Source organism: Sphingobacterium bovisgrunnientis (assembly GCF_009829085.1).
GTDB classification, from domain to species: Bacteria; Bacteroidota; Bacteroidia; order Sphingobacteriales; family Sphingobacteriaceae; genus Sphingobacterium; species Sphingobacterium bovisgrunnientis.
On sequence record NZ_WUQY01000006.1, the window covers coordinates 57672 to 115342 of the forward strand.

The 57671-nt window shown below is 35.5% G+C and carries 49 protein-coding genes and 5 tRNA genes (1 of these 54 only partly in view); 20 read left to right on the forward strand and 34 right to left on the reverse strand.

Annotated elements, in window-relative coordinates:
* The 10 genes from GOQ16_RS04795 to GOQ16_RS04840 all read right to left on the reverse strand — a co-directional run.
* Positions 1–250 carry the 5' portion of an MmcQ/YjbR family DNA-binding protein gene (locus GOQ16_RS04795; RefSeq protein WP_160068268.1) on the reverse strand. It extends 104 nt beyond the left edge of the window, so only the first 250 of its 354 coding nucleotides appear in the window; the start codon lies at positions 248–250; its stop codon lies beyond the left edge, outside the window.
* Between the two features lie 2 nt (positions 251–252).
* A complete protein-coding gene (locus GOQ16_RS04800) occupies positions 253–651 on the reverse strand; it encodes a DUF1801 domain-containing protein (RefSeq protein ID WP_160068269.1) in 399 nt (132 codons plus the stop codon).
* A 137-nt stretch (positions 652–788) separates the two neighbouring features.
* A complete protein-coding gene (locus GOQ16_RS04805; RefSeq protein WP_160068270.1) occupies positions 789–1232 on the reverse strand; it encodes a DinB family protein in 444 nt (147 codons plus the stop codon).
* Positions 1233–1396: 164 nt separating this feature from the next.
* On the reverse strand, positions 1397–1861 hold the full coding sequence (locus tag GOQ16_RS04810) for a hypothetical protein (protein ID WP_160068271.1): 465 nt from the start codon (positions 1859–1861) through the stop codon (positions 1397–1399).
* Between the two features lie 388 nt (positions 1862–2249).
* Entirely contained in the window at positions 2250–3044 is a 795-nt protein-coding gene (locus GOQ16_RS04815; protein ID WP_160068272.1) for an SDR family oxidoreductase, read from the reverse strand.
* A gap of 53 nt (positions 3045–3097) precedes the next feature.
* Entirely contained in the window at positions 3098–3712 is a 615-nt protein-coding gene (locus tag GOQ16_RS04820) for an FMN-binding negative transcriptional regulator (protein ID WP_160068273.1), read from the reverse strand.
* 125 nt (positions 3713–3837) lie between these two features.
* Positions 3838–4809: a GNAT family N-acetyltransferase gene (locus GOQ16_RS04825; protein WP_160068274.1), complete on the reverse strand. Its 972-nt coding sequence runs from the start codon at positions 4807–4809 to the stop codon at positions 3838–3840.
* A 917-nt stretch (positions 4810–5726) separates the two neighbouring features.
* A complete protein-coding gene (kdsB, locus tag GOQ16_RS04830; protein WP_160068275.1) occupies positions 5727–6470 on the reverse strand; it encodes a 3-deoxy-manno-octulosonate cytidylyltransferase in 744 nt (247 codons plus the stop codon).
* Between the two features lie 94 nt (positions 6471–6564).
* Positions 6565–8754, reverse strand: coding sequence for a glutamine synthetase III family protein (locus tag GOQ16_RS04835; protein ID WP_149913717.1), 2190 nt, complete (start codon positions 8752–8754; stop codon positions 6565–6567).
* 393 nt (positions 8755–9147) lie between these two features.
* Complete coding sequence (locus GOQ16_RS04840; protein ID WP_160068276.1) at positions 9148–11988, reverse strand: S9 family peptidase; 2841 nt, start codon at positions 11986–11988, stop codon at positions 9148–9150.
* Between the two features lie 119 nt (positions 11989–12107).
* On the opposite strand from GOQ16_RS04840, the gene GOQ16_RS04845 reads away from it, so the two are divergent.
* The 7 genes from GOQ16_RS04845 (at position 12108) to GOQ16_RS04875 (ending at position 16524) form a co-directional block, all read left to right on the forward strand.
* Positions 12108–12839: an SIMPL domain-containing protein gene (locus GOQ16_RS04845; protein ID WP_160068277.1), complete on the forward strand. Its 732-nt coding sequence runs from the start codon at positions 12108–12110 to the stop codon at positions 12837–12839.
* Positions 12840–12969: 130 nt separating this feature from the next.
* A tRNA-Thr gene (locus GOQ16_RS04850) sits at positions 12970–13042 on the forward strand.
* Positions 13043–13065: 23 nt separating this feature from the next.
* A tRNA-Tyr gene (locus GOQ16_RS04855) sits at positions 13066–13146 on the forward strand.
* 8 nt (positions 13147–13154) lie between these two features.
* A tRNA-Thr gene (locus tag GOQ16_RS04860) sits at positions 13155–13227 on the forward strand.
* A 115-nt stretch (positions 13228–13342) separates the two neighbouring features.
* A complete protein-coding gene (locus GOQ16_RS04865; RefSeq protein WP_160068278.1) occupies positions 13343–14479 on the forward strand; it encodes an SPFH domain-containing protein in 1137 nt (378 codons plus the stop codon).
* Positions 14480–14494: 15 nt separating this feature from the next.
* On the forward strand, positions 14495–15616 hold the full coding sequence (locus GOQ16_RS04870) for a TFIIB-type zinc ribbon-containing protein (RefSeq protein ID WP_160068279.1): 1122 nt from the start codon (positions 14495–14497) through the stop codon (positions 15614–15616).
* A gap of 407 nt (positions 15617–16023) precedes the next feature.
* Complete coding sequence (locus GOQ16_RS04875; RefSeq protein ID WP_149913713.1) at positions 16024–16524, forward strand: DUF4890 domain-containing protein; 501 nt, start codon at positions 16024–16026, stop codon at positions 16522–16524.
* 60 nt (positions 16525–16584) lie between these two features.
* Here the strand turns inward: GOQ16_RS04875 and GOQ16_RS04880 are convergent, their stop codons facing one another.
* The 5 genes from GOQ16_RS04880 to GOQ16_RS04900 all read right to left on the reverse strand — a co-directional run bounded on the left by GOQ16_RS04880 (position 16585) and on the right by GOQ16_RS04900 (position 20388).
* Complete coding sequence (locus GOQ16_RS04880; RefSeq protein WP_160068280.1) at positions 16585–17574, reverse strand: bifunctional riboflavin kinase/FAD synthetase; 990 nt, start codon at positions 17572–17574, stop codon at positions 16585–16587.
* Between the two features lie 9 nt (positions 17575–17583).
* Entirely contained in the window at positions 17584–18309 is a 726-nt protein-coding gene (truB, locus tag GOQ16_RS04885; protein ID WP_160068281.1) for a tRNA pseudouridine(55) synthase TruB, read from the reverse strand.
* A gap of 104 nt (positions 18310–18413) precedes the next feature.
* Positions 18414–19229 (reverse strand): undecaprenyl-diphosphate phosphatase, encoded by an 816-nt coding sequence (locus GOQ16_RS04890; RefSeq protein WP_149913710.1) that lies wholly within the window; start codon positions 19227–19229, stop codon positions 18414–18416.
* Positions 19230–19243: 14 nt separating this feature from the next.
* Complete coding sequence (locus GOQ16_RS04895) at positions 19244–19471, reverse strand: DUF3098 domain-containing protein (RefSeq protein ID WP_149913709.1); 228 nt, start codon at positions 19469–19471, stop codon at positions 19244–19246.
* A gap of 38 nt (positions 19472–19509) precedes the next feature.
* On the reverse strand, positions 19510–20388 hold the full coding sequence (locus GOQ16_RS04900) for a cell division protein FtsX (RefSeq protein ID WP_149913708.1): 879 nt from the start codon (positions 20386–20388) through the stop codon (positions 19510–19512).
* A 220-nt stretch (positions 20389–20608) separates the two neighbouring features.
* Between GOQ16_RS04900 and GOQ16_RS04905 the strand changes: the two genes are divergently transcribed.
* Positions 20609–23578: a leucine--tRNA ligase gene (locus tag GOQ16_RS04905; protein WP_160068282.1), complete on the forward strand. Its 2970-nt coding sequence runs from the start codon at positions 20609–20611 to the stop codon at positions 23576–23578.
* A gap of 53 nt (positions 23579–23631) precedes the next feature.
* Here the strand turns inward: GOQ16_RS04905 and GOQ16_RS04910 are convergent, their stop codons facing one another.
* On the reverse strand, positions 23632–24135 hold the full coding sequence (locus tag GOQ16_RS04910) for a hypothetical protein (protein ID WP_160068283.1): 504 nt from the start codon (positions 24133–24135) through the stop codon (positions 23632–23634).
* A gap of 415 nt (positions 24136–24550) precedes the next feature.
* Between GOQ16_RS04910 and GOQ16_RS04915 the strand changes: the two genes are divergently transcribed.
* The 3 genes from GOQ16_RS04915 to GOQ16_RS04925 all read left to right on the forward strand — a co-directional run bounded on the left by GOQ16_RS04915 (position 24551) and on the right by GOQ16_RS04925 (position 28163).
* Positions 24551–25669 carry a glycoside hydrolase family 88/105 protein gene (locus GOQ16_RS04915; protein WP_160068284.1) on the forward strand — a complete coding sequence of 373 codons (1119 nt, stop codon included), beginning with the start codon at positions 24551–24553 and terminating at the stop codon, positions 25667–25669.
* A 13-nt stretch (positions 25670–25682) separates the two neighbouring features.
* Positions 25683–27602: a DUF2264 domain-containing protein gene (locus GOQ16_RS04920; protein WP_160068285.1), complete on the forward strand. Its 1920-nt coding sequence runs from the start codon at positions 25683–25685 to the stop codon at positions 27600–27602.
* Positions 27603–27731: 129 nt separating this feature from the next.
* Positions 27732–28163, forward strand: a complete 432-nt coding sequence (locus tag GOQ16_RS04925) for a hypothetical protein (protein ID WP_160068286.1) — start codon at positions 27732–27734, stop codon at positions 28161–28163.
* 307 nt (positions 28164–28470) lie between these two features.
* Here the strand turns inward: GOQ16_RS04925 and GOQ16_RS04930 are convergent, their stop codons facing one another.
* From GOQ16_RS04930 to GOQ16_RS04950, 5 genes are read right to left on the reverse strand one after another with little or no spacing between them, the layout of a single operon-like run.
* On the reverse strand, positions 28471–29739 hold the full coding sequence (locus tag GOQ16_RS04930) for a TolC family protein (RefSeq protein WP_160068287.1): 1269 nt from the start codon (positions 29737–29739) through the stop codon (positions 28471–28473).
* Between the two features lie 2 nt (positions 29740–29741).
* Positions 29742–30875: an ABC transporter permease gene (locus tag GOQ16_RS04935; protein ID WP_160068288.1), complete on the reverse strand. Its 1134-nt coding sequence runs from the start codon at positions 30873–30875 to the stop codon at positions 29742–29744.
* Between the two features lies 1 nt (position 30876).
* Positions 30877–31827 carry an HlyD family secretion protein gene (locus GOQ16_RS04940; RefSeq protein WP_160068289.1) on the reverse strand — a complete coding sequence of 317 codons (951 nt, stop codon included), beginning with the start codon at positions 31825–31827 and terminating at the stop codon, positions 30877–30879.
* Positions 31808–32509 (reverse strand): ABC transporter ATP-binding protein, encoded by a 702-nt coding sequence (locus tag GOQ16_RS04945; RefSeq protein WP_160068290.1) that lies wholly within the window; start codon positions 32507–32509, stop codon positions 31808–31810. Before GOQ16_RS04945 ends, GOQ16_RS04940 begins: the two co-directional genes overlap by 20 nt.
* A gap of 48 nt (positions 32510–32557) precedes the next feature.
* Positions 32558–33064 (reverse strand): pyridoxamine 5'-phosphate oxidase family protein, encoded by a 507-nt coding sequence (locus tag GOQ16_RS04950; RefSeq protein WP_160068291.1) that lies wholly within the window; start codon positions 33062–33064, stop codon positions 32558–32560.
* Positions 33065–33131: 67 nt separating this feature from the next.
* Here GOQ16_RS04950 and GOQ16_RS04955 point away from each other — a divergent pair, with 67 nt between their 5' ends.
* Positions 33132–33362, forward strand: a complete 231-nt coding sequence (locus GOQ16_RS04955) for a hypothetical protein (protein ID WP_160068292.1) — start codon at positions 33132–33134, stop codon at positions 33360–33362.
* Between the two features lie 76 nt (positions 33363–33438).
* Here the strand turns inward: GOQ16_RS04955 and mazG are convergent, their stop codons facing one another.
* Entirely contained in the window at positions 33439–34248 is an 810-nt protein-coding gene (gene mazG / locus GOQ16_RS04960; protein WP_160068293.1) for a nucleoside triphosphate pyrophosphohydrolase, read from the reverse strand.
* Between the two features lie 91 nt (positions 34249–34339).
* Between mazG and GOQ16_RS04965 the strand changes: the two genes are divergently transcribed.
* The 3 genes from GOQ16_RS04965 (at position 34340) to GOQ16_RS04975 (ending at position 35909) form a co-directional block, all read left to right on the forward strand.
* A complete protein-coding gene (locus GOQ16_RS04965) occupies positions 34340–34645 on the forward strand; it encodes a hypothetical protein (protein WP_149914894.1) in 306 nt (101 codons plus the stop codon).
* Positions 34645–35193 carry a DUF1543 domain-containing protein gene (locus tag GOQ16_RS04970; protein WP_204987425.1) on the forward strand — a complete coding sequence of 183 codons (549 nt, stop codon included), beginning with the start codon at positions 34645–34647 and terminating at the stop codon, positions 35191–35193. Before GOQ16_RS04965 ends, GOQ16_RS04970 begins: the two co-directional genes overlap by 1 nt.
* A 71-nt stretch (positions 35194–35264) precedes the next feature.
* On the forward strand, positions 35265–35909 hold the full coding sequence (locus GOQ16_RS04975; RefSeq protein WP_160068294.1) for an MgtC/SapB family protein: 645 nt from the start codon (positions 35265–35267) through the stop codon (positions 35907–35909).
* A gap of 62 nt (positions 35910–35971) precedes the next feature.
* Here GOQ16_RS04975 and GOQ16_RS04980 read toward each other — a convergent pair whose 3' ends face one another.
* From GOQ16_RS04980 to GOQ16_RS04995, 4 genes are all read right to left on the reverse strand, one after another.
* Complete coding sequence (locus GOQ16_RS04980) at positions 35972–37648, reverse strand: sodium:solute symporter family transporter (protein WP_160068295.1); 1677 nt, start codon at positions 37646–37648, stop codon at positions 35972–35974.
* A gap of 33 nt (positions 37649–37681) precedes the next feature.
* Positions 37682–38839, reverse strand: a complete 1158-nt coding sequence (galK, locus tag GOQ16_RS04985; protein WP_160068296.1) for a galactokinase — start codon at positions 38837–38839, stop codon at positions 37682–37684.
* A 3-nt stretch (positions 38840–38842) separates the two neighbouring features.
* Positions 38843–39880 carry a UDP-glucose--hexose-1-phosphate uridylyltransferase gene (locus GOQ16_RS04990; protein WP_160068297.1) on the reverse strand — a complete coding sequence of 346 codons (1038 nt, stop codon included), beginning with the start codon at positions 39878–39880 and terminating at the stop codon, positions 38843–38845.
* 146 nt (positions 39881–40026) lie between these two features.
* Positions 40027–42585: a TonB-dependent receptor gene (locus GOQ16_RS04995; RefSeq protein WP_204987426.1), complete on the reverse strand. Its 2559-nt coding sequence runs from the start codon at positions 42583–42585 to the stop codon at positions 40027–40029.
* 475 nt (positions 42586–43060) lie between these two features.
* Between GOQ16_RS04995 and GOQ16_RS05000 the strand changes: the two genes are divergently transcribed.
* Positions 43061–46444, forward strand: a complete 3384-nt coding sequence (locus GOQ16_RS05000; RefSeq protein WP_160068298.1) for a TonB-dependent receptor — start codon at positions 43061–43063, stop codon at positions 46442–46444.
* Positions 46445–46522: 78 nt separating this feature from the next.
* Here GOQ16_RS05000 and katG read toward each other — a convergent pair whose 3' ends face one another.
* From katG to GOQ16_RS05020, 4 genes are all read right to left on the reverse strand, one after another.
* Positions 46523–48805: a catalase/peroxidase HPI gene (gene katG / locus GOQ16_RS05005; protein ID WP_160068299.1), complete on the reverse strand. Its 2283-nt coding sequence runs from the start codon at positions 48803–48805 to the stop codon at positions 46523–46525.
* Between the two features lie 253 nt (positions 48806–49058).
* Complete coding sequence (locus GOQ16_RS05010) at positions 49059–50042, reverse strand: ISAon1 family transposase (protein WP_192922505.1); 984 nt, start codon at positions 50040–50042, stop codon at positions 49059–49061.
* Positions 50024–50389 carry an ISAon1 family transposase N-terminal region protein gene (locus GOQ16_RS05015; RefSeq protein WP_160068300.1) on the reverse strand — a complete coding sequence of 122 codons (366 nt, stop codon included), beginning with the start codon at positions 50387–50389 and terminating at the stop codon, positions 50024–50026. The genes GOQ16_RS05010 and GOQ16_RS05015 overlap by 19 nt, the downstream gene beginning before the upstream one ends.
* Before the next feature lie 165 nt (positions 50390–50554).
* Positions 50555–50628, reverse strand: a tRNA-Arg gene (locus GOQ16_RS05020).
* Positions 50629–50839: 211 nt separating this feature from the next.
* Here GOQ16_RS05020 and GOQ16_RS05025 point away from each other — a divergent pair.
* Both GOQ16_RS05025 and GOQ16_RS05030 read left to right on the forward strand, forming a co-directional pair.
* The gene (locus GOQ16_RS05025) at positions 50840–51364 is read left to right on the forward strand and encodes a YceI family protein (protein WP_160068301.1); all 525 of its coding nucleotides are present in this window, start codon (positions 50840–50842) and stop codon (positions 51362–51364) included.
* A 91-nt stretch (positions 51365–51455) separates the two neighbouring features.
* A tRNA-Ser gene (locus GOQ16_RS05030) sits at positions 51456–51540 on the forward strand.
* Positions 51541–51684: 144 nt separating this feature from the next.
* Here the strand turns inward: GOQ16_RS05030 and GOQ16_RS05035 are convergent.
* The 4 genes from GOQ16_RS05035 to GOQ16_RS05050 all read right to left on the reverse strand — a co-directional run bounded on the left by GOQ16_RS05035 (position 51685) and on the right by GOQ16_RS05050 (position 56061).
* Complete coding sequence (locus GOQ16_RS05035) at positions 51685–52380, reverse strand: DUF4397 domain-containing protein (protein ID WP_160068302.1); 696 nt, start codon at positions 52378–52380, stop codon at positions 51685–51687.
* Between the two features lie 207 nt (positions 52381–52587).
* Positions 52588–53772 (reverse strand): Na+/H+ antiporter NhaA, encoded by a 1185-nt coding sequence (gene nhaA / locus GOQ16_RS05040; RefSeq protein WP_160068303.1) that lies wholly within the window; start codon positions 53770–53772, stop codon positions 52588–52590.
* A 38-nt stretch (positions 53773–53810) separates the two neighbouring features.
* On the reverse strand, positions 53811–55157 hold the full coding sequence (locus GOQ16_RS05045; RefSeq protein WP_160068304.1) for an ABC transporter permease: 1347 nt from the start codon (positions 55155–55157) through the stop codon (positions 53811–53813).
* A complete protein-coding gene (locus GOQ16_RS05050) occupies positions 55144–56061 on the reverse strand; it encodes an ABC transporter ATP-binding protein (RefSeq protein WP_160068305.1) in 918 nt (305 codons plus the stop codon). Before GOQ16_RS05050 ends, GOQ16_RS05045 begins: the two co-directional genes overlap by 14 nt.
* Before the next feature lie 101 nt (positions 56062–56162).
* Here GOQ16_RS05050 and yihA point away from each other — a divergent pair, with 101 nt between their 5' ends.
* Positions 56163–56786, forward strand: a complete 624-nt coding sequence (yihA, locus tag GOQ16_RS05055) for a ribosome biogenesis GTP-binding protein YihA/YsxC (protein ID WP_160068306.1) — start codon at positions 56163–56165, stop codon at positions 56784–56786.
* Positions 56783–57646, forward strand: coding sequence for a UbiA-like polyprenyltransferase (locus tag GOQ16_RS05060; protein ID WP_160068307.1), 864 nt, complete (start codon positions 56783–56785; stop codon positions 57644–57646). The genes yihA and GOQ16_RS05060 overlap by 4 nt, the downstream gene beginning before the upstream one ends.
* Positions 57647–57671 lie beyond the last annotated feature (25 nt).

Here is a 57671-nt window from a genome sequence, read left to right on the forward strand (position 1 = left end):
TATTGAGTTCTACTATTGTCCAGCCTTGTTTTCCCCAAGCATTTGGAACTGCGTAAATTGTGTTTTTATCAATTAATCCATATAAATCTTGATCAGAGAGAGAAAGTTTGACCGAAACTTGGTTTTTTTTAGGATTATACGTTGCAAAGATCTTCTTTTTAACACGAAATGATAGCTTATCGAAATGTGTATCTTCAATTGCTTCAGGATACGCTAATGCAATTTTTCGAAATGATTCAAAATTGACCATAATTATTTCAGTCTAAGAAGTTGACCCTTACGCTTAATTATATTTTTATAATCCCATTGAATATTTTCAGCTTTAATTAGCCATCGCATTAAATCATCTTGATAAATTTCGTCTTCAGAATTATAAAATATTGATGCATCTTTAAATTTCTCACCTTTAATCGATAGCTTTTCTTCTTCAAAATCAGCCCCACTCCAAAACATCATACGTACACCATTCTTTTGTTTACTATATCCTACAATGGGATTTCCATCTATAAACCATACGGGATGTCCATGCCATATTTTATTTTCAGTATAATTAAGGTTTTCATTAATAGTGTTACAAAGTAATTCACAGATTCCACGATCATTAGGTAATAAAGATTGATGATAAGCTGTTAGGTCAATATATTTATTCATAAATAAAGATTTTCGGTTACATAACTGCGTTGCAGTTGGTGTAACGAAAGCTAATTTACAGGATTTAATTGGGTTAAGAATTGTCTTATGCAAAGAATTAATTTATATAGCATTAACCTAAAGGCGAATCAGATTTTTTATAACCTTTTGTACATTATATAATCTGATAGTAGGGGAGTAATCCCAGAATTGCGACATTCAGTTGCAATCTGTGCTCTGTGGTAGGTGGAATGATTTATAATATGGAAAAGAATATCGTCTAATTTGTTCTCAAAAACTACTCCTGTGGAAGTTTTATAGGTAACAATTCGATTCAAATCCTCAGAAGATAAAATATGCAGTGTGTCCGTAAAATTTGAATTGTTTAATGCTGCAACAGTATTCCAATCATTTAATTGCCACACGCCAAATTCATTACGTTGAATAATTCTCGCATTCCATATTTGATGAGCATTGATGATATGTGAGAGCAACAAGAATGTCTTTTCTGACACTTGAGCATAATGTGAACCTATTAACTTTATAAGTTCCATATTCATTTTTTGGTTGTATTCGAATAATTCAGCGAACTTCTCCTTCATGTTTATAGTGTTGGTTATATAAATTTAGATAAATTCAGTTATTCTTGGAGTAGGTTTAATGAGATGGTGTAAATTATTGATAAAAAAGTGAGCCTTAGTATACATTCATAAGGCTCATTTTCTAATGTGGATGTAAGGGTATTACAATCGTATTCTTAGTTTTTTTAAGAAACTGTAATTTCATATTGACGACCTTCTAAAGCCGCTTTAGAATCCATTTGTCTTCCAATTAATGCGCCAATGCCAAGTCCAATGGGCAATCCAATACCTAAGAATGCCATATTTTTTGTAATCAAACCTATTATTACACCTAATGAAATCCCGAATGCACTCATTCCTATCGCAAGCCATCGCTTGCTGTAATATCCTACAGGAACGATTTTAACATCTTGTTCTATGATATCAACAATTTCGTTTTCAGTAAGGGTGATTAGACGATAAAGTGCACCATTAATTTTAGTTGATGAATTAAGTGCTTTGATTTTATCATTTATTTTATTCGTAGCAACTTCAGATAGCGGCTTAATCTGCGCTATTTTAAGTATGCTCTGTAATCGGTTGTATGCTTGAGTTAATTTGTCATCAGGCATACTGTCCGTTTGTTTGGGTTGTAATTGGAATAAATTCATATTAACTGCGTTGTTAAAGGTTAAAAAAAGTAGATGTTGTAATAATTTACAATTGCAAAATTTACTATATATAAATATATGAAATAAAGTCTATCAACTGGGTATGTAATACCTAATTATAGGTATTGTTACAATAAATTTATATATACCTACAATATTTTAACGTAAAAATACCTTAAGTTGCTACAATATTTTGTATTAATATTTACTACTAATTTTAATGACGCAAAATACTTTCCTTCTGGGATACATTAGAACTATTAAATCCATTCATTTAAATCACCCAAATCCTTACTATTATTTATGTTTTTTGTTTTTTGTTTTCAAAAGGAAATCCTAGTCATATTCGGTGATTATAATTGATTATTAATAATTTGAATAAATTTTTTTATTTAATCTTCCACATGATTTTCATTACACGTTCAAATAGTTGTGTTCCAAAAATACGTTTAAAAGTTACAGAGGAAGTTTGAGAAAATTTTCCAACAGTATAACGTGCTTTTAACTTGTTTTTTGAAAGTAGAGAAGTAATTAAATTGGCAATTCTTACAGGATCTGCGCCATTATTTTCCTCTGTAGCGTAAATATCTAAAATTCTTTCAAATTGCATTTTATAGGCTGAGTCAATATGAGGGGTTATCTTTCTATTGTAGGTAATATTTGTGCGAAAATCACCTGGATTGATATTACAAACTTGAATTTTGAAAGGTGATAATTCTAAACGCAAAGCGTCGGTAAAACCTTCCAAAGCATATTTACTAGCGGAATAGTGTGCTTGAAAAGGCATCCCAATTTGTCCAGCTAGCGAGCATATATTGATAATTTTTCCTTTATTATTCGCTCTGAAATGTGGGAGGAACTTTTGCGTGAGACGTACAACACCAAAATAGTTCGTATCTATTTGCTGCTTTGCTTCCTCAATAGTTATGTTCTCCACAGGTCCAGAAATAACATATCCTGCATTGTTGATTAGCACATCCACTTGCTGAAATCGCTGAAAAATTTGTTCAATAAATTTCTCTACCGAAGAATTATCCGTTACATCTAGTTTTAGCAATTCAAAATTATCAAAACGCCCTTCCTTGTAACGACTCGTGCCTAGCACCTGATGACCAACCTTAGCGAGGTGATTAGCAACAGCTTTACCTATTCCGGATGAAGCACCGGTAATGACGATATTCATAGTTGTGGGCGATTGATTTACTTAAATTTAACCAAAGAATTTTATATATCAGATTAAAGTTTGCTAGCTTTTAAAATATATTTCGCTAAATCTTTTTCAGTTTGTATTTCGCTGTTTTCTAAATGCTGAACTATCCTGCCAATTACCTCTTGAGATTTATTTTGACTTAGTTTTTGTTGTCCTTGCACTTCTGTAACTTCTAATTCAAATGCAACAATACCTTTTAGCATGCCTTGAATATATTTTTCTGAAAAACTTTTCCATTGTTCGTAATAATCTTTTTCGTAAAAATGGATCATGTCTTCCAAAGCTTGCATTTTTTCATCTGTAGTATGAAGAATCTTAGCTTTTCCGTAGACATGTACTGAAATATAATCCCAAGTAGGAACACTTTCCAATTTGTCGTAATGTGATGGCGAAATATAGGCATGAGGTTCAGAAAAAATAACTAACGAAATAGTATCTTCTATATAATTCACCTGTTCATTTGCTATAGCAAAATGTGCAGAAAGAATTAGTTTATCCTCTCTTTGTTTAATAACAAATGGCAATTGTGTAGCAATCGGGATATTATTCTTAGTAGTAATGATAGTAGCAAAGCTAAATCTTTGCATGAAGTCGAGTAACTCTGTCTTATCTGTTAGCTGAAATTTGGAAGGAACGTACATTTTGCTTTTGAATATGGGATTTACGTGTATATCTATTCTGAATCTAATTTTTTATTATTTAATTGAATATCAAGATATTAAAAGTTTAGTGAATTTAATTTTATACTGAATTTTCAATTTATTAATTACCAGTTTGATCTATCTAAGTTGTACCAATAGGTTTCCTCGTTGTCAAAATCAAATGATTCTTGATAAATAAATCCAAGTTTATGCAGGACATTTTTAGAGCTTTCATTTTGTGGGTGAACAATAGAATATATCTTATCCACGTTCAAATTCTTAAAACCATAATCCAATACTGCTCTTGCAGTTTCAGTCGCAATACCCTTTCCCCAATATTTCCTAATTATCCTATAACCCAAATCATAATAATTTTGATGTTTATTCACCATTTCGGTTACTAATTTCAAGCCTGTCCATCCTACAAAATTGTTTGTGTTTTTTTCAATTATTGCCCAACGTCCAATACCATTAACCAGATATTGATTTCTGATAAACTGTATTACTTCTGCAATCTGTTCTTTATTTTTCACAGGCTCATTTCCTAAATACCGATGCACATCTGCATCACTATCCAATTCAAAAAGACCATCTAAATCACTAGGTATTATTTCGCGTAGTATGAATCGTGAAGTTTCAGCAGACACTTTCACCGGACTTTTTATTTTTACAGCTTTTAAAACTTCATTATCAATTCGCAGATTATATAAAACTTCAAAGCCTTTGTTTTGATAAAATGCGAGTGGGGATTTATATACTTCTCCATTTGCTTTAAGATCGTTATCATGATCGATTACCCAACCATAAAATTCTCCTAATTCAAATTTGAGCTTTTCTATTAATAAAGTGCCTAATCCTTTGTCTTTATGCTCATCCTTAACAATAATTGAAAATCGTGTTTCGTTTTCCTTATCGAAAGCAACCGCCCATGCTAAAATTTGGTTATTTTCTTCAATAAGATAATGATTATAGTTTTGCACATCAATCAATAGCAGTTCAAATCTATTTTGAAGTTTGATCGGATACTCTGCATTCCAAAGTTTTATGATTTGATCAAATTGTGTTTGACTCAATGTCTTTGTTATATGTATTTCCATAATAAGAAATTTCTAAATCAATATGATTTCTGTTTTTGAAGACAGCAGGATGTTATAATTTTAATAAATATCTGAAATTCAATAGTAATAATACAATAATAATAGCTCAAAGTATTGCCGTAATAGAATGTCTACTTTTGTGGATATGCCTGACAATTTATCAATTAGCCAATCCTAATAAAACAACAAACTTCGCTTAAATCGGCTTAAACGAGGTCGAATATTTTTAATTTTTAACTTTTTGAAGGAGTTGTGAAACAGTTAACCCCTTTAGCGGAAGTATTTTATTTCTTCAATATTATTTCCTGCTGTTTCAACAATAATTTCATCGCTAAATTCCAAAGAATGCATTCTTCCAATTCCTCCTTCAGGTTTCAGTTGGAAAAAATACTCAAGAAAGTAATCTCATAAACTCATCCGAAATTTCTAAATTTATGGTACGGACTAAATTTTCGTCAATGAATAAAATTGCCTTCATTTTGATTCTATTTAATAATTCTAAATCTGTAGTTAGAATCCATAAAGAATTTTTGATTAGATTATGATTGAATAAATTCAAATTATCTAAATTATCATCAAATAATACTAAAACTTTTTTCTCAAAATTTTCATTTTTAGCTTCAATAACTTTTCCAGTTTTTCCAATTAAAACCCAATAATTTTCTGTTTCATCTAAATTAGAATTATTTGAATTTGTACCTAAAAATGATTTTTAATTTAACTCTTTGATTTTCTAACATTGATTTGAAAAAAAATACCAACATTATGATACACGCAATTTGAGCTTTTTCTTAGAAGTGTATAATTGCTTGTATATTGTTGTATTATAATTGTTTGTGTATATTGGTCTTGTTGCGCATTTCAGATAATGAGACATAAATTGGGAATTATCTTTATTTGAAATGCGCAATAGTATTTTATAGATTAAAGTACTTGTTTAATACCTGTTTAAGATCTTCCGGAGTGTCTATCGCATCATTTGAATGGCTAGAAATAGCGGTTTGAATTTTGTAGCCATGGTCTATCCAGCGCAATTGCTCGAGCGCTTCCATAGTTTCCAGATCGGATAGGGGTAGAGCTGTCAATTGTTGTAAGATATCAGTACGGTATCCGTAGATACCGATGTGGTTGTAATACGGTCTGTGCGCGAGCCATTCATTGGATTTTATACCCCGCAAAAATGGAACTGCCTGTCTCGAGAAATAAATGGCTTCACCTTTACGGTTTAAGACTACTTTGGGTTTGTTTTCGTTGAAAAGTTCAACTTCTGTTTCTACTCGACGGATCAACGTCGCAATTTCGGTATCTGATTTTTCAAAACATGAAGCTAGCAAATCAATCTGTTGAGGATCAATAAAAGGTTCGTCACCTTGAATATTGATGGCGACATCGAAACCAACTAAACTTCCTGCTACCTCTGCACAACGGTCTGTGCCCGATTGGTGCTCGTTGCTTGTCATAATCACATTGCCAGCGAAACCTTTGACATGGTCATATATACGTTGATCATCCGTAGCGACGATAACTTCGGATAGGGAAGTAGCGTGTTTGGCTTGTTGATAGACGCGCTGAATCATAGATTGTCCAGCAATATCTACTAGGGGCTTGCCTGGAAATCGACTCGAATCATAGCGAGCAGGAATAATACCGATTATTTTCATACTCGAATTTAAGCTATTAAAATTGAAAACAAAAAAAGTAGCCACCAAATATGGTGGCTACTTACCTTGAATTTATATGAAGGTTGATTAGCTACTAGTGGATAAATAACAACTCACGTAATTTTGGTAAAGGCCATTTCGCATCGTCAACAATTTTCTCCAATTTGTTTACGTGGTAACGGATTTCATCAAAGTAAGGTTTTACAGCCTCATCGTAAGCAATTGATCTTTCGCGGATATCTTCGATATTGTTAGCTTTTTTACGCTCTTGACGCATAGCCTCCGATTTCTCTAAGATCGTGTTTGTATGCTTAGAGATACGCTCTACCAAGTTCAATTGTGAAGAATATGCTTCTTTGTTTAAACCTAAATCTTGAAGACCTTTAACGTTTTGGATTAACTCATTTTGGTAAGTGAAACAAGCAGGAGCGATTTGGCTATTTACAACCTCACCGATTACACGTGCCTCGATTTGTAATTTCTTGTAGAAGTTTTCTAACAAGATCTCGTGACGTGCTTCTGATTCACGTTTTGAGTAGATACCTAATCTTTCGAATAATTCTAAAGATTCTTCTTTTACGTATACGTCTAATGCTTTAGGTGTAGATTTGATGTTAGACAAGCCTCTAGCTTCTGCTTCAGCAGCCCACTCATCACTATAACCATTTCCCTCGAAACGAATAGCTTTAGAATCTTTGATGTATTTGCGGATAACGTTTAAGATAGCAAGATCTTTTTTCGTTCCTTTTTTGATTTGTTTATCAACTTCAGCTTTAAATTCGATCAATTGCGCTGCTACGATAGCGTTCAAAACCGTCATTGGCAATGCTGAATTCGCTGATGAACCTACCGCACGGAATTCGAATTTGTTACCTGTGAAGGCGAATGGTGAAGTACGGTTACGGTCAGTAGTATCCAATCTCAATTCAGGGATTTTAGGAATACCGTGCCATAAGTTTGTTTCTGCTTTTACTTTTTTCGCTACGCGTGCTGATTCTACTTCTTCTAAGATTTCATCTAATTGAGAACCTAGGAAAATCGAGATAATCGCTGGAGGAGCCTCATTAGCACCTAGACGGTGATCATTCGAGTGACTCGCGATAGAAGCGCGTAATAAGTCTGCATACTCATAAACAGCTTTGATCGTATTTACGAAGAATGTCAAGAACATCAAGTTGTTTTTAGGCGTTTTGCCTGGCGACAACAAGTTTACACCTGTATTTGTGATTAATGACCAGTTGTTGTGTTTACCTGAACCATTAACACCAGAATATGGTTTCTCGTGTAATAATACTTTGAAGTTGTGACGGATAGCCACTTGCTCCATTACATTCATCAACAATTGGTTGTGATCGATAGCCAAGTTGATTTCTTCGTACATCGGTGCACACTCAAATTGAGAAGGAGCAACCTCGTTGTGACGAGTTTTTAATGGAATACCTAATTTCAAAGATTCATTTTCTAAGTCTACCATGAATGCCAATACGCGCTCAGGAATAGCTCCGAAATAGTGGTCTTCTAATTGTTGTCCTTTAGCAGACATGTGGCCAAATAATGTACGGCCAGTCAATTGTAAGTCAGGACGTGCATTGTATAACGCTAAGTCTACTAAGAAATATTCTTGTTCGATACCTAAAGATGCGTTTACTTTAGATACTTGTTTGTCAAAATATTGTGCTACATCAGTCGCTGCTTTATCGATTGCTGCAACAGCCTTCAATAATGGCGCTTTGTAATCTAATGATTCACCAGTGTAAGAAACAAATACTGTAGGAATACATAAAGTTTTGCCAGCTGGTGTTTCATAGATGAATGCTGGAGATGAAGGATCCCAAGCTGTATAACCACGCGCTTCGAAAGTATTACGGATACCACCATTAGGGAATGAAGAAGCATCTGGTTCTTGTTGAACTAATGCATCACCAGTGAATTTTTCGATAGCATCACCATTGTCATCAGGTTCGAAGAAAGCATCATGTTTCTCAGCAGTTGTACCAGTCAAAGGTTGGAACCAGTGTGTATAGTGAGAGGCGCCATTCTCGATAGACCAAGTCTTCATAGCTTGTGAAATCACATCAGCTAATTCGCGAGAGATTTGCGTTCCATCTTCAATTGCTTTGCTAAGTTCTTTGAAAGTTGATTTAGGTAAGTAAGCTTGCATTTTTGAGTTTGTGAAAACATTTTTTCCATAAATGTTTATCGCTCTTTTCGTACTTACTTTTTCTTCTGGTAAAGCTGTTCTTGAGGCTGCAGCGTTTACGGATTCGAATCTGAAGTTTGACATCTTATGTTTGTTTGGTTGTATTTTGTTGTCTATTTGATTAATGATGACCAAAAATACATTATGATTTTAGATTTTTATAATTTTTTTTGAAAAAAAATGAAAAAAAATAGAAATAATCTGAATTTTGCGGATTTTGTATCAAAAAAAATGCTAGTTTTTATTAAAAAATAGTTTTTTAGTATCGAATTTTGGTTTAAATTGCTTTTTTGAGTGCTCACTTACTAAAAATGACTATTTAAAATTTTTAATATGTAAGCATACTACACATAGAGTTGCAGGATTAATTAAATATAGTCTATGTATTAAATATCATTTAAAAAGGTTTGAAAACAAAATGAGGGTTCAGACTTGTATCTGAACCCTCATTTTGTTTAATTAATATTGATCTATCTTTTAATCGCTTTCGCGTAAACCCCAATCTATACCTTTATCAATCGCTTTTACGCCGTGCTTAATCCAATCGGCTGCAGGCTTTCCTTTTAAGAAGTGGTCAAAGAATTGTGCTTGACGAATTTGAATATCTTTACGGTTTTGCCGTTGCATCAAATTATGTTCGTCTCCATTGTAATTCAATAACCAGACAGGCTTTTGCAGACGACGAAGTGCCGTAAACATTTCTATACCTTGGTACCAAGGCACAGCCCCATCATTGTCATTGTGCATAATAGCGACTGGAGTAGTTACTTTATCCATAAAGAATAATGGAGAGTTTTCAATGTACAAATCGCGGTTTTCCCACAATGTAGCCCCTAGACGGCTCTGCGTCTTTTCGTACTGAAATTGTCTTGACATACCTGTTTGCCAGCGGATACCACCATATGCAGAAGTCATATTGACTACAGGCGCACCAGACCATGCTGCAGCGTACATGTTGGTACGTGTAATCAAATGTGCTACTTGATAGCCGCCCCAACTTTGACCTTGAATCGCCATTTTTGTCTCGTCTACCCACGGATTTTGCGCTAAAAATTTCATGCCTGAGTTTACATATTCTTCTGCGTCTTTGCCTGGTTGTCCAGTTTTGTAACGAATATCTGGCGAGAACACCAAATAACCATTACTTACAAAATACGAAATCATCAAACGCGATGGCGTAGGAGCAGGTTCGTGGTAACTATACAATCCTTCTGTATGGGTCTCGTAGAAATAGGAGATGATTGGGTATTTTTTACTTTGATCAAAATCCTCTGGCTTATACAATATCCCCTCAGCGGCGTAGCCGTTAGGAGTCGTCCATTTTACAAGCTCAGCAGTCCCCCAATTGTAGTTCTTTTGTTGCGGATTTATATCTGTAAGCTTCGAAAGGTTTACAAAATCTTTTGTTAAGTACAAATCTGGATATTCAACATAGTTTTCGCGTGATAATGCGAAAATTGTGTTGTCTTCATTTGAAATTAATCTTTTGTAAACGTTTTTGGATTGAATTATCTCTTTTAATCCATTTTTCTTACCTAAATCTAATTTGAAAAATCCATTTTCTTTTGTTTTCTCATGAAATGAAGTGAGCAAAAGTGATTTTTTGGGATTAATAATGTTTGATGCTTGACGCGGATCGCTGTTTCTAAAAATTTGAGCTCGCAATACAATGTTGTTTTGACGTCCATAATTGTTTGTCACGTTCAATTTGTTTTTTCCATCAAAACTAAAATACCAAATGTCGTATCGATCATTGATATAAATACCTTTGCCATCTTCAGACCAGCCTGCATAACCATACGAACTCGGCGAGGCGGGTACATCATTAAGTTCATCCGCAAAAGAAACAGAAAGATTTTGTGTTAAAAGTATTTCCTGTTCTTTAGCGATCTCATATACAGACCATACTGACTTATCCGTATTATAAAATACAATATGTGTAGCATTGGGAGACAAATAAGCTTGACCTATGTGATTCTTTTTGATTAATATTTTATTACCCGTAATAATTGATACCAAATAAATGTCTTGTGGATTCCCAAGAGACCATTGCGATGCAATTTTGTTTTCTTTGGTTACTTGGGAGCTGAGTGCCCATTCTTCATTTCCTGTAGCTGTGGTGAATAATCTGCCAAAATTTTCATCACTCAAAGGAATTAAGCGTTGATTGTTAAAATGGTATACAGCCTCATAACTTTTAGCGCGTTCGCGTCCAACATTTACTAATTGTTGTGTCATCAATGATTCCTCCTGCCAGTGCCAAATATCCACTTTCGCGTTTTCAAATTCAACGAGTGTAGTGTCTTTTACCTTCGGGATATGAGCTAAACCCAACATCAATTTCTTGCCATCAGCACTGAAATTTAAATTGCCATCACCCGAAACATACCAATTCGCAGGAACACCTGCTGATTGTCTGTCTAATAACACTGTCGCTGTATCTGTCTGCCAATTATAATGGTAAACTTTAAAATCTTTGATTTGCGCTTTATCCGGGGATTTATCGGCTAAGAATACTAATCTTTGCGACAAATCATCAAAACTGATGTTTTTGTAATTTCCTTTGCCATTGCTTATTTTCTTTTCGGATTTTTTAGCCAGATCATAAATATATAAGCCTGCAACGCCAGTCGTATCTTTGTCTGCTCCTTTTTTGTTGTATACTAAATACTTTTCATTGTCATCAAAATAGTAGCTATCAGCTTTCCAAATTTGAACGGTGTCTTTGCTTTGCAAGTTGTAAAGTACCAAAACCGTTTCTTTTTTAGCAGGAGCTTTTTTAGAAGCAACAGATTTTGTTGTGCTAGAATCCGAAATAAGGTCTTTTTTTATCGTATCTTGTTTAGTAGGAATTTCAATTTCCTGTTGATAAGCTATGTATGAAGTAACTAATCTTGGTGATTTCCAATTTTTAATGGCGCCAAGATTTACAGCTTCTTTGGTAGAAATATTGAAGACCGATAAAGAGTCTTTTGGCATTTCATCAAGCTTCTTTTTCTTAATTTTAGCTTCGCGCGTTTCTTTGAAAAATGGTTTGATGTTGCTAATGAAAAATTTCTCGTTTTCGGTTATTTTGGATGAAGTTCCTCTTTCGAGCTTAAAAATTAGATTATTCTGTTGATCTTTTAATTCAGTGACGGCATCGCCTTCTTGTGGTGAAATCGTATAGTAGATAAATTTCCCTGACTTGGAGAAATTTTGTGCAGATATGTTTTTCCACGAATCAAATACAGTGTGATCAATAGGTGGCTTTTGCTGTGCATTTCCTTGGAGTGAGAATCCAACCAAAAGTGCCGTATATAGTGCTTTATTTTTCATTAGGATAATACCATATTATTTGTAACAATAAAAGTAGACATTCTATAATTATCTTTTTGCAACAATTTTGGCACGTTAATTACAATGTATACGTTATATCATAAATTGAAAATATAATTATGAAATCTACAACCGTAATCGTAAGTATCATAGCTGCTGTTGCAGTGATAGCGGCAGCTTTTATTTTGGGGAATGCCTACAAATATAAATTCAAGGTAAACAATACAATCAATGTAACAGGTAATGCCAAAAAGGATTTTGAGTCTGATATTGTGAAGTGGTCGGCTTCATATAGCCGCAAGTCAATGAATCTGAGTGAAGCTTCGGAACAATTGCGTCAAGACCGTGATTTGGTCAAAAATTTCTTAGTGCAAAAAGGCATTAAAGAAAATGAAATTCTATTTGATGCGGTGAATATAATTCGTGACTTTAGTTACCATACTGATGAACGCGGTAATAGCTTCAATACATTTACAGGTTACAGTTTGAACCAGACTGTAAGTGTAGAATCTCGAGATTTGGACAAAGTAGATAATGCATCACGCGAAATTTCAGGACTAATTTCTCAAGGCGTGGAGCTCGCATCTAATGCTCCAAATTACTATTATTCCAAATTGGAGGATTTGAAATTGGCATTGATTGCTGAAGCTTCACAAAATGCAAAATCTAGAGCTGAGAATATCGCGAAAGAGTCGGGCAGTAGTCTAGGCTCATTGTTGAAAGCGGATCTGGGTGTTTTTCAAATTACAGGTCAAAATAACAACGAAGACTTTTCTTACGGCGGTGTATTTAATACGACTTCTCGCGCAAAGACTGCCAATATCACTTTAAAAGTGAGTTTTGGTCAATAATATCTTAAATTATTATAAAAAAATTGATTTGATATTCAGTTTATTACTGTTTAGCTGAAGATTTAAGGTTCTAAATGTTTGGAATATTGATTTCAAGTTTAGATATTTGCAGCACGTTCTTAAACAGTACGCCTCCTTAGCTCAGCTGGTAGAGCAACTGACTTGTAATCAGTAGGTCATTGGTTCGATTCCGATAGGAGGCTCAAATGTGAGAATTCACAGGTCTGGAGGGGTTCCAGAGCGGTCAAATGGGACGGACTGTAAATCCGTTGCTTCGGCTTCGAAGGTTCGAATCCTTCTCCCTCCACTCCAAAAGCCTCTTTAGCTCAGCTGGTAGAGCAACTGACTTGTAATCAGTAGGTCATTGGTTCGATTCCGATAAGAGGCTCTAAATAAAAAGCTCAACTTCAATTTGAAGTTGAGCTTTTTTTGTTTATCACTAATCTATTATATTAATCATTTTCCTATATTTAAGTTGTTATAAACTTAAATGAAAAAAAGAAATGAGCTTATTTAACAAATTACGCAATGAGTTTATTGATATAATTGAATGGGTTGACAATACGCAAGATACTATCGTTTGGAAATTCCCGAGATATCAAAATGAAATAAAAATGGGTGCACAGCTGACTGTACGTGAAGGTCAAGCTGCTGTATTTATGAATGAAGGTGTAATCGCTGATGTATTTACAGCGGGTAGATACGAACTCAATACGCAAAATATGCCTATTATGACCACCTTAAGAGGATGGAAATATGGTTTTAATAGTCCTTTTAAAGCTGATGTATTCTTCGTGAGTTTACGTCAGTTTACAAATCAAAAATGGGGAACGAAAAATCCAATTATGCTACGTGATGCTGAATTTGGACCAGTTCGTTTACGCGCTTTTGGAAATTATGCGTTTAGTGTAAAAGATCCAGCAATATTTCTAAAAGAAATAGCTGCCACAAATCCGGATTTCTCCGTAGATCATATCAATGAACAATTGCGTAATCTGGCTGTTGCACGCGGTATGGATGCTATTGCAGAATCGAAAATTCCAGTTTTGGATTTGGCTTCCAACTACGACGAAGTTTCTAAAGTTATACAGGATAAGATTAGTCCAGAGTTTAATGAAATTGGCTTAAACCTAAACAAATTTTTGATTGAGAATATTTCCTTACCAGAAGAAGTTGAGAAAATTTTGGATAAGCGAAGTAGCATGGGCATAGTTGGTGATATGGGGGCTTTTGCACAATTCCAAGCAGCAAACTCTATGGAGAAAGCTGCCGAAAATCCAAATGGCGGTGGCATCATGGGCGCTGGAATGGGCGCAGGGCTTGGTATGGGCATGATGGGACAAATGGGCAATGTTTTTCAAGAACGTAAATTTGAAGGAAATACCTCCCCTCAGCAGTCTGGAGCAGCTGTACCTCCACCTCTTCCAGAGCAACAGCAAAAAAGTATTTTCTACGTGTCTCAGGGTCAGCGACAAGGTCCAGTGTCATCAAGTGAAGTACAAAGGTTAGTTACTTCTGGCGCAATTCAAAAAGAGACTTTGGTTTGGTATGCTGGCTTAGCGGCTTGGGAAAAAGCTGGAGAAAATGCAGAACTAGCTTCTTTATTCCAAAATACGCCACCTCCAATACCAGGAGCTTAATACGTTTGGAATTTTATGTCTTTCGAAGATAAAACAACAGAAGTAAAGAAAAATTTACGATGTGCGGGCTGTGCTGCACCATTAAATTATTTGCCTGGCACATCCTTTTTGTTGTGTACATATTGTGGTCAAAAAAATGAGATCCCAAAATATGATGCAACACAATTTACCTTGGATTTGACACCTATACCGATTGATGATTATTCAGCAAGTATTGCGGATAAGCAAGATGAGGTATTACATCAAGAAGCCGAAGTTGCGAGTTGTAGCAATTGTGGTGCTAATACAACACTGGATGCGCACATTGTCTCGACAAACTGTCCATTTTGTGCCTCTCCGTTGGTAATTGATCACCATACCGAACGTGTCATTCGACCAAATGCAGTATTGCCCTTTGGAATTGATTACAAATTGGCTTTAACTAATCTCAAAAACTGGGGAAAGACACTTTGGTTTGCACCCAATGATTTGAAGTATGTTTTGGACGCACATTCTGTCAATGGCTTGAAAGGAGTGTATATACCGTATTGGAGTTATAATGCGTATGTAGCGTCTGATTATGAAGGGGAGCGAGGGGATTATTACTATGTAAATAGAACAGTTCGTGATGGAAATGGAAAATCGCGTACCGTTCAAGATCGAAAGACGAGATGGAGTTATGCATCCGGTACAGTGTCGGGGCAGTTAAATGATATTCTCATTTGTGCTTCAACATCACTTACGCAAGAAAATTCAGATAAAGTCGATTCTTGGAATTTAGAGAAATTAGTTCCTTTTGATGAACAATATTTAAGTGGATTTCTAGCGCAAACATATCAGAAGGATCATCATTATGGTTTTGAACGTGCACAAGAGGTAATTGATCGAGAAGTGCAATTTTGGATTCGACGCGATATAGGAGGCGACGAACAGCGTATTGGAGATTATGAGACAGAGATTAGTGATGTTACTTTGCGTTATATCTTGTTGCCTTTGTATATGTCTTCGTATCACTATAAAAACAAAACTTATAGTGTGTTGATTAATGCTTTTTCGGGTAGAGTATATGGCGATCGGCCATATAGTTTTTGGAAAATATTCTTTTTAGTAGTTAGTATAATAGCCATTTTGGTAATTTATTTTGTTGCAACAGGCTAGAAATAGCTGCTTGTGTCAGTAAAACATGTTTGGCTCGGTTATTGTTGTTTATACAACAAATGATTAAAAGAAAGGAAAAATATGATAAGAAAACAAAAAGAAAAAAAATCTTTAATGACAAGAAGCCCGTATATGTACTATGTGACTAACTGGGGATTCGTAGAGCAACCAACCAAAACAGAACAAACAAAAAGTCAGAAACGTTAACAAGAAGTTAACTTTCTGATGAAAGTTAAAAATTAAAATGATGTGCTTTTCGAGATGAAAGCATTTTCTGTTTATAGACCATCCCAAAATTTCCTTATTCTTCTTAACAATTTTTAACTAAACTCAAATTAAACAATTTGATTGTTTTCGCATCTATTGTACTATAAAGTTTATAATTAAAAAGAAGGGAGAACAATAAAATGAAAAAGTTTTTATCATTAGCAATAGTATTATCAGGTATTAGTTTTGGAGCTCTAGCTCAAGAGGGTATAAAGAAACCTAATTCTGATAAAAAATCTTATGTACGTAAGGAATATGTACGCAAAGATATGGTTAAATTAAGCCCAGAACAAATTGCTGAAAAGCGTACAGAAAAGCTTGAAAAGGAACTTAGTTTGACATCAAAGCAACGTAATGATATTTACAAGTTGCAATTGGATCAGGCAAATAAATTTAAAAAACAGCACGAAATAAGACAAAAAGAGCGCGAACAAGCTCGTAAAGAACGTTTAGCTCAACGTGAAAAATTTGAAAAAATCTTGACGCCTGAGCAAAAAGAAATTTGGAAAGAGAAGTTTGCAAAACGTGGAGATCACTCTTTCAAAAGAGGTGAGGATCGTAAGAAAAATTTTGAGCGTCGTGGCGATTCAAAACGTAGAATAGAAGGTAAAAAAGTAGAACGTGATCGTAGAGTAGGTTAATATAGTTTATTAGTTGGTTAGTTAAAAAGCCTTAATCGTGAGATTAAGGCTTTTCTGTTTTTATTTTGAAGCTGTACTTTCAAAGTATGCTCTGATTTGTTTCTCGTCAATTTTTATTTGCTGTTGAAGTTCTTCTAATGTATCATATCTTTCATCACCACGAATAAATTTTTTGAAAAGAATGCGGACTGTACTACTGTACAAATCTGCATCAAAATCTAAAAGATTAACCTCAATTTTGCGATTCATGCCATCTACTGTAGGTCGAGTGCCAATATAACACATCCCTATGGCTTTTTTAATAATAGGATTCTCGATGTATTCGCCTGATACAATTTGTGGAACACTTGGATATATGTCCACCTCAACGGCGTATATACCGTACGCTGGAATCAATTTGTGTGCTTCATGTACATGAAGATTCGCTGTTGGAAAACCAATTTGGCGACCAATCTGATCTCCTTTTTCGACCGTACCTGTCAACTCAAAAGGATATCCTAAATATTTATTTGCAATATCTATTTCACCTTTGATCAATGCCTCGCGTACACGGGTGGAAGAAACAGCCACGTCCTCAATGTCTTGCTTTGCGATTTCTTTAACTTGAAAATCGAAGATGTGTGAGAAATGTACTAAATCCTTGATTGATCCCTTGCGATCTTTACCAAAATGATGATCGTATCCGATAATTATAGTCTTTGTACCTAATTTTTCAACTAATACATTTCGAATGTATTCTTCAGGGGATAGATTTGAAAAATCTCGGGTAAATGGCGTTATGATCAAATGATCCAAACCACACAGCGCGAGTTGATGCGCTTTTTCTTCAATATCATTAATCAAGCGTAGACTATCATCCGTAGGATTAATAATCAATCGCGGATGTGGAAAGAATGTCAATAGGACGGTTTCGCCACCTGTATCTTTCGCACAATCAACCAATTTTTTAAGTATTTTTTGATGACCGATATGCACACCATCAAATGTTCCGATGGTAACGATTGCATTTTCTAGTGGCTCAAATTCTTCTAAGCTTCTATATATTTTCATCGAATAATACTATACAGTTTCTAGTGTGGAAGCTTTATGTGCTCTGATTGCTTCAATCAATTCTTCAAGATTCCATGCATTATCAACATGAAAATCTCCACTCATCGTACGGCGCAAACTGGATAAGTGTGAGCCGTTATTCAATACTTTTCCAAAATCATTGGCTATCGAGCGAATGTAAGTGCCTTTCGAACATCTAATTTTGAAATGTACATGTGGCATTTCAATTTTTTCAATTTCAAAGGAAGTAACAGTTACTTTACGAGCTTTTAACTCTACATCTTCACCGCGTCTTGCCTTCTCATAAACACGTTCGCCATTGATTTTTAATGCTGAATGCGCAGGGGGAAATTGTTCGATATCGCCTTCAAAAGTTTTTGCTGCCGCAATGATTTGATCTTCTGTGATAGCAGAAATATCAAAGGTTTGGTCAATCTCTGTTTCCAAATCATAAGATGGTGTAGTAGCCCCCAATGTAATTGTACCTGTGTACTCCTTGTCTTCAGCTTGAAACGAATCGATTTTCTTCGTCAACTTACCTGTACAGACAATTAGTAAGCCAGATGCCAATGGGTCTAAAGTACCAGCATGACCAACTTTCAATTTCAATGGCTTCATCGTATTTCGCAATTTGCCAACGACATCAAAACTTGTCCAAGTAAGTGGTTTATCGACTAAAAGAAGTTCGCCTTCTGCAAAGGCGAATGATTTATGTGTAGAGTTTGTATTTTCCATTATAAGTGTTCAATCCTTGTATAAAATTATTCATACAAGGATTGATGATGCAAAAATACGAAATAAATGTAATATCGTAAGGTAGGTTGGAGATTAACTCCCAATTATTGTTGCCAGAAAAAGATTAATAATCCAATTCCAATAATAATTCTGTACCATCCCCATACTTTAAACCCGTATTTTGTTAATACCGAAATAAATGTTTTAACAGCGATTAATGCCACAATAAAAGCAACCACATTCCCGATTACAAATGCTGTGATTGTTTGGTTGTTTTCCAAAATCATTTCGTATCCTTTTTGTGCATTTGCTGTGCCTTCACCCCAAGTTTTTACAAAAACGGAATAAACTGTTACAGCTAACATCGTAGGCACAGCCAAAAAGAACGAAAATTCTGCAGCCGCTTTACGACTTAATCCTTGTGTCAACCCACCAATGATGGATGCAGCGGAGCGAGATGTTCCTGGCATCATCGCAAGACATTGCCAAAAACCAATGATTAATGCTTTTTTAATTGGAATATCTTTTTCGTCCGTGATTACAGGATTCTTAAACCATTTGTCAACAAACAATAAAACAACGCCACCCAATACAAGTACTGAAGAAATAGCAATCTGATTACCTAATACAGCTTCTATCTTGTCATCAAATAGTTTACCTAATACCAATGCAGGAATTACTGCAATTGCTAGTTTAAGGTATAATTGAAGGTTGTTGATGTCAAAGAATTTTTTCCAATAAAGTACAACTATCGATAATATAGCACCAAATTGAATAGAAACTTGAAACATTTTAAGATATTCGGTTTCTTCCATGCCCAATAAGGCAGCTGTGAAACCCATGTGTGCTGTTGAAGAGATCGGCAAGTATTCGGTAAGTCCTTCTACGATAGCTATAATTATAGCTTGAATGTAATCCATTGGTAAGGTGTAATTTATTTTTTAGGTTTGTATAAAATAGCAACGAATCCTAGTGCAAAGCCTAAAACTACGACTAATGGTGCTAAAGTGATTTTCGTGAAACTGTAAATGTCTTCTGTACCCATCATCAAAATGAATCCAATGATAACGACAATGATACTAGCGATAAAGATTTGATAGTTCAGTTTTTGAAATACAAATCCTGTGTTCTTTTTCGGGTTTATAGTTTTATTTTCCGACATAATGTGTATATCTGAGTTGGTTAACTATTGTTTTTTGATTAATTGTAAAGGCTATTTGATTTAGCTTTCAAATATTTAGTAACAGCAAAGTAGGTGCTTAATGCAGATATTAAAATTCCTAAACCTACTACCGCTATAAAAATTGCCACAAATTGTGCCCAGTTCTGTAAGAATATTAATTCAGGAACTTGCTTTTGCGCAAATTGTAAGGTGAAAATCAACAATAAAATAGCGATTAAAGCACCAATTAAACCGTGAATAATTCCATAAATAATATATGGCTTACGGATAAAGCTCTTGGTAGCACCGATCAATTGCATGCTCTTGATCAAGAAACGTTGCGAATAGATTGCCAAACGAATGGTATTGTTTATCAATGCAACGGCAATAACTAACAAGATAACTGCAAATGCCAAAACCACTATTGATATAATTCGTATGTTTTTGTTTACCATATCGATCAATGATTCTTGGTAAACAATTTCTTTTACGCGACTATTCTGCGCTACTTTATCAATAAAAGGTTGTATACTGTCTGCATTTGCATATTGTTCTTTCAGGTATATATCAATCGAAGGTAGCAATGGATTAGAACCCAAATACTCGACAAAGTCTTCACCTAAATCTTCTTTTAGGTTTTTCGCTGCTAATTCTTTTGAAACATATTCTGTACGCAGTACGTATTCTTCTTTTTCTAAATCTTTTTGTAAAGAAAGTACATCACCTTCATTGACATTATCGTTGACAATGACATTTAAAACGATGTTTTCTTTTACATATTTCGAAAGGTTCTTAGCATGTACTAAAATTAAGCCTAAAAGACCTGTCATAAGTAATACCAATGCGATACTAATCACAGTGGAAATATATACTGATTTTGTTTTTTTTCTTGGAGAGCCTTGTTCTATCACTGACATAAAGCTTTGGTTTTTATTAGTGCGAAAGTAACCATTTCAGATGATTTATGGGAATAAATATAAACTTATATCGGTTCTGTGTTTATAATTTAACATTTATTTACTTTTCAGAATGGTGTATCCATATCTAATATCTTAAAAATATAAGTTATACGAAAACAAAACTTCAAAAATTGGCTTAAAATCGCTAATTTCGCAATTCTTTTATAAGGTACTAAAAATGGATTATTCGCATAAATCAATTGAGCAGAAGTGGCAAAAGTTTTGGGCTGAGCACGCGACGTTTAAGACGTCTGAGTCTACTGAAAAGCCTAAATATTATGTATTAGATATGTTCCCTTATCCATCGGGAGCGGGATTGCACGTGGGGCATCCACTGGGTTACATCGCTTCAGATATTTTTTCACGTTACAAAAGATTAAAGGGTTTCAATGTATTGCACCCTATGGGCTATGACTCATTTGGTCTTCCTGCGGAACAATACGCTATCCAAACTGGACAGCATCCAGCAATTACAACAGAAACAAACATCAATCGCTACCGTGAGCAATTGGATAATATTGGTTTCTCTTTTGATTGGTCACGTGAAGTGCGTACTTCAGATCCTGCTTACTACAAGTGGACGCAATGGATTTTTATGCAATTGTTCAACGCTTGGTACAATAAAGATGCCGACAAAGCTGAATCAATTGATACTTTAATTGCGAAGTTTGAAACTACTGGTTCACAAAATATTAATGCGGAATCAGATGAAGATGTGCTGGCTTTTACTGCAGAAGATTGGAAAGCATTTTCAGAAGAAGAACAACAAAAAGAAATCTTAAAATATAGATTAGCTTATCTACGCGAATCTACTGTAAACTGGTGTGCAGCACTAGGTACAGTATTGGCTAATGATGAGGTGATCAATGGGGTATCGGAGCGTGGTGGATATTCAGTAGAACAAAAGAAAATGATGCAATGGTCTATGCGTATCACTGCATATGCTGACCGTTTGTTGCGTGGGTTGGATACTATCGATTGGCCAGAGCCTTTGATTGAGATGCAACGCAACTGGATTGGTAAATCTGTGGGTGCATCGGTGAAGTTTCCAGTTCCGCAATTGGATACTAATATTGAAGTTTTCACGACCCGTGTAGATACAATTTTCGGAGTTTCATTTGTGGTATTAGCGCCAGAACATGAGTTAGTTTCTGCTTTAACTACGGATGCTCAAAAAGCTGAAGTTGAATCTTATATCGATAAAACGTCGAAGAAATCGGAATTGGATCGTATGGCAGATACTAAAACGGTTTCAGGAGCTTTCACAGGTTCGTACGCGAAACATCCAATCACGGGTGAAGACGTTCAAATCTGGATTGCTGATTACGTGTTAGCAGGGTACGGAACAGGAGCGGTCATGGCGGTTCCTTCAGGTGATCAGCGTGATTATATATTTGCAAAACATTTCAATTTGCCTATTATTCCGATTTCGGATTCTCAAAATATCGAAGAGGAAGCTGATCCAAATAAAGATGGCAAATACATCAATTCGGGCTTTATCAATGGTATGACGTACCAAGAAGCAGTTCCTGCTTTGATTGCGAAGTTGGAAGAGTTGAAATTGGGTAAAGCAAAAATCAACTTCCGTATGCGTGATGCGATCTTTGGTCGTCAGCGTTATTGGGGAGAGCCAGTTCCGGTTTATTTCAAAAATGGTTTGCCATACTTGATTAAAGAAGAGGAATTGCCTTTATTGCTTCCTGAAGTGGATAAATACTTGCCTACAGAAACAGGTGAACCACCTCTAGGTCGTGCCGAAAACTGGAAATACCAAGATCAATACGAGTACGAATTGAGTACGATGCCAGGTTGGGCGGGTTCGTCATGGTATTGGTTCCGTTATATGGATCCTCAAAATACTGAAAGCTTTGCATCAAAAGAAGCTACTGCATATTGGAAAGCTGTGGATTTATACATTGGTGGTTCTGAGCACGCTACAGGTCACTTGTTGTACTCACGCTTCTGGAACAAATTCTTGAAAGATTTAGGTTTCCACAATGAGGAAGAGCCTTTCAAAAAATTGATCAACCAAGGTATGATTCAAGGTCGTTCGAACTTTGTTTATAGACTAAATAATTATTCAACTAGCGGTATTGAAGATTCAATAAGAAATATATTTATTTCTTATAATCATTATAATTTGTTTAAATCAGTAACAAATAGTTTTGACAACAATCAATATTTGTTCCTTTTGCCAGATGGTATTTTTTATAATGAAACTGATAAAGTAGAAGAATTATCATTTTTTGGAGAGGAGTTGGGTAAAATCATATATTCTAAATATCCTGATCTAGATCAAGTTATATTGCCAAAGGATGCATTTAGTCCACTTCACGTAGACGTAAATATCGTTCATAACGATATTTTAGATACAAAGAAATTCAAATCATTCCGTCCAGATTTTACGGACGCAGAATTTGTGTTGGAAGATGGCAAATATATCTGTGGTACTGAGGTAGAGAAGATGTCAAAATCGAAATTCAACGTTGTAAATCCGGATGATATTATCGCGAATTTCGGTGCGGATACGCTACGTTTATACGAAATGTTCTTAGGTCCTCTGGAACAGTCAAAGCCTTGGAACACAAATGGTATTGAGGGCGTATATAAATTCTTACGTAAGGTGTGGAGATTATTCCACGATGCAGAAGGAAACTTCAATGTTTCGGACGAAGAACCTACAAAAGCGGAATACAAAGCATTACACAAAATCATCAAAAAAGTAGAAGATGATATCGAGCGTTTTTCGTTTAATACATCGGTTTCTGCCTTTATGATTTGTGTGAATGAATTGACGGATCTGAAATGTAACAAGCGCAAAATCCTTCAAGATCTAATCGTTGTGTTGGAGCCTTACGCTCCGCATATCACAGAAGAGCTTTGGGCTTTATTGGGTAATGAAGCAGGAACTATTTCTTACGCAGCATATCCAAAATTCAATCCGGAGTATTTAGTAGAATCAGAGTTCGCTTATCCAGTATCGGTAAATGGTAAGATGAAAATGAATCTTCCTTTGGCATTAGACTTAGATGCGAAAGCGGTAGAAGAAATTGTCTTAGCAAATGCAGATGTACAACGCTATTTGGATGGTAAAGCCGTGAAGAAGCTCATCTTTGTAAAAGGTAAGATTATAAATATCGTAGTTTAAGTATACTTACAGCTTAAAAGAAAGCCTCAAAATGTAAATTTCGAGGCTTTTTTCTATTCTTCATCTTTTACGGAGAAGATATTAAAGAGTTTTTTGAGTCTTTGTTTTATTGAACTGTTTGTTTCTTGGGTGGAAGAACCTTTCTGTTGTTCGATTTGCTGAATCGAATTAATTACTTTATTGAATGTATGTTTCACTCTTGAATTAGGCTCAACAATGACTTCACCTACTTCAAGTATCTCCTCTATTAATATTACGTTTATGACTTCATTTTTTTGATATGGAAGAATATTGATATCTTTCTTCACATAGCCTATAAGTCTAGCTTCGTAGAATATGTTCGTGTTATTCTGAATTGGAATTTTTATATGTCCTTTGCTATCTGCATGGAAGTATTTTTTTGTGTTTTTTTCGTAAATGACTGCATGAGGTAATATTTTGTTATTGATGTCAATAAATTTTAAAGTTACGCTATCTTCTGATGTCGATAATTTTAAATTTGCTGTTGTTATCTGTTGTTTGTCTATTGGTGAAGTAGTAATATTATGAGCTTTCAAATTATTCCAACTTGTTAAAAGAGAAATGATGCGCTGATGGATAACCAGTTCATACGATTTAAATGAACTAATTCTGTGTATGTTGGGGATTTCATTCTACCACAAACCTTCTGATTGGATTTTTGAATATAGCTCACAATATCCTTTGTTTCCCAATTTGTAAAATCGACAACTTCCGTATTGCAGACTTTGCACATTCGTCCAAGTTCGGAAGGAGACATACCTTCATATTTTTCGTTACAGGGATTTGGAATTTTGACATTCATAGCAAGTGATTATATTTTAACTAAATATACTTGGAATTTAGCTTTATTTTGAAAAATATAGCAAACATAAGTATCTTGATGGATTATTTGATTCCAATCCTTAAGATTGAATCAATGTTAAATAATCATTTATACATCAAGCAAAACCTATGAAATCTAAGCTGAAGCTGTTTTTATTGTTATTATTTCTTCCGAGCATTCTTTTAGCTCAAAAACTTCCTAAAAAGAAAGAAGTTCTGCGTGTTCTGAATTTGTCTAACGCTTATTGGCAAGAAAAAAATCCTGCCGAAAAATGGGCGTTTTGGGATATTGCTGCTTACCATACTGGAAATATGGAAGCTTATAAGATAACAAAGCACAAAAACTTTCTGAATTATTCAATCCGTTGGGCTGAACACAATGAGTGGAAAGGTGCGAAATCCAACAATAAATCTGAGTGGAAATATAGCTACGGAGAAAAAGATGATTATGTATTGTTTGGTGATTGGCAGATATGTTTTCAGACCTATATCGATTTATACAATCTAGCACCTGCGGATTATAAAATAGCACGCGCAAAAGAGGTTATGGAATACCAAATGAGCACTTCGCAAACTGATTATTGGTGGTGGGCCGATGGGCTTTATATGGTGATGCCTGTTATGACTAAATTGTACAATTTAACTGGACAAGAAATTTATTTGGATAAGTTGAATACTTATTTTGAGTATGCAAACAGTATCATGTTTGATGCTGAAGAAAATCTTTACTACAGGGATGCTAAATACGTGTATCCTAAACATAAATCGGCAAATGGTAAGAAAGATTTTTGGGCGAGGGGTGATGGTTGGGTACTAGCTGGTCTAGCAAAAGTGTTGGAAGATTTACCACAGGATTCTAAATATAGAGCTTCGTTTGAGGATAAGTTTGTAAAGATGGCAAAGGCGGTCAAAAACTCGCAGCAGCCCGAAGGCTATTGGACACGTAGCATGTTGGATAAAGACCATGCACCAGGTCCCGAAACGAGCGGAACGGCTTTCTTTACGTATGGAATATTGTGGGGAATTAATAACGGACATTTAAATAAAAAAGAATTTTTACCTACTGTACAAAAATCTTGGAGCTATTTAACAAATGTCGCTTTACAACAAAACGGACATTTGGGTTATGTACAGCCAATTGGCGAACGAGCTATTCCGGGGCAAATTGTGGATCAAAATTCGACTGCACCTTTTGGTGTTGGCGCTTTCTTATTAGCTGCGGCTGAAATGTATCGTTTGGTTAAATAAAATTCATAAATAGATGTTAAATAAAAAATTACAGTACGTAATCTGTCTTTTATTGTGCTTAAGCGTGAGATATACAGAAGCACAAACTGTCTTTGAAATTCAAAATCCAGATAAACAATTAAGTCCGTTGACAGGCATGAATAGGGAGCATTGGAAAGATGCTGCAAAATATTTGTTGCATGGTGCATTTACTTATGTAAATACGGTAGATGATCCATTTATTTTTCCAAAACAACCGGGACGTAGCTATCCACGTGATGGCAAGCACAATGCTACCGAACTATTGGAAGGATTGTGTAGAACGTTATTTCTTGCCTCGCCTTTATTAAGAGAGGAACCAAATCTAAAGCTTAATAATATCGCATTAGCAGAATATTACAGAAATCAGATAATTAGATTATCAAATCCCAATAGCCGAACATACATAGCTCATCGTGCAAAAAATGGTGGCCCAAGTCAGATTTTAGTTGAATTTGGTGCTTTGTCTATTTCATTAAAAGCTGCGCAAGAGGTATTATGGGATCCATTAACGCAAGCGCAAAAGGATCAATTGGCAGCGCTGATGTTAAGCTATGGCGATGGACCTACAATTGATATGAATTGGCGATTCTTCAATATTTTTATTTTAAGTTTTTTCAAGGATCAGGGGTATAAGGTTAATGAAGCCAAGTTGGAAGAGCTTTTGCAAAAGGTACTGAAAGATTATAAAGGTCAAGGTTGGTACACGGATAGTCCTTTCTACGATTATTACAGCATGTGGGCTTTTCAAATGTTTGGCGGTTTATGGTCAGATATGTTTGGTGAAAAGCAATATCCGCAGTATGCAGTACAGTTTATGCAGAACTTACGTGATTTAGCGGATACTTATCCCTATATGTTTGATGAGCAAGGCAAAATGATTATGTATGGTCGTAGTATTGCATACCGTATGGGGGCTTCTTCACCGTTACCGTTATTGGCTCATTTGAAAAATAAGGAAGGTGTAAATTTTGGATGGATGCGCCGCATTGCTTCAGGTACATTGTTGCAATTTCTTCAGCATCCTGAATTTTTGAAAGATGGACTTCCAACGCTAGGGTTTTATGGTCCTTTTGAACCAGCAGTTCAAGAGTATAGTTGTCGAGCGAGTGTATTTTGGTTAGGGAAAGTGTTTATTACATCTTTGCTATTGGCAAATGATAATATTTTTTGGACAGCTAAAGAAAACAATGGCGCTTGGGAAAAAGAAATTCCAAAGGCAAAATTAGTCCAAAAGTATTCCGAAGGTTCAAATGTTCTGATTACCGATTATGCGAATATTGGTGCTTCGGAAATCCGAGCATGGGCAGGTACGTGGAAGATGGGCTATTACGAAGGAACTGAAAATTACACCAAACTTTCCTATAGCAGTGTATTTCCTTGGCAAGCGGATTCTAAAGATGGGACTGTTTCGATGGATTATGCTATTTCAAAACCCGATAACACCTACGAGACATTCCGTTATTATATGTTTCAAGATTATTCGGATAATACCTACAAACGAAAAGCTATATGGGCGGCAGATACTACAGTGCAAATAAAATTGACAGACGTAATGCAAGCAAATGGTATAGTGCGAAGAGATACCTTATTAAATGCGAAAGGCAAAAAAGTAAATTTTGGTCATTATGCCTTGCCAGAATTCTCGGGTAAATCTTTAGCACAAAAAGAACAAAAAATAGGTGGACTGAAAGCTACGATTATTGACAATGGAAAATATCAATTGGCATTAATTGCCAAAAAAGGATGGGATAGTGTAAACGTGGTAAAGTCAACAGGATTACATCCTGAATCAAACACAAGCTACGTTATTCAGGCTTCTACAGAAATAAAAACTGATAAGCATATTTTTGAAACGATTTTACTGTTTAAAAAGTCGGGTGAAAAATGGACTAAAGCAGATTTAAAAAAATAAGCAAAATGCCTTCAATAATATGAAGGCATTTTGGTATATTCATAACTATATGACAAAAAAAAAGATCACTCGGAGTTAATTAATAATGGGGAATTTGAATTAGTTGGCTTTCAATATACAATTATGTATATGGCAAGGATTCATTCTCAAGCAGAGTTTTTGTTTACCAAAATTTTAATGCTTCGTGATAAGCTTTTTTCGAGTTATGAAGCATCAGAAATAATTGAAGCATTTACTATTAAAACAATTTGTGATTGGGAATGGTATATTGAAAAAATGATTTGCGAGTGCTTAAAGGAAGACACATCCCAACTTGCGAAACAACTCGAATTGAAACTACCAAAAACTATTTCTGTTGATGAATGTGTGGCTTATTTAAACGGTTTAGGGTATTTTGATTTGAAGAATGCAAGTAACTTAAAATCAATCTCTAGAAAGAGATTAGTCAAAGAAAAAAATCCTTTTGAGAAAATATCAAATGAATCAAAAAAACACATTGATGATTTTTATATTTTGAGAAATTATGTTGCTCATAGAAGTAATAAATCAAAAAAACTTTAATAAACATTTATCAAACTTATGATCAAAACGAGTTTATTGAGGTTGGACAATTTTTACTAGAGAAAGCAAATAAAGAAAAAATAACTATACGATTTCAAGATTTTGGAGGATCATTTTGGTTAGCAGCATTTAATATTATGGAATTTTTATACCCACTGACATTTAAATGGATAGTTCAAGATGAGAAAATATATAACGAAAAATGTCATTTGCGATTTATTTATCTAATGAATTTGAGTCCTAACAAACCTTAATAAAGGATGTACAAAAATTGTTTTGAATAAGCTTATTAGGTTTAATCAAAATTTTAATCAATCAATAATTTCAATAAATCATATTCTGCTTGCCAAATATCTTGTTTAGCTTTTTTATAGGCCATCAACGCTTGGCTATATTCTGTTAACAGTATTCTACCTGCTTTATAAGCTTCGTGTTGTTCATTTTTATTTTGAAGTGCAAGTTTTTCTATTTTTCGAAAAGAATCGATTTTCCTTTCTGCTGCCGTGATTTTAAGTTTCCGCTGTGTGTCATCGATATTGTCATTGCGCGCAATATCTTGCATCTGTTTACCGATCAAATCAGTATTCAATGCAATTTTTTGAATCGTTGGCTGCGTCGTGAAATAGCCAGAAAGCGGAATTCGTAAAGCCATATTTACAAAGCTGTTGCCAAACCACTCTTCTTTACGTGCCAACTTCAACTCATTGCTGAAATATTGCTGTCCGAGATAACCATTAAAACTCAGCGTTGGTAATAATTGGCTCTTGAAAGAAGCCAATTGCAAAGCCGAAATGCTTTTATCAATTTCTAATGAAGCGATGTCGTAGTTTGTATGGTCAAAGTTTTGAAGGCTATTTCGTATATCTTCAAAATTAGAGGAAATATGTTGAATCGTATCCAGATTGCTGTATCTGCGCAACTCTAAATCAGCTTCCTGCAATACTGCCCAAGCATCAAATACTTGTATCGTATGACGTTCCAATTCTTGTTGTGCCGCAATATAGTTAGTGGACGGTTCACGTCCTGCTTCGTATCTTTCTTTATTAATGGAAACTATTTCTTCATAGAGCCTTGTGTCTTCTTGTGCCTGATTATATTGTTCTGTAGCAAATACAATAGAGGCATATGCGAGGGTAGCGTCTTTTTTCCAGTTTTGTAAAGTAAGTTTTTGCTCTAATTCTGACTTTTGAATTTCTAGTTCCTTTTGTTTTTCTTCCACGCGACGCTTCGGATCAAATATATTCCATTCGACTTGTACACCCGCTTTCGAAGACCATTTTGTAGCAAACTTTAATGGTATTATCGCGCCTTCTTGCGCATTCGGATCAAATGCAATAGCTGGAACAGGTGTTGTTGGAATAATTAGGTTTCGCTGCAAATTCGCATCAATATAAAATATAGGTATTCGATTCGATTTAATCTCGAGCAATTCTTGTTTTACAACTTGCGTTTGAACTTGATTTTGCTGGTATTTCAAATTTTGATCTGCATTCTCCCAAAGCTGTTGTATACTCATTGTTTGCCCTTGTAGCGCAAAGGGGATAATTGCAAATATGTAGGGTATAAATTTTTTCATAATTAAAATACAGAAGCGGGTTCGAGTTTAGCAATCTTGCGAACGGCAAATAATGAGCCACCAACGGAAATCAAAAGCGTGATGAACAACAAAAATAATGCAAATCCAGGTGTAATTTCAATGGCTAAGCCCGAGTTGGCAACGCCAAATTTAAATCCAACCAACAGCAACATCGCTATCAAATAACCGATGATTGCGTAAAGGAAAGCCTGCGCAATAATTAGTTTGTTCACATAGCCTTTGGTAGCTCCGATAGCTTTCAATGTCCCGTAATCTTTGATTCTGTCCAAGGCTGAGGAATACAATGTGAGTCCAATAATAAAGAAACCACTGATCATTGCGAAAACAACTAATGTTCCGAAACTCATGCCCATATTTGAACTAATCAAAATTTCTTTGACAGTAGAGTTTTTCAGTTTTTGAGCATCCCAAGCCTTTAGTTGAGGAAATAGCTGTTCTATATCTTGTTGAACTTGTGCTTTGGATGCGGTATCATTAAGATTAGCAATGATTATACTCACTTTTGAAGGGGAGGCATTCCCCAAAACAATTGCATTCTCCATGGACGTGTACATCAAGCTTGCACCAAAAGCTTGTGCATTTTTGGTGATAACACCAATTTTCGCACTCTTTCCATTAATTTCTATGGGTTTATTTACGAAAAGATCAGTTTTCCATGTTTTCGCATTATAAAGTTCAGCAGTCACCGAAAATGGTTGTATGAGGTCTGCAATATTACCTTCTTCTATTTTTGCCGAAACAGGTCCCATGATGAATTCAGGGGAGTTTGTCCCAACTAAAGTTACACCAGCGGTCTTTCCATCTAAGAAGGAGGCTTGTCCAGCAGCTAATATCACGGGATGTGTAGATTCGACGCCTGGAAGACTAGCGATTTGTTGCACCAAACGTTGGTCTATCGCATTGACCGCATTAATGTTTGTACTTTGGGATTCAATGATCCATAGCTGGTTGTCCTTTACAGGCGCATTTCCAACTAAATTTCCCATCAATCCCATCAAAAAGAAAAGTAAGCTGAGCTGCTGACCAATCAAAAATATACTTATCACAATCGCTGTGACAATTCCGACACTCTTGGCGCGATCGTATTTTTTAAATTTAAAAGCAAGTCCAAGCATATTATCGGATTCTTATACTACAGTCTACTTTTGCATTGATTATAAGGTTGCTACTTTGGTTTAGTTTAACCTTTATTTTACGTACACGTCTGTCTTCACTTTCATTTGCTGTCTCGTAAAGAATGGATTTATTCGACAAGATCTGGTTCGCATAATAGACTTCGCCAGTGGCAATGGTGTCTTTTCTTCCAACAGGAAATACAAATACTTTTTGCCCAACTTTTATATCACCTGCAAACAACTCATCCACCTCAGCCTCGATAATTGGGTTTTTAATATTTATGATTTTACCTAATTCTTCAGCAGAACCAATACTTTGTCCCAATCGGGCAGTCAGGTCAGTAATGACACCACTTGCTGATGCTTTTACACTGTAGTCTCCAATTGTATTTTGCGCCTTATTTATTTGAATTTGTTTTTCATTTTCTGTAAGTTTTTGCGCTTTTAACGACTGCCTCAAACCACGCAAATTAGCTTCTTGTTGTTGCCAATTGGAATAATCTGCATCCAACTTTTCTCTAGTTTCGGCATTCTTAGCAAAAAGAGCTTTGGAAGTTTCATACTTTTCTTTTAATTCTTGCGCATAGATTTCAGCTTTCGCAATATCCTCTGTGACTGTTTTATTTTGTGCGCGAAGACTATTCAGTTGCGCTTTTGCTTCCTCAATATCCAATGAAGAATTTCCGGCCCCTAATTTTAAAATTAATTGACCTTTTTGAACAGAGTCGCCTACTTGAACCAATATATTACTGATTTGCCCGGCTGTTGCGCTCGCGATAACCGAATAATCATCCGCTGATACAACCTTGCCAATAGCTTTGACTTCAGTCACTTCTTGTAAGATCTCTGCATTAGTTTTGGTGTTTTTTTCTTCTTTTTTGTCAGAAGTACAAGCTGTCGCCAAGACAGAGAGCATGAGTATGAACTGCAATTTATTTATAATCTTCTTCATTTTTTATTGTATTTGAAACCTGTCCTTCTTCCACATAAATAATTTTATCCGCAAATTTTCGTAAACGCAAATCGTGCGTCACAATTATTACGGCTTTGCCTTGTGAGGCAAGAGATTTCAGTTCATTCATGATGACTTCAGCACTTTTAGCATCCAAAGATGCTGTGGGTTCATCACACAAAATCATAGCAGGATCAGTCACTAATGCGCGAGCAATTGCAACACGTTGTTTTTGACCACCGCTCAATTTTTTCGGAAGATTATACATCCTATCGGAAAGCCCAACCTCACCTAATGCTTTTTTTGCTTTTGCACTTGCTTCGGATTTTGAAACACCCTGTAATACCAATGGCTGCATCACATTTTCTAATGCATTCAATGGTTCTATCAAGTTGAATTGTTGAAATACAAATCCTATTTCGTGCAATCGCAAACTAGCTAGTTCGGATTCTTTGAGCTTTGTAATTTCCTTCCCTTTATAAAAAACCTCCCCAGAGGTTGGATATATGACGCAACCCAGGATGGAAAGTAACGTTGTCTTTCCACTCCCAGAAGGCCCCATTATTAGTGTCAATTTATTTGTTTCGAAGCTTATCGAAGTCTTATCTAAAGCAGTGATAGTCGTATCACCAGTTTTATAAATTTTATTTACTTGATTGAGTTTTACGATTTCATTTTCCATCAGTAGGTTGTAGACTTTGCTTACATTTTATGAAACACAATAAATATATTAAATATTTAGCTCACCCTCACGACCAATGTCTACTTTTTTTCCTGTGATCGCAGCTGAGGCCACTTTCAGCAATGTCATAAATTTATTGGTTTTGGTGTCCCAATAATTTGAATCTACAGGCGTTACTTTCAATACGCGAATCGATGGATCTTCTTTTCCTTTCTCAAAATATACTTCAACAAATTTGTTCCAATATTTTTCAATTCGTTCTTGATCTCTGGATGCTTCAGCAATTCCATCAATGCTTAGAAAAGTATAGGATCCTGGATCTCCAAATGCCAGTGAAATTTTATTATCAGTTTGTAAGTTATGATAGGTCTCACTGTCGGATGAAATCAAATACCAAATATTTCCCTCATCATCAATTTCTTGACGACTCATTGGTGTCATGTAAGGATACTGTGCACCTTTTGGGTAAGTAACCATCATTGCGACGTCTATGCTGTTGACTAAATCTTTTAATTTTTCAATAGCTTCTTGGTTGTTTAAATTTTCTGTGCTCATATTTTAATTGTTTTAACATAAAACAATTCCATTTATAAATATGTTTTAAATATGGAGGTCAATATTTATGATTTTACAATTAAATCCCACTATCTATGTAGATACACCGTTGGGAAAAGGTCACACTTTATTTATCATCGATTATGGAATGCATCAAAATTCCTGTTGGGTAGTTACTTTAGAAAGTAATGGTATTGTAAAGCATTTTGATGCGAATGATGTGATTATTTGTACAAATTTTACTTATCACATTAATAATGAGAGGAACAGTTTTAAAGCTGAAGAAACGAAAGGCTAGTTTAATTTTATAAAATTACTGCAATACAAAGGTTGGATTAATGTCCAACCTTTGTATTGCAGTAAATGTATTGCGTTTATAAACCTTTGGATTTAGCTTCATTCCAAAATACATCCATCTCTTTCAACGTCATATCTTGTAATTTCAAATCTTGCGCAGCAGCTTGCTCTTCCAAATAAGTAAATCGACGGATAAATTTTTTATTCGTGCGTTCCAAAGCATTCTCGGGGTTGATACCAATGTGTCTTGCGTAATTTGTTAACGCAAATAGCAAATCGCCAAATTCTTGTTCTGCTTTTTCGAGATCTATATGTTGATTTTCTACAATATTATATTCGGTTTTGAATTCTTGTAATTCCTCTTCGACTTTTTTCCAAACCTCCGTTTTGTCCTCCCAGTCAAAACCAACCCCACGTACTTTATCTTGAATGCGGTAAGCTTTTACCAAGGCAGGTAGAGTTTTGGGAACACCAGCTAAGACTGATTTTTTACCTTCCTTTAATTTTATTTGTTCCCAATTGGCTTTTACGTCTTCATCATCATTGACTTGAGTATCCGCATAGATATGGGGATGACGTGTGATCAATTTATCACAAACTGCATTCAGGGCGTCAGTAATATCAAAAGCCTGTTGTTCTTCCGCTATCTTCGCATAGAAAACAAGGTGCATCAACAAGTCACCTAGCTCATTTTTGACTTCGTCCAAATCCTTTTCCAATATTGCATCCGCTAATTCGTACATCTCTTCAATAGTTAGGTGACGAAGACTTTCCATAGTCTGTTTTTTGTCCCAAGGACATTCAAGACGTAAAGTATTCATGATGCTAACTAATCGTTGGAATGCTAGGGAAGGCGTGTGTTGAGTTTCGGGAGCTTGATGTGCCATAATGTTGTTTTGTGCAAATTTACGATAAATGCAGTTATTCTAAACACAAACATATGCTTGGCTGTTATATCAGTAACAAAAAATGAAAAATATGGAAACTAAATATGACTACTTGTCTACTGCCGCAGCATTGAATGAATTGCATGGATTGGGTTACACGCATGATTTTAATATTGATTTTGATAAGCTTTTCTTCAGTGCCGAAGATTATGTTATTGATTACTTGTATCGTTATGAAGGTATAACAAATCCGAGCGACGAGTCTACAGTATATGGCTTGCGCAATCAGCGCACTGATGAAAAGGGAGTTTTTGTAGTTGGCGATCTTTCTATGGTCGAAGGTAAAAAAAGAGAAATCATCATTAACTTAGAGATAAAATCAAAATCTCAAACTTAATGATGAATCTGTACATGGTACTATTAGGATGTAATCTTCCTAACCGTTATATCGAGCAACACGATGTGTTTTTTAATGTTGGTGCTGATCTTTTGAGTCTAAAACAGTCCATGTACGACTTTTGGCCAGAGGCTGGAGAAAATCTACATATTGATTCTTATCGTGCTGTGAGTCGGGTAGGAAATTATGAAATTAAAATCGTTGATAGGGGAAATGGGGATAAGCAAAATGAGCTGAATCTTTATTTTCTGAATTTAGGTGGGTATAAACCCAATGATATGGAAGAATATCATTACAAACAATTAGTAATAGCTAAGTCAATAGAAGAAGCAATTGCAACAGCTACGGAAAATACTTTTCATAAACATTATTCCGAGCCACATGTTGATAATAAATACGGTATCGACGTGGATGATATTTATTTAGTGAGTGATATATTGCCAATTCATATCAAGGATAAATACAGTTTGCATATTGTAGAATCTCATGCTCCAAACAAAGAAGATGACCTAGTCATAGGATACATTAAATTGAGTGAATGGAATTAAAATTTCTATTGGTAATATATTTAATGTCTAAATTATTCTGTTTATTTGATAGATAATTAAAAAGGACAAATATGTTGGAATTTTTCCTTGAAAATGAAAGTTTTCAAGCTATTTTAGTATCTATAGGCTGTGGCGCTATAGTAGGTTTAGAAAGAGAGTACAGAAACAAGTCAGCGGGTTTTCGAACTGTTATCTTAATTTGTTTTGGTGCTACTATATTTACTTTAGCATCCAAGCAAGGTGATATTTCGGATGACCGAATCGCAGCAAATATAGTAACAGGAATTGGTTTCCTTGGTGCTGGTGTTATTTACCAAGGGAAATTCTCGGTGCAGGGGTTAACAACAGCGGCTGTAATCTGGACAATGGCGGCAATTGGAATGTTGGTAGGATTTGGTGACTACACATTGGGCGTGTGCCTTGCTGTTGTAATGGTAATTATTTTATCACTTTTCCAAAAAATAGAGGAATTGTTGGCTCGTGTATTTTTAACACGTACGTTGCATATAACATTCAAGGATAATTCTATTTCGCATTTACGTGCATTCGAACAATTTTTGGAAACACATCAAGTAGATGCAATAAGGAAAGGAATGGAAAAAGACGAGAACAGATTAGAGGTTATTTTTGAAGTTTCAGGCAAGCGAAAAGTTGTTCGTGCACTGAATGAGTCCATCATTCAATTAGAATATGTATATGCCTTTAGCAATATGTAAAAAATAGAAAAAGCGCTCAAATATTTCGAGCGCATTTTTTATACCTTGAATAATAGATATTCTTACCAGAAAACAATATACAATGCAGCAGTTGCTCCAATAATTAGTAATGATAATACTAAGAAAGTAGGAGACATTCTAAACATTTTGGTGTCAATTTCTAGTCCATTAGGTACAACACCTTTTGCATTTTCGTATAAACTGATGATTACCATACCAATCACACAGAATGCAAATACTAAGGTCATTCTATCCATAAAAGGAATTTCATAGACGCCACCAGCATTCGGAATTGCGAAGTTTATTGCCGAAAGGAATTCTAAATCCATCAATTGTCCTGAGAACTTTAATATTACTGAGAATACGAAACCTCCAATCGTTGCAAATAAAGCTGCATTTGAAGTCGTTTTCTTCCAGAAGAACCCTAAAATAAACATCGCAAAGATACCTGGGGATACAAATCCTGTGTACTCTTGAATGTAATGGAAACCTTGTTTTCCTTCTCCCATTAATGAGTTACCAACTAATAAAGCTAATAACGTACCCAATAACATAGATACCATTACCGCTATCTTACCTACATTCACCAATTTGCTCTCACTTGCATTTTTGTTGATTGCCTTTTGATAAATATCTAGTGTGAAGATTGTTGCTATACTATTAGCTTTACCTGCTAGTGATGCTACAATTGCTGCTGTCAAAGCTGCAAATGAAAGACCTTTAAGACCTGTAGGTAATAATGTCAATAGAGCAGAGTATGCTTTGTTTGGATCCTGAACGCCACTTCCTGTCAATAACAAATCCGGATTAATCGCACTCATGTCATTCTTAATGATATAATATACTGCAATACCTGGAATAACAACGATTAAAGGCATTAACATTTTTAAGAATGCTGCAAATAACAATCCGTTACGTGCTGTATCCAATGATGCACCTAGGGCGCGTTGCGTGATATATTGGTTACAGCCCCAGTAGCTCAAGTTCGCAATCCAAAGACCGCCAATTAACACACTGATACCCGGTAAATCCATATAACCTTCTTTATCTTTCGTAAAGATCATATCAAAGTGCTCAGAAGCTCCACCTTTTAATTTGGTCAATCCAGAGAGGAAGCCTTGACCTTCAGATATAATATCTAATGCGATGTACGTGGCTACAAATCCACCAATAACAAGTACGACTACCTGAATCACATCCGTATATCCAATTACTTTCATACCACCTAATGTGATTACAACAGCAAAAACGGATAACAAGATAATACAAACATTAATATCTAATCCTGAAATACCTGCAATAGCTACAGCACCCAAGAATAAAATAGACATTAAATTCACAACGATATATAACATCAACCAGAATACAGCCATAATCATAGCTACCGTACTGTTGTACCGCTGATGAAGGAACTGTGGCATGGTGAAAATCTTATTTTTGAGATAGACAGGCATAAAGAATATGGCTACCACAATAAGAGTAATAGCTGCCATCCACTCATACGCTGCAATTGCGAGACCGATCTTGAAACCAGACCCACTCATCCCAATGAATTGCTCCGCAGAGATATTGGACGCAATAAGTGAGGCTCCAATAGCCCACCATGTCAATGAGCCTTCTGCCAAAAAATAGTCTTTTGAATCTTGTACAGCGGATTTTTTCTTATAGTAAATATATAAGCCATATCCCGCTACTATGATAAAGTAGACGAAAAAAACAATGTAATCTTGAATTTGCATAATACTTAATTGGTTATTAAAATGTTTAGGTGATTAAAGGATTTCGTGTGTTCCATTTGAAATAGACACTTTAATCGGGGTTAAATTTAAATTAAATTTATTAAAATACAAGTTACTTAATTTATCAATTATATCTTTTGATTTTCCTTCCTTGATAACATTGATCGTACAACCGCCAAAACCACCACCCATCATACGTGCGCCAGCAACTTCAGGATATGTAGCAACTGTCGATACTAAGAAATCAAGTTCATCACAACTCACTTCGTATTCTTTACTCAATGCCCAGTGTGCATCATATAGTAATTGTCCTAAAGAATTTATGTTGTTTGCTTTTAAAGCTTCTGTTGCTTTTAACAAACGTTCATTTTCCTCAACTACAAATTTTGATTTTTGGTAATATTCAGCAGATACATCTTTCACTAATTCGTCCAATTGTGCTATCGAAACATCTCGTAAAGATTCCACTTGAGGATATTTTTCTTTTACTAATGCTACAGCCGCTTCACATGCTTCACGTCTTTTGTTGTAGGCAGAGGATGCTAGAGAATGTTTTACATTGGTATTCAATAATAAAATCTCATAACCGTTTAATTCAATAGGGATATACTCGTATTCTAGGCTACGACAATCCAATTTGATTAAGCTATTGTCTTGACCAAACACGGAAGCGAATTGATCCATGATTCCGCAACGTACACCCACAGCCTCATGTTCTGTTTGCTGACCTACCTTTGCTATATCTAACTTACTTAAATTCAAATCGAATAATTTGCTTAGCGCAAATGACGTCGCACATGTCAGTGCAGCAGATGATGAAAGTCCTGAACCTAGAGGAACATCTCCTACAACAACTAAATTGTACCCTTTAATCCCCTCAAATTTTTGTTTTAAAATGCGTGTAACACCTAAAATGTAATTTGTCCACAATTCAGGGCCAAATGTTAGTGTCGTCGTATCGGTGTTATATTTTCCATTGTAATCAACAGAATACAACTCGATATTGTTATCATTACGGGAAGAAATACCAATGTATACACCCTTATCGATAGCTGCTGGAAGCACAAAGCCATTGTTGTAATCCGTGTGTTCACCAATAACATTTATTCTCCCAGGCGACTTCACAACAATTTGCGGTTCGCTGTTAAAGACACGTATGAAAGTGTCTTTAACTTGATTCACTAGACTCATATATTATGCTTGTTTATAATGTACTGTACTTTGTTTTTTAATAATTTCAGCTGCAGTTTCAGGAGTGATATCACGCTGCGGTCCACCTAACATCTCGTAACCTACCATGAATTTTTTTACGGATGCTGATCGCAATAGTGGAGGGTAAAAGTGCATGTGCCAATGCCATTCTGCATGATCGCCATCGTTTATGGGAGCTTGATGCATTCCTCCCGAATATGGGAATGAAGTGCTGAATATATTATCGTATCGAATCGTCAATTCCTGCAATGTTTTTGCTAAATCTTCTTTTTCTTCCGCTGAGAATTGACCAATATTTTGAACGTGTCTTTTGCTTATAATAATTGTTTCAAATGGCCAAGTTGCCCAATAAGGTACTAATGCCACAAAATGTGCATTGTCTACAATTATTCTTTCGTTCAAGCTTAATTCTAAATCCAAATAGGCTTTTAATAGTGACACACCATTTTTATCAAAATATTCTTTTTGTTTGGCTGTTTCTACTAGTATTTCATTAGGCAAAGAACTTTGCGACCAAATTTGACCATGAGGATGCGGATTGCTACATCCCATTATCGCTCCTTTATTTTCAAAGATTTGAATATATTTTATCCAATCATTTTGAGATAATTCATTGAATTCTTTTTGCCAAAGATCTACCACTTTTAGGATAGAGGGAACATCCATTTCGGGCAACGTCAAATCATGTCTAGGGGAGAAGGTGATTACCTTACAAATACCGCGCTCTGCTGTCGCTTGTAATAAATCCGAATTATTGAAATTGCCTTCAGGCGTATTTTGAAGTATCGCTGAAAAGTCGTTCGTAAATACATAAGTATCCTTATAGTCCGGATTTTCGGTGCCATCTGCTCTTTTATTGGAAGGACACAAGTAACAGGTTGGGTCGTATTGTGGTCTGTCATCGGTAGCGACATCTTCCACTTTTCCTTGCCAAGGTCTGTTATTCCTATGAGGCGAAACTAATACTTTTTCACCCGTCAATATATTAATGCGGTGGTGAGGTTGATTAAGGTCTAACATGTGATCAAGTTTATTGGGGGGGCAATTTAGCAAAAAAAGTTTTTCTTTTAAGAATTAATTAAAATTATTTGCACAAAAAATAAAAAGGGCTTCTAAACTGAATTAGAAGCCCCTAACGGAGATAAATATCTAGTGTGTGATATTTCTTAGAATGTAAATTTGACAGAACCAGACCATGTACGTCCCCAGCCCATTAATACGTAGTTTGATGTGTTAACACCTTTCCAAACTGTATCATTTGCGCCTGCAGTTCTATATGATGTTGCTTCTGAAATGTAAAATTCATCAAATAAGTTGTTTACGTTTACACGGAAGCTCATTGTATTTTTAGGGCTAATAGTAACTTTGTACGAAATACCTGCATCAACGATATCGTAAGAAGGTAATCTCAAAGTCTGTAAACCATTCGTAGGAAGAGCACCATATAATCTATCGTAGAATCTGTAATCTGCATCTATTGATAAATCTTTGATAATAGAATATCTGAATCCACCACCTATGGCAGTTTGTGCAGCATCGCCTACTTTTACACCTGTTAGGTTTCTATCTGAAGTACCTAATACTTGACGGTCTTCATTTCTTGCAATAGTCGTTGCATTACCATCGTAGATCCATTCACCTACTGAAGCAAAACCTTTCAAAGTGAATCCTGTGAAAAGACGAGCTGCAAAATCCAATTCTAAACCTTGATGATCTTGTTTCACACCGTAGTTAGTTTGGTAAATCAAATCACCTACAGCGATTAAAGTAGGGTCGTAGTTGTTATCTGTGATATCTTTTTGCGCAGCAATAAATGAACTACCAGTTACACGGTTAGCCCATGTAGTACGGTAAGCATTTAGATTTACATCAAAATAAGTGGATGCAAATTTGTAACCCAATTCAAGACCTAAAATCTCTTCATTGAATGCATATGGATTTATGTCATTCGCATAGTTCATGAAGATGTTATTTTGGTATGGCTGACGTGAGTAATACCCTGCATTACCAAATAAGGTATGTCCAGCTAATGTATAGCTTAATCCACCTTTTGCATTGTAACCAAAGTTGTTAACAGTTTTGGACTTTTGCTGTCCGACTTCGTATTGGTAAAAATCCTCGCGAATATTTTGTTGTTGTGAGATAGATCCTTGTACGAATGCTGTGAATCCGTCTTTCGCATATTCCATTTGACCGAATAAACCACCGTAACGGATAGTTTGATCATATTCCCATGCTAAACGATCTTCTTTTGATTTCGCCGAATTTGTCCAAGTTTTCCATGGATTAGTTGTGAATTCATTTGAAGTAACATAGTCTGTTCTTGAAACAGGAACTAACGTTCTAATTTGATGTGTGATACTAGGGGCACCCAACAAATCTGTCACTTGTCTATAGTGTGTGCCTTTGTAATCACGTAAATCAAAGCCTAAGTTAAAGCTTAAGTTTTCTGTTAAATCACGGTTGTAGTTTGATACAATACCAAACCATTGGTGATTGTTCATATCTGCAGCTAAGTAAGGAACTTTAGCAGAAGTAGCATCTGTACGTGGGGATTGACCACCACCACGCGCCATTGATGCGTATGCAACAGTTGATAAAGCTGATTTATCCGAAATTTTCCAATCCCAGTTAAAGTTAGCTACAGGTTTGTGGTAGAAGTTTTTACGTGGATTCATTTCCACACCGTTGATTACTTCTAAATTATCGTTGAATTTTCTACCGTTGTCTAAGAAATTTTGCAAACTTGCTGTATAACCTTGGTTGTGCCATTGTGGTGCACCAGTTACCATAAAGTTTAAGTTGTGGTTGTCATTTACTTTGTATCCAACTGATAAAAAGTAGTTTTGACCAGCACCACCTGTTTTGTCCATGTATCCATCACCTCTCCAGTCTGTGAACATTGCCGATACCGCAAAACCATTTGCCATTAAACCTGTATTATAGGCGATTGTCGATTTGCGCAACATATCATTTCCTACAGTGCGTTTGATAAATCCACCTTCTTGCATTTCAGTAGATTTAGTCACAAAGTTAATCGTACCACCTACTGATGAAATAGCTAATTTGGATGAACCAAGACCACGTTGAATTTGAACCAAAGATGCTACATCAGATAAGCCATTCCAGTTTGACCAAAATACACGTCCGTTGTCCATACCATTTATCGGCTGTCCATTCAGTAAGAAAGCTGTATTGGATTGGTCGAAACCACGGGTCGTCATAGAAGACTCACCAAATCCTCTTGCTTGACTAGTTACATACACTGAAGGTGTATTAACCAATGCTGACGTAATATCTTGACCACCTACTTTTTCTTCGATGACCTGTCTAGAGATTGTAGATACAGCGATAGGAGTTAAGCGATCTTCAGCGATATCTATCAAACCTCTACCTACGATTACAATTTCATCAATAGACTGTTCGTTACTAGGTACCAATACAATCGTACCGATAGGAGCTGTAGAAGAGAAATTGATTTGTTGAGACTCGTGGCCGATGAATTTGATTTGAAGTTGGCCGTTAGATTGGTTGGTAGTTAAGGTGAAGTTTCCGTTGGCGTCGGTTGACGTGCCTTGTGTACTTCCTGCAACTACAATTGTGGCGCCTGCAATAGGCTGATTGCCATCAGTTACTTTGCCAGTGATTACCTGTTGGGCTAATGCAACATTACTGGTAAGCATGAATGCCACAGAGGCATACAAGAGGGTTGAATTTTTGTTCATCTTTTATAGATAAATAGTAAATTGGTTGCAAAGGTAACTAAATTGTTTTGGATGTAAAATAATGTTAAATTCTTTTAATTATTAATAATATAAACTTATTTATCTCTGCCTTGCATTTATTCAAATTTTAATTTAATTGTTAGATAAACTAAAATTTTAACAATAATTGAAACCAATTTTTTACTCCAAATCTGCTTTAGCGCCTATTCTGATATGATTGTAACGTGGAAAATCATATTAATGCAATATTTTATGATGTGCGATTTTTGTTGAAAAAAATATTCTGAATAATTTTATGAAATATTCAATTTTTAAGTCATTATTTAAATAGATTGAAAATGAAATATGATATATTTTTGACAATTATCAAAATCAATCGTATTTGTGGATTATTATTATATTAAGTTTATGTTAACTGTTAAAATGTGTTAAAACTTAGTCTTAAATTTGCAACACATTAGCTTAACAAAAACCCATGAAGAAAAATTTACTTTTTTTCGCCTTAATGCTTGCCAGTTATGGTGTGGTAGAGGCACAAGTAACCACCAGTAGCCTTACTGGAGTTGTAACAGAGACCTCAGGTCAATTCACCGCTGGAGCAACTATCAAAGCAACACATTTACCTTCAGGAACAGTTTATTCCAGTTCTGCAAATGCACAAGGACGCTTCAATTTGGCAAACATGCGTGTTGGAGGACCATACCGTATTGAGGTAAGTTATGTTGGTCAACAGCAATTGGTTTTCGAAGATGTTTATTTGCAATTAGGGCAGCCATTTGTTTTGAATCCAACATTTGGTGAATCTGCAACAGCATTAGATGAAATCACTGTTACAGGTAGAAGGGGTACGAATGTGAACAAAACTGGTGCTTCTACTGGTATTGGTCAAAAACAAATTCAAGAATTGCCTCAGATCAATCGTAGTATCACTGATTTTACGAAATTGACGCCTCAAGCAAATGGTAACTCATTTGCAGGTAGAGATGCACGTTTCAATAACTTACAGATTGATGGTGCTAATTTTAACAATGGTTTCGGATTGAGTAATAGCCCACTTCCGGGAGGTAATTCTCAGCCTATTTCATTGGATGCGATTGAGCAAATTACAATAAATATTGCTCCTTTTGATGTTACGCAGTCTGGTTTCACAGGAGCTGGTATTAATGCCGTTACTAAATCGGGTACTAATAATATCGAAGGATCAGCATACTACTTCCTTCAGAATCAAAATTTACAAGGTCGTAAAATCGAAGATGTTACTTTGGAGAAAATTGATGCCACAAAGAAAAACTTTGGTTTCACTTTGGGAGGACCAATTGTAAAGGATAAATTATTCTTGTTTGTAAATGCAGAAAGAGAAGAAGCGACAGGGGCAAATGCTTCTGGAGCAAATCTTTGGAAAGCATCTGAAAATGGTGTTGCCGATCCAAATAACAATATTGCACGTCCAAGACGTTCGGATCTTGACGCTGTCAAAAATCACTTGATCAATCAATGGGGATACGATCCAGGGAGATACGAAGGCTACGCGAATGAAGCGGAAGAGGGAAGTACAAAATTCTTGGTTCGTCTAGACTGGAATATTAATGATATTCACAAATTAGCATTACGCTACAACCAAGTTATTGGAAACTCAATGCAAGTTGCGAACGGTAACTCTGGGCCATACCCAAGAAGTACTGTAAACCGTGTAAGTCAAAATTCTATCGCTTTTGAAAATGCTAACTACGCATTCAAAAATGTTGTAAGATCTATTACAGCCGAATTAAATTCCAACTTCAATTCTAAATTATCCAATCAATTCTTAGCTACATATACACGTATTCAAGACACACGTAGTACGCCAAGCAATCAATTGTTCCCTTTTGTGGACATATGGGATGGTTCAGCAACGGGTACGAATTATATGAGTTTTGGTACGGAGTTGTTTTCTTACAACAATGATGTAATTAATAATAACTACTCATTCACGAATAACTTGAACTTACAAGCAGATAAGCACAACTTCACATTTGGTGCTGCTTTTGAAATTCAAAATTTTGGTAACTCGTATACACGTATGGGTACTTCGTATTACAGATATGCATCTGTTGAGGATTTCTTAAAAACAGGTACATCTGCTGAAGTTGCTCCAATTATGTTTGGTTTGACATATCCATATGAAGGTCAAGATACGTATTCAAGAATCAATTTTGGTTTAGCATCTTTATATGCTCAAGACAGATGGTCTGTTGCTGATAACTTTACATTGACATATGGTATCCGTGCAGAATTGCCAATTTACTTGAATAAGTTAACTGCGAATCCATCTATAGATAAGTTGCGCTTATTAGACATTAATGGTAATCCTAGAAACTACAATTCTGGATTGTGGCCAAAATCTCAAATATTATTATCTCCTCGCTTAGGATTTAATTACGATGTATTCAAAGATCGTTCATTGGTATTGCGTGGTGGAACAGGATTATTCTCGGGTCGTGTACCATTTGTATGGTTAACTAATATGCCTACTAATGCTGGTGTATTACAAAATACTATTGAACCAGGTAGCTATAATGATGTTGCAGGTTGGATTAACAATGTACGTTTCAATACAGATCCATACTATCATTTAAATAATGTTCCAGCTGGAGCTGAAAGCGTATTCATTAAAACACCAAAAGACGGAGCGCCTTCTTCATTTGCATTGGTTGATAGAGATTTCAAAATGCCAATGATTTGGAGAACAAGTTTAGGTGGTGATTATCAAATCCCGAATACTCCATTCGTTCTTACAGGTGATTTTATGTACACAAAAGATGTTAATGGAATCTTCCAATTAGGAGCTAATCGTAGATCAGCAAATACATTCTTGAATTATGGTGCTTCAGAAGGTGATTTAGGTGATAATAGAGCGTTCTATCCTTCAGGAATTAATGGTAGTGCATACAATTCAGCAATTGGCGCAAATAATGCAACTGTGTTGACTAACACAACTGTCAAAGGTCATGCTGTAAGTGCTACTTTAGGACTTACGGTACCAAATTATCAAGGATTCAGCGGAGGTATTTATTACTCTTACGCAGATGCTAGAGAAGTTTCGGCTAATGCTGGATCAAGCGCATCTTCTGCATGGGGAGGCTCACCTAGCGTGAATGGTCCAAATGATCAAATTCTTCATCCTTCTGCTTTCGCTATTCCTCACCGTGTGACTGCAAACTTGAGTTATAGAATTAGCTACGCAAATAACTTGGCAACTACTGTAGGTGTTTATTATAACGGTGCGGCGCAAGGAAGATTCTCTTATACTTACTATTCGGACATCAATAGAGACGGTCAAAATGCTGACTTAATGTATTTGCCAAAAGATTTAAGTACGTTAACATTTGTTGATCGTATTAATTTGGCTGGAGATGTAATCTTCACAGCTGAACAGCAACGTGATGCTTTTGGTAATTTCGTGAAAGAAAATAACTTAGATAAATACGCTGGTAAATATTTGCCAAGAAATGCATTCTTAATGCCTTGGTTAAATAGATTTGATGTTCGTGTATTACAAGATTTATATACGAATATTGGAAATAAGAAAAATACACTACAGTTAAGTTTAGATGTTATCAATTTCGGTAACTTATTAAACAAGAACTGGGGTATTCAAAGTCGTTTGAATGATGCTCAAATGGTTATTGGAAATAAAAAGATTCAAGGAGTTAGTTCAGGTAATCCAGTTTTAAATAACGCAAATACACCTGCTAACGGTATTCCAGAATTTAACATGAATGTAATTAACAACCAATTACAGACAACACCATTCCAAAATGTAAGTAACTTGAGTACTACATGGCAAATGCAAATTGGTTTACGTTATATCTTCAAATAAGAAAATAATATAGACTATCATCAAAAAGCCCCGCATTATTGAACTGCGGGGCTTTTACATTATAAAGAAGTGTGTGTATTATGCTACATCAAATCTATCTGCATTCATCACTTTATTCCAAGCAGCGATGAAGTCATTAACAAATTTTTCGCTAGCGTCTGCAGAAGCATACACCTCAGCTACAGATCTCAATTCGGAATTAGAACCAAATACTAAGTCATTGCGTGTTCCAGTCCATTTTGCTTGTCCAGTCTTACGGTCAGTGCCTAAATAGGTTTCTTTTGAGTGATCCATCGCCTTCCATTGCGTGCTCATGTCAAGTAAGTTCACGAAGAAATCGTTCGTCAATTGTCCTGGACGATCAGTGAAAATTCCGTGGTTTGAACCATTGTAATTGATGTTGATTGCACGAAGACCTCCAAACAAAACTGTTAATTCTGGGATATTTAATGTCAAAAGCTGTGCTTTATCAATCAATAATTCTTCTGTAGAAACAGCTAGGTTACTGTATTTACGGTAATTTCTGAATCCATCTGCAACTGGTTCTAACCATTTGAAACCATCAACATCAGTTTGTTCTTGGGTAGCGTCCGTACGCCCACCAAGGAATGGTACAGTAATATTGTGTCCTGCGTCTTTTGCTGCTTTTTCGATGCCCGCAGCACCAGCAAGAACAATTAGATCTGCTAATGATACATATTTACCTGATTGGTTGAATTTAACTTGCAAACCTTCAAGTGCCGTTAATACTTTACTTAATTGCACAGGGTTGTTTACTTCCCAATTTTTCATTGGTTCAAGACGGATACGAGCACCATTTGCACCACCACGTTTGTCGGAGCCACGGAAAGTTGAAGCCGAAGCCCATGCGGTAGATACTAATTCTGAAACGGATAAACCTAACTCTAAAATTTCAGCTTTCAAAGATGTTACGTCTGCATCGCTTAAAACTTCGTGATTGGCTGCAGGAAGTGGGTCTTGCCATACAAAATCCTCTGCAGGTACTTCTGGGCCTAGATAACGAGACTTTGGTCCCATATCACGGTGGGTCAGTTTAAACCAAGCTTTAGCAAAAGTATCCGCGAATTCATCAGGATTCTCTAAGAAACGACGACCAATCTTTTCGTAAACTGGGTCGAAACGTAAAGCCAAATCTGATGTCAACATTGTTGGTCTTAGTTTTTTATTCGGGTCATGTGCATGAGGAATAATTTCACCTACATTTTTCGCAACCCATTGGTGTGCTCCAGCAGGAGATTTTGTCAATTCCCATTCAAAGCCATACAAATAACTTAAGAATAAGTTGGACCATTCCGTTGGTTTACTTGTCCAAGTCACTTCTAATCCTGAAGTGATCGTGTCGCCACCTTTACCAGAACCGTATGAATTTGCCCAACCTAAGCCTTGCATTTCCAAATCCGATTCTTCAGGGTCAGCACCTACATGATCTGCAGAAGCAGCACCATGTGTTTTACCAAAAGTATGTCCACCAGCGATTAGAGCTAATGTCTCTTCATCATCCATACCCATTCTTGCGAATGTATCACGAATATCTCTAGCTGAAGCTAATGGGTCAGGATTACCGTCTGGTCCTTCTGGATTTACGTAAATAAGACCCATTTGTACCGCTGCTAAAGGATTTTCTAAATCGCGGGATTGATGTTTTTCACTATTTGTGTCTTCGGCAATAATTGTACCGTCACCTTCTCCACTTTCTACGCCTGTAGAACCGCCTTTACCATAACGAATATCACCTGCTAACCAAGTTTTTTCTGAACCCCAATAAACATCTTGATTAGGTTCCCATACATCAGCACGACCACCACCAAAACCTAACGGTTTGAAGCCCATCGATTCCAATGCTACGTTACCTGTCAAAATCATTAAATCAGCCCACGAAATTTTACGTCCATATTTTTGTTTGATTGGCCATAATAGACGACGAGCTTTGTCCAAAGAAACGTTGTCAGGCCATGAATTCAAAGGAGCAAAACGTTGTTGACCTTCACCGCCACCACCGCGACCATCTTGGATACGGTAAGTACCAGCACTGTGCCAAGCCATACGAATAAACAATGGTCCATAATGTCCAAAATCCGCTGGCCACCAATCTTGCGAATCGGTCATTAAAGCACGGATATCAGCTTTTAAAGCTTCAAAATCCAAAGATTGAAATTCCTTAGCATAGTCAAAATCTGAATCCATAGGATTAGTTTTTGTATCATGTTGCTTAAGAATGTTCAAATTTAATTGATTTGGCCACCAATCTTTGTTTTGCGTGCCTCGTCCAGCCGCATTATTTTTTTGCATTGAGTCATTGTGAAATGGACATTTGCTGATGTCATTTGAACTGTTTTCCATATACTTTCTCTTTATTTTTTAAAATTCTTTTGTTGTGATTTGATATAAATTTACAGAGAATGCATTGTCTTAGGAAATAATATAAGTTGATTGATGATAAATAAAATCTATATAATTTAAATGTGCTATATAATTAATCTATACAGTAAGATCGGTTTCAGGGTTCTTCTGACATTGTTTAGTTTATACAAGGTTTTCGGAAACATTTTGAAGTAAATATGGATCATACTGAAAGTTTGGGGGGTGAATATCATTAAGCATACAATTTCATGACTCTATACAAGAAAAAAGTAGTATCTCTTCCCCCACGGAATACACTACGAAACGCTTTTAATTTAGCATTGAAAGACTCAGCTGATGCATTTGTACTTTTGTTATCGAAGTAATGAAGTATTTCAGGGTGGTGTGCTGCAATAGACTTTGCTACACTTTCAAAAGAGAGTATGCCCGCATTCTCTACTTTATTATGCCATAACCCTAACTTGGTAAAGGCAAGTGTTTTGTCTTTGCATTTGGTAAAAATATCTCCTAAAGCAATCCCTAAATCATATGCTTGTCTTAGCTTTGGAAAGCGAATAAACAATAACTCTGCACGATGTTTTTGACTTTCTGTCCACCGGCTTGGATGCTTGAATAACAGATGTCTAGATCTAGCCAATAGCTGCTTGATGGTATCCCCATTGGATAATACTTCTGGCTCATAAGAAAGACCTTGCTTTCTTGCATCCTTTATTTTCTGACTTTCTATATCCAATACTTCCCAGCGGTACTGGATACTAAGTTCCTGAACAGCATCGTATGCTAGCTTTTGAACATGAAAACGATCTATTACTCGCCTAGCATTCCTGAAACATCGTCGAATAGCCTTAGCCATATTAGGAGCCATATCCATGGTCACCTCTTTAACCTTGTTTCTTGTACGAATAGGAATTCGCTCTAATACAGCAATAATATCTTCTGCTTTAGTCCTCTTAATCGTAGCTACAAGAGTTCCTTTCTTACCTTTTGCAGATTTACTACTTACAATAGTATAAAGTTCACCATTACTAAAACTGGTCTCATCAATACTTAAGTGTTCACCTATATTATCTTGAAATAGTGTCCAATTCTCTGCATGCGATTTTTGATCCCAATCATGGTAGTCGCTCAGATGATTCTTATATTGATCTTGCAACTGCTTGCCATCCATCTGAAAGAACAGACCTACTAGCTGAGCACTTACAGGATGGTTATCCAAATATCTTCTTTAAAAAAAAGCCCGAATTCTGTCGTCATTCGGGTACCCTCACGTACTAGATTCCAATCTCTTGTGATAATCTCTCCAGTGTCCAAAACGGTCCAACGACGACGACGAATATGTAGAGTAACTTTTTGACCTCGAATGGGAAAATCGGAAATCTCCGTAGAAGGCATAAAACCTTTTGACTCTAGCTTACTATTTTCATAACCCGCAGGAGAGGTATTGAGCTCGTCTAAATAAATATGAAGTTGATTTTCTACTTGATCTACTTCTTGGATTTGAAAATATTCTAATAGCCCTTCGGGCATTAATAAGGATAATAATTTACGTTCGGCAGCTTGCAAGTGTTCTCTGTATTAAAAACACGAAACTAACTATTTTTTCAATTCCCCCCAAGAATTCTGCTTGATCCAAATATTGTTGAATTTATTTTATAAGCTTTGTCAACTTTTAATGGTGGTTATAGAAAAAAAAAAAGCTCTCCAAGAATTGAAGAGCTTTGAAAGAAGTACGCCAAAAGGGATTCGAACCCCTGACCGTCGGTTTAGAAAACCGATGCTCTATCCAGCTGAGCTATTGGCGCTTCCCTTTCGGTAGTACAAAAGTAGTATTTTGAATAGTATTTGCAAAATATATAAGCTAAAAATTCCTTAAATTTCAATAACTATTTGCTATACAATTGAATAAAATTAAATGAATTTCTTAATATAGATTAAGAATTCAATACTTATGGACTGTTTACCTTTGTAAAACAAATAATAAATAGAATTAAGCACATTATAAAAACTAAAATTATGGCAAATTGGCAATTAGACTCGGCGCACAGCGAACTAGAATTCAAAGTACGTCACATGATGATTTCAACTGTAAAGGGTCAGTTTAAATCTTTTGAAGTATTGGTAGAGAATGCTTCTGACGACATTACACAGGCACAGGTAGAAGTAAAGATAGATGTAGATTCTATTGATACTAAAAATGAGCAGCGTGATCAACATTTGAAAAGTTCTGACTTTTTTGACGCATCTAATAATCCATCTATTCTTTTTAAATCAACATCAATAGACAAGGAAGATGATGAGAATTATAACGTGACTGGCGACTTAACGATTAAGGGTATCACAAAATCTATTAAATTGAATGTTGAATTTGGAGGTGTCGCAAAAGATCCTTGGGGAAATGATAAGGTTGGATATACTGTAACGGGTAAGATTAATAGAACTGATTTTGGATTAACTTGGAATGCAGCTTTAGAAACTGGTGGCGTAATGGTGTCAGAAGAGGTTAAGTTTTCTGCAGATATCCAATTTGTAAAATCCTAATTTTCAATTTAAAACTCGCTTGATGTTGTTTAAAAGCGTTTTATTTTAAAATAAATTTTGCAGATCTAGTTAGAATTTCTACTTTTGTGGCGGAGAGCTGGCAGAGTGGTCGAATGCGGCGGTCTTGAAAACCGTTAACTGTCACAGGTTCGGGGGTTCGAATCCCTCGCTCTCCGCAGATAAAAAAAGCTAATCGAATATTCGATTAGCTTTTTTTATTTTGATTGCTTTTCGTTTTTAATTAATTCTCCTCAATTTATTAGCCGTAATATAATACACCTCATGTTGCAACATTAGTTTGGCTATCACTATTTATCGAATTAATTTCGATATTGTTGGTGAACAACTAACTCATATTTATTTTCTGTAGTGTGTTTGATTAATACAAAAGAGTAGTGCATTCCAGCTAGGATATTTATGTCTGTTTCTGCCAACATTTCGTTTGCATTATTTTTGACTGTAATTTTTTTATTGCCTGATGATTGAGATACAAATTTGTAATTATTTGGTACTAATGTATTACCATCATAAGCTCTATTTGAAATGACCTTTGTATCTCCGATAAACAAATCCACACTTATCCTATCAAAAGATAGATTCACAAATCGGAATGCACCGTTGGTAGATAAGTTACTTAATAATGTGTCGCTAACAACACGCTGACCAACTTTATTGTCAGCTTTATCAAAAACGATAGACGTATACAATAAGCTGTCTTTAATGGCGTAGGTACTATCTATTAAAATTTTATTTGATGAATCGATTGTTTGAATTTTACGATTTCCAGGATAGAGGTAAACAAAATTAATTCCCTTAAATGGTAAAGGATTATTCATTGTTTGTATAAAATTGTTGTCTGCTTTATGTATAACGGAATTTGCTCCTGTGTACAAATTTATCATAGTGAAGCCAGCCTGAGGAACATTGGGTGAATTTAGGTCATCTTTCAGACAACTAGACAAGATAAGTGTGCTTAATACTGCAAAGAAAAATAATTTAATATTATACGTATTCATAGTAATTTGTTTTAATACTTTGCTTATATAACGTGTTTATAAATACTTTAGCTACAATGATATAAAAAAGGGCAACTCAAAAAAATGAACTGCCCTTCAAATATAGGGGGTTAGGTTGATTGCTTATACCTAAAGTTAACTATAAGTCCTGTTGTGTGTAATAAAAATTATGTTTAAATTAAATTTATTGTAGTTATATCGCTATAGTTAATTATTGGTAGGTTTTTCTTTTTTGCTCAAAGATGATAAGAAAACATACCCCGAAATACCAGCGATCAGAGAAGCTATAAGAATTGCTAGTTTAGCTTCTTCGATATGTAATGGGTCTGCAAAAGATAACATCGCTACGAAAATGGACATGGTAAAGCCTATTCCACTTAATAATCCTACACCAAACATATGTTTCCAACCTGCACTTTCTGGTAAAGAAGATAAACCTGATTTCACGCAAATAAAACAAGTAAATAATATACCTACTGATTTACCGACTACAAGACCAATAATAATTCCTAATCCCATTGGTGATGACAAACCACCAATCATATCTGCACTTAGAACAATGACAGTATTGACGAATGCAAAAATTGGGATAATGATAAAATTTACTGGTTTAGCTAGAATATGCTCTAATTTCTCCAATGGAGACTCCTTATCGTCAGGTGTAGTAGGTAGGGTCATAGCTGTCAATACACCAGCGATAGTAGCGTGAATACCAGAATGGTGAATAAAATACCACATAAATATTCCAGGTATGACGTAAGCCAAAATATTTTTGACACCAAACTTATTGAACGCGAGTTGTAAGGCAAATATTCCACCTGCATATACTAAGTATGTGTAGTGTAATTCGGAAGAGTAAAATATTGCAATAACTAAAATTGCTAATAAATCATCCACAATTGCCAATGCCGCAAGAAATATTTTAAGGCTTGCAGGTACGCGCTTATCCAACATCGATATTACTGCTAATGCAAAAGCTATATCAGTAGCCATCGGAATACCCCAACCATGATGAGTGTCTGTATTATGATTAAAAAATGCATATATAGCTGCAGGCACTAATGCACCACCTATAGCCGCAAAAATAGGAAGAGCCGCTTTTTTAGGTGAAGCGAGTTCGCCTTCTACCAATTCCCGTTTTATTTCTAATCCAACCAGCAAAAAGAAAATTGCCATCAATCCATCATCCACCCATTGTTTTATACTATAATTTAATTGGATGGATTCATTTTCAAAACCAATTTTTGTAGATAAGAATGAAAGTAAACTATCTCCTAATGGAGAATTTGCTATAATAAGAGCTAGAATAACACAAATAAACAATAGAATTCCGCCTCCAGTACTGGATTCAAAAAACTCTTTAAATGTGCGTAAATTGATAAGTTTTGACATGATAATACTTTATTTATTGTTGCAAGTAGCAAATATAATTAACTTTTGTACTTAAACCACTTGATTAGCTCTTTATAGCTTGCCTTTTTACCATACATTAATATACCAACACGGTAAATTCGTGCAGCAATCCAAGTGGTCAAAATAAACCCTAGAATTAATAAAAAAGCTGACACAACAATCTGCCATGTAGGTACACCAAATGGAATGCGAACAAGCATTGCAATAGGAGAGGTGAAAGGGATGAAACTCAGCCAAGTAGCTACCGTACCATGCGGATTGTTGATTAATACACCAAATGATAGTGCATAAGTCAACAAAAGCGGCATAGTAATAGGAAGTGTAAATTGAGAAGCTTCGGTCTCGCTATCTACGGCAGAACCTACCGCTGCGAATAGAGCACTATAAATCAAATAACCGCCTAAAAAGAAAACAAAAAAGCATCCAATAATAAGAGGAAGATTGACCGTTTGAAGCATTGCAATAACTTCTGCTATGGATTCATTGTTTATGGAATTTGTGGAATTCTCTATTCCTTGATCTGTGAAAAATTGTGATTGCTGAGATGGATTGTTTAGCATTTGATTTGTTAATTCTTCTTGTGAGACAAAGGTCATAGAAGCAACGCCAGCTAAGGATATCGATACTATAATCCAAAGTGCAAACTGTGTTAAGCCAACTAGACCAATACCTACAATTTTACCCATCATCAATTCAAATGGTTTGACCGAAGAAATTATAACTTCTATTATTCTGCTATTTTTCTCCTCAATAATGCCGCGCATCACCTGAGATCCATATAGGAATAATGAAATATAGACCAAAATAGATAAGGCTAAAGAAATGGCCATTGCTACTTCGGTATTGGATTCAGTTGTAGCACCATCTTCCTTGATCTCTTTAGACCGTATTTTGACATCTGATTTGATTGATCTTCGTATGTCTGCAGTTATACCGTATGTTTCATATTTCTTATCTTTTATGATCCGATTCAAACTGTCTCTTATTTCAGCTTCAATAGCTAGATTAGGTTTGTCATTAGATAAGAACTCCACAGACTCAGATTTATAGAAGTCTTTAGGGATATGCAATATGCTTGTTTTGGCTTCTTCTTTAGTGATTTTACTTATTTGCTCATTAAGATTTTGACTTTCTTTAAGGTATGTGACGTTTTTTGAAGAATTTAATTTCGCGGATACATCCGCCGAATCATCTACAACATAAACATAGGAATGGCTTTCGTCAAAACTTTTTTTAGTCAAAAAGATCACACCAACATACATCGCGATAAAAAACAACGGAACCAAAAATGTAGTCAGCAAAAAAGATTTTTTGCGTACTCGAGTCAAGTATTCACGTTGGATGATAAGTTTAATTTTGTTCATATGTGTGGGTTACTTTTTCTATAAATATATCGTGAATGCTAGGTACAATTTCTTTTACTTGATGGATTTGCACTTGTGGAATGAGGTAATTCAACACATCATTCAATTGAAATCCTGCATTAATTTTGATTTCAATTTGGACCAAATCGTCCTGCGCATGCAGTGCTATTAATTGATAAATTGAATTATTATGATTCACCAAAGAACCTGTCGCTAGGAAGTCAATTAGGAACGATTGATTTTGGTATTGTTTTTTAATGTCTTTTACTGCACCATCCAATATTTTTTTTGATTTATTGATTAATGCTATGTTGTCACAAAGTTCCTCCACAGTTTCCATTCTATGGGTAGAATAGATAATTGTAGCCCCATTTTTATTGAGTTCTAATATTTCTTCTTGAATGATTTGCGCATTGACAGGATCAAAACCCGAGAAAGGTTCATCGAGTATAATAAGCCTAGGGTCATGTAATATAGTAGCAATAAACTGCACATTTTGTTGCATTCCTTTACTCAAATCTTCAATTCGCTTGTCCCACCACGTAGCGATATCCAACTTTTCAAACCAATAAGATAATTTCTTTTTAGCTTCCGTTTTCGAAAGGCCTTTTAGCTGAGCGAGATAAATCATTTGCTCCCCAACTTTCATCTTTCTATATAAGCCTCTTTCCTCTGGAAGATAACCAATTTGTTCTATATGTTTGGGTGATAACAACTCGTTGTCAAAATATATCTTTCCCGAATCTGGAGCTGTTATCTGATTGATAATTCGTATCAGCGATGTTTTCCCAGCTCCATTTGGACCTAAAAGGCCAAATATTTTGCCTTCTGGAATATCTATGGATACATCGTCCAATGCTCGGTGATTAGCGTATTGTTTTACTATATTTTGTAGTGATAGCATATGTATGATATAGGTGGACTAAAATACTAATAAATCCCCGACCTTGTATGTGTAAATTGACGGGCATTTATATTTCATAAAATTAATTCTACCTTTGCTCTATGCTAGTAAAAACCGCAGAATTTGTATGTAGCAATACAGAAGTTAGTAAATTGCCTGCTCCGAATTTACCGGAATACGCATTTATAGGACGATCGAATGTAGGTAAATCGTCTTTAATCAATGCTTTGACGGGAAAGAAAGGTTTGGCAAAAACATCGCAAAAACCAGGTAAAACACAACTAATTAATCATTTTATTATTAATAATAATTGGTATTTGGTGGATTTGCCAGGCTATGGTTATGCGCAGACCTCAAAGAAAAATAGAGCGGATTGGGGAAAATTTATACGTTACTATTTGACCAACCGACCGAATTTGCAATGCATTTTTGTTTTAATAGATTCTCGTTTAGAGCCACAAAAGATTGATTTGGATTTTTGTTGTTGGTTGGGTGAGAAAGGCTTGCCTTTCATGCTTATATTCACCAAAGGCGATAAGCAATCAACTGTGAAATCGGATCAAAATATAGCAAAATTTAAACGTGCACTATTAAAGTGGTTTGAAGAAGTGCCACAAAGGTTCTTAACTTCAGCTGAAGATAAAGTGGGTTTAGAGCCTATATTACAGACGATTGAAGATATAAATGCTGGTTTCCAGCATCCTATTATTGAAGAGGAGATATGAAGAAATATATGTCTTTAGTGCTATTTGCGCACAGTATTTTTGCTCTTCCTTTCGCATTTATTGGTTTCTTTTTGGCAATCAATACAACACAATTAGAGTTTAAATGGTCATTATTGGGTTTGATGTTAGTGTGTATGGTGACAGCGCGCAATGCTGCGATGGCATTTAACAGGTATTTGGATCGTGATATCGATGCATTAAATCCACGTACAGCAGTACGCGATATTCCGGCAGGACGTATTAGCCCACAACAAGCTCTTTCTTTTACAATCGTAAACTGTATTGTATTTATAATTGCGACATATTTCATTAATCCAATGTGCCTATCATTATCACCAGTAGCATTATTTGTCGTGTTGTTTTATTCGTATATGAAGCGCATTTCACCATTATGTCACTTGGTATTAGGTTTAGGTTTAGGCTTAGCTCCAGTTGGTGCATATATGGTTGTTACAGGGCAATTTCATATTGTTCCTATTTTTTATGGCCTGGCCGTATTGACTTGGGTAAGTGGATTTGATATAATATATGCCTTGCAAGATGAAGAGTTCGATAGAGAAAATGGGTTAAATTCAATACCAGCTAATTTTGGAGGCACGATGGCACTTAAAATATCGGAAGTACTTCACGTGTTTTCATTCATATTGGTGCTTTTGCCCGCATTTTTTACACAAGTAGGACTATTATATTATATAGGAATTGCTTTTTATGGAGCACTATTAATTTATCAGCACCGTATCGTAAGTCCAACCGATTTGTCACGAGTGGATAGAGCATTTATGACTACAAATGGAATAGCGTCGGTAGTTTTTGCAGTGTTTTATTTACTGGATATTGCAAGTGGACATTGGATGTTTTAACATATTATTTGGTGTAAACACAAAA

Coding starts and splice junctions, on each gene's coding strand:
- GOQ16_RS04800 (WP_160068269.1), bottom strand. CDS start 651: ATGAATAAATATATTGACCTAACAGCTTATCATCAATCTTTATTACCT.
- GOQ16_RS04805 (WP_160068270.1), bottom strand. CDS start 1,232: ATGAAGGAGAAGTTCGCTGAATTATTCGAATACAACCAAAAAATGAAT.
- GOQ16_RS04810 (WP_160068271.1), bottom strand. CDS start 1,861: ATGAATTTATTCCAATTACAACCCAAACAAACGGACAGTATGCCTGAT.
- GOQ16_RS04815 (WP_160068272.1), bottom strand. CDS start 3,044: ATGAATATCGTCATTACCGGTGCTTCATCCGGAATAGGTAAAGCTGTT.
- GOQ16_RS04820 (WP_160068273.1), bottom strand. CDS start 3,712: ATGTACGTTCCTTCCAAATTTCAGCTAACAGATAAGACAGAGTTACTC.
- GOQ16_RS04825 (WP_160068274.1), bottom strand. CDS start 4,809: ATGGAAATACATATAACAAAGACATTGAGTCAAACACAATTTGATCAA.
- kdsB (WP_160068275.1), bottom strand. CDS start 6,470: ATGAAAATAATCGGTATTATTCCTGCTCGCTATGATTCGAGTCGATTT.
- GOQ16_RS04835 (WP_149913717.1), bottom strand. CDS start 8,754: ATGTCAAACTTCAGATTCGAATCCGTAAACGCTGCAGCCTCAAGAACA.
- GOQ16_RS04840 (WP_160068276.1), bottom strand. CDS start 11,988: ATGAAAAATAAAGCACTATATACGGCACTTTTGGTTGGATTCTCACTC.
- GOQ16_RS04845 (WP_160068277.1), top strand. CDS start 12,108: ATGAAATCTACAACCGTAATCGTAAGTATCATAGCTGCTGTTGCAGTG.
- GOQ16_RS04865 (WP_160068278.1), top strand. CDS start 13,343: ATGAGCTTATTTAACAAATTACGCAATGAGTTTATTGATATAATTGAA.
- GOQ16_RS04870 (WP_160068279.1), top strand. CDS start 14,495: ATGTCTTTCGAAGATAAAACAACAGAAGTAAAGAAAAATTTACGATGT.
- GOQ16_RS04875 (WP_149913713.1), top strand. CDS start 16,024: ATGAAAAAGTTTTTATCATTAGCAATAGTATTATCAGGTATTAGTTTT.
- GOQ16_RS04880 (WP_160068280.1), bottom strand. CDS start 17,574: ATGAAAATATATAGAAGCTTAGAAGAATTTGAGCCACTAGAAAATGCA.
- truB (WP_160068281.1), bottom strand. CDS start 18,309: ATGGAAAATACAAACTCTACACATAAATCATTCGCCTTTGCAGAAGGC.
- GOQ16_RS04890 (WP_149913710.1), bottom strand. CDS start 19,229: ATGGATTACATTCAAGCTATAATTATAGCTATCGTAGAAGGACTTACC.
- GOQ16_RS04895 (WP_149913709.1), bottom strand. CDS start 19,471: ATGTCGGAAAATAAAACTATAAACCCGAAAAAGAACACAGGATTTGTA.
- GOQ16_RS04900 (WP_149913708.1), bottom strand. CDS start 20,388: ATGTCAGTGATAGAACAAGGCTCTCCAAGAAAAAAAACAAAATCAGTA.
- GOQ16_RS04905 (WP_160068282.1), top strand. CDS start 20,609: ATGGATTATTCGCATAAATCAATTGAGCAGAAGTGGCAAAAGTTTTGG.
- GOQ16_RS04915 (WP_160068284.1), top strand. CDS start 24,551: ATGAAATCTAAGCTGAAGCTGTTTTTATTGTTATTATTTCTTCCGAGC.
- GOQ16_RS04920 (WP_160068285.1), top strand. CDS start 25,683: ATGTTAAATAAAAAATTACAGTACGTAATCTGTCTTTTATTGTGCTTA.
- GOQ16_RS04925 (WP_160068286.1), top strand. CDS start 27,732: ATGGCAAGGATTCATTCTCAAGCAGAGTTTTTGTTTACCAAAATTTTA.
- GOQ16_RS04930 (WP_160068287.1), bottom strand. CDS start 29,739: ATGAAAAAATTTATACCCTACATATTTGCAATTATCCCCTTTGCGCTA.
- GOQ16_RS04935 (WP_160068288.1), bottom strand. CDS start 30,875: ATGCTTGGACTTGCTTTTAAATTTAAAAAATACGATCGCGCCAAGAGT.
- GOQ16_RS04940 (WP_160068289.1), bottom strand. CDS start 31,827: ATGAAGAAGATTATAAATAAATTGCAGTTCATACTCATGCTCTCTGTC.
- GOQ16_RS04945 (WP_160068290.1), bottom strand. CDS start 32,509: ATGGAAAATGAAATCGTAAAACTCAATCAAGTAAATAAAATTTATAAA.
- GOQ16_RS04950 (WP_160068291.1), bottom strand. CDS start 33,064: ATGAGCACAGAAAATTTAAACAACCAAGAAGCTATTGAAAAATTAAAA.
- GOQ16_RS04955 (WP_160068292.1), top strand. CDS start 33,132: ATGATTTTACAATTAAATCCCACTATCTATGTAGATACACCGTTGGGA.
- mazG (WP_160068293.1), bottom strand. CDS start 34,248: ATGGCACATCAAGCTCCCGAAACTCAACACACGCCTTCCCTAGCATTC.
- GOQ16_RS04965 (WP_149914894.1), top strand. CDS start 34,340: ATGGAAACTAAATATGACTACTTGTCTACTGCCGCAGCATTGAATGAA.
- GOQ16_RS04970 (WP_204987425.1), top strand. CDS start 34,645: ATGATGAATCTGTACATGGTACTATTAGGATGTAATCTTCCTAACCGT.
- GOQ16_RS04975 (WP_160068294.1), top strand. CDS start 35,265: ATGTTGGAATTTTTCCTTGAAAATGAAAGTTTTCAAGCTATTTTAGTA.
- GOQ16_RS04980 (WP_160068295.1), bottom strand. CDS start 37,648: ATGCAAATTCAAGATTACATTGTTTTTTTCGTCTACTTTATCATAGTA.
- galK (WP_160068296.1), bottom strand. CDS start 38,839: ATGAGTCTAGTGAATCAAGTTAAAGACACTTTCATACGTGTCTTTAAC.
- GOQ16_RS04990 (WP_160068297.1), bottom strand. CDS start 39,880: ATGTTAGACCTTAATCAACCTCACCACCGCATTAATATATTGACGGGT.
- GOQ16_RS04995 (WP_204987426.1), bottom strand. CDS start 42,585: ATGAACAAAAATTCAACCCTCTTGTATGCCTCTGTGGCATTCATGCTT.
- GOQ16_RS05000 (WP_160068298.1), top strand. CDS start 43,061: ATGAAGAAAAATTTACTTTTTTTCGCCTTAATGCTTGCCAGTTATGGT.
- katG (WP_160068299.1), bottom strand. CDS start 48,805: ATGGAAAACAGTTCAAATGACATCAGCAAATGTCCATTTCACAATGAC.
- GOQ16_RS05025 (WP_160068301.1), top strand. CDS start 50,840: ATGGCAAATTGGCAATTAGACTCGGCGCACAGCGAACTAGAATTCAAA.
- GOQ16_RS05035 (WP_160068302.1), bottom strand. CDS start 52,380: ATGAATACGTATAATATTAAATTATTTTTCTTTGCAGTATTAAGCACA.
- nhaA (WP_160068303.1), bottom strand. CDS start 53,772: ATGTCAAAACTTATCAATTTACGCACATTTAAAGAGTTTTTTGAATCC.
- GOQ16_RS05045 (WP_160068304.1), bottom strand. CDS start 55,157: ATGAACAAAATTAAACTTATCATCCAACGTGAATACTTGACTCGAGTA.
- GOQ16_RS05050 (WP_160068305.1), bottom strand. CDS start 56,061: ATGCTATCACTACAAAATATAGTAAAACAATACGCTAATCACCGAGCA.
- yihA (WP_160068306.1), top strand. CDS start 56,163: ATGCTAGTAAAAACCGCAGAATTTGTATGTAGCAATACAGAAGTTAGT.
- GOQ16_RS05060 (WP_160068307.1), top strand. CDS start 56,783: ATGAAGAAATATATGTCTTTAGTGCTATTTGCGCACAGTATTTTTGCT.